This is a genomic window from Paucibacter sp. DJ2R-2 (genome assembly GCF_025717675.1).
GTDB lineage: Bacteria > Pseudomonadota > Gammaproteobacteria > Burkholderiales > Burkholderiaceae_C > Paucibacter_A.
Genome location: NZ_JAJIRT010000006.1, coordinates 56,013 through 113,683, shown reverse-complemented (window position 1 = coordinate 113,683; position 57,671 = coordinate 56,013). Strand labels below are relative to the sequence as shown.

General features: G+C 66.3%; 40 protein-coding genes (2 of these 40 cut by a window edge). 21 read left to right on the top strand and 19 right to left on the bottom strand.

Going from position 1 to position 57,671, the window contains the following annotated elements; translation table 11 throughout:
* Positions 1-155, bottom strand: the 5' portion of a protein-coding gene (locus LNV28_RS15405; protein WP_263517263.1) for an antitoxin Xre-like helix-turn-helix domain-containing protein. 274 nt of this gene lie to the left of the window's left edge; the window shows 155 of its 429 coding nt (coding positions 1-155); it begins with the start codon at positions 153-155; its stop codon lies beyond the left edge, outside the window.
* A 369-nt stretch (positions 156-524) separates the two neighbouring features.
* A complete protein-coding gene (locus tag LNV28_RS15400; RefSeq protein WP_263517262.1) occupies positions 525-3,926 on the bottom strand; it encodes an amidohydrolase family protein in 3,402 nt (1,133 codons plus the stop codon).
* Positions 3,927-4,217: 291 nt separating this feature from the next.
* Between LNV28_RS15400 and LNV28_RS15395 the strand changes: the two genes are divergently transcribed.
* Positions 4,218-4,469: a YMGG-like glycine zipper-containing protein gene (locus LNV28_RS15395; protein WP_263517261.1), complete on the top strand. Its 252-nt coding sequence runs from the start codon at positions 4,218-4,220 to the stop codon at positions 4,467-4,469.
* A gap of 7 nt (positions 4,470-4,476) precedes the next feature.
* Positions 4,477-4,893: a hypothetical protein gene (locus tag LNV28_RS15390; protein WP_263517260.1), complete on the top strand. Its 417-nt coding sequence runs from the start codon at positions 4,477-4,479 to the stop codon at positions 4,891-4,893.
* Positions 4,894-4,914: 21 nt separating this feature from the next.
* Here the strand turns inward: LNV28_RS15390 and LNV28_RS15385 are convergent, their stop codons facing one another.
* The 3 genes from LNV28_RS15385 to LNV28_RS15375 form a co-directional block, all read right to left on the bottom strand.
* Positions 4,915-6,216 (bottom strand): ABC transporter substrate-binding protein, encoded by a 1,302-nt coding sequence (locus LNV28_RS15385; RefSeq protein WP_263517259.1) that lies wholly within the window; start codon positions 6,214-6,216, stop codon positions 4,915-4,917.
* A gap of 120 nt (positions 6,217-6,336) precedes the next feature.
* Positions 6,337-7,818, bottom strand: coding sequence for a sensor histidine kinase (locus tag LNV28_RS15380; protein WP_263517258.1), 1,482 nt, complete (start codon positions 7,816-7,818; stop codon positions 6,337-6,339).
* Positions 7,815-8,510 (bottom strand): response regulator transcription factor, encoded by a 696-nt coding sequence (locus LNV28_RS15375; protein ID WP_263517257.1) that lies wholly within the window; start codon positions 8,508-8,510, stop codon positions 7,815-7,817. The genes LNV28_RS15380 and LNV28_RS15375 overlap by 4 nt, the downstream gene beginning before the upstream one ends.
* Positions 8,511-8,687: 177 nt before the next feature.
* Here LNV28_RS15375 and LNV28_RS15370 point away from each other — a divergent pair, with 177 nt between their 5' ends.
* The 13 genes from LNV28_RS15370 (at position 8,688) to LNV28_RS15310 (ending at position 30,138) form a co-directional block, all read left to right on the top strand.
* Positions 8,688-11,459, top strand: coding sequence for a TonB-dependent receptor (locus LNV28_RS15370; protein ID WP_263517256.1), 2,772 nt, complete (start codon positions 8,688-8,690; stop codon positions 11,457-11,459).
* A gap of 88 nt (positions 11,460-11,547) precedes the next feature.
* Complete coding sequence (locus LNV28_RS15365; protein ID WP_263517255.1) at positions 11,548-14,121, top strand: cellulase family glycosylhydrolase; 2,574 nt, start codon at positions 11,548-11,550, stop codon at positions 14,119-14,121.
* A gap of 83 nt (positions 14,122-14,204) precedes the next feature.
* A complete protein-coding gene (locus tag LNV28_RS15360; protein WP_263517254.1) occupies positions 14,205-16,772 on the top strand; it encodes a glycoside hydrolase family 3 protein in 2,568 nt (855 codons plus the stop codon).
* Positions 16,773-16,774: 2 nt separating this feature from the next.
* Entirely contained in the window at positions 16,775-18,157 is a 1,383-nt protein-coding gene (locus LNV28_RS15355) for a GH1 family beta-glucosidase (RefSeq protein WP_263517253.1), read from the top strand.
* Entirely contained in the window at positions 18,154-19,443 is a 1,290-nt protein-coding gene (locus LNV28_RS15350; RefSeq protein WP_263517252.1) for an ABC transporter substrate-binding protein, read from the top strand. Before LNV28_RS15355 ends, LNV28_RS15350 begins: the two co-directional genes overlap by 4 nt.
* Before the next feature lie 13 nt (positions 19,444-19,456).
* Positions 19,457-20,368: a carbohydrate ABC transporter permease gene (locus tag LNV28_RS15345; RefSeq protein ID WP_263517251.1), complete on the top strand. Its 912-nt coding sequence runs from the start codon at positions 19,457-19,459 to the stop codon at positions 20,366-20,368.
* Positions 20,365-21,273, top strand: a complete 909-nt coding sequence (locus LNV28_RS15340) for a carbohydrate ABC transporter permease (protein ID WP_411969982.1) — start codon at positions 20,365-20,367, stop codon at positions 21,271-21,273. The genes LNV28_RS15345 and LNV28_RS15340 overlap by 4 nt, the downstream gene beginning before the upstream one ends.
* Positions 21,274-21,284: 11 nt before the next feature.
* On the top strand, positions 21,285-22,394 hold the full coding sequence (locus LNV28_RS15335) for an ABC transporter ATP-binding protein (RefSeq protein WP_263568993.1): 1,110 nt from the start codon (positions 21,285-21,287) through the stop codon (positions 22,392-22,394).
* Positions 22,395-22,457: 63 nt separating this feature from the next.
* Entirely contained in the window at positions 22,458-23,981 is a 1,524-nt protein-coding gene (locus LNV28_RS15330) for a tryptophan halogenase family protein (RefSeq protein ID WP_263517249.1), read from the top strand.
* Positions 23,982-23,986: 5 nt separating this feature from the next.
* Entirely contained in the window at positions 23,987-24,832 is an 846-nt protein-coding gene (locus tag LNV28_RS15325; RefSeq protein WP_263517248.1) for an endonuclease/exonuclease/phosphatase family protein, read from the top strand.
* A 30-nt stretch (positions 24,833-24,862) separates the two neighbouring features.
* On the top strand, positions 24,863-26,305 hold the full coding sequence (locus LNV28_RS15320) for a glycoside hydrolase family 30 protein (RefSeq protein WP_263568992.1): 1,443 nt from the start codon (positions 24,863-24,865) through the stop codon (positions 26,303-26,305).
* Positions 26,302-28,284 carry a sialate O-acetylesterase gene (locus LNV28_RS15315; RefSeq protein ID WP_263517246.1) on the top strand — a complete coding sequence of 661 codons (1,983 nt, stop codon included), beginning with the start codon at positions 26,302-26,304 and terminating at the stop codon, positions 28,282-28,284. Before LNV28_RS15320 ends, LNV28_RS15315 begins: the two co-directional genes overlap by 4 nt.
* Before the next feature lie 345 nt (positions 28,285-28,629).
* Positions 28,630-30,138 (top strand): beta-N-acetylhexosaminidase, encoded by a 1,509-nt coding sequence (locus LNV28_RS15310; RefSeq protein WP_263517245.1) that lies wholly within the window; start codon positions 28,630-28,632, stop codon positions 30,136-30,138.
* Between the two features lie 21 nt (positions 30,139-30,159).
* Here LNV28_RS15310 and LNV28_RS15305 read toward each other — a convergent pair whose 3' ends face one another.
* From LNV28_RS15305 to LNV28_RS15275, 7 genes are all read right to left on the bottom strand, one after another.
* The gene (locus tag LNV28_RS15305; protein ID WP_263517244.1) at positions 30,160-31,500 is read right to left on the bottom strand and encodes a DUF3422 family protein; all 1,341 of its coding nucleotides are present in this window, start codon (positions 31,498-31,500) and stop codon (positions 30,160-30,162) included.
* Positions 31,497-32,564: an aldose epimerase family protein gene (locus LNV28_RS15300; RefSeq protein WP_263517243.1), complete on the bottom strand. Its 1,068-nt coding sequence runs from the start codon at positions 32,562-32,564 to the stop codon at positions 31,497-31,499. Before LNV28_RS15300 ends, LNV28_RS15305 begins: the two co-directional genes overlap by 4 nt.
* Before the next feature lie 193 nt (positions 32,565-32,757).
* Complete coding sequence (locus LNV28_RS15295; protein WP_263517242.1) at positions 32,758-33,786, bottom strand: LacI family DNA-binding transcriptional regulator; 1,029 nt, start codon at positions 33,784-33,786, stop codon at positions 32,758-32,760.
* Entirely contained in the window at positions 33,783-34,973 is a 1,191-nt protein-coding gene (galK, locus tag LNV28_RS15290; protein ID WP_263517241.1) for a galactokinase, read from the bottom strand. The genes LNV28_RS15295 and galK overlap by 4 nt, the downstream gene beginning before the upstream one ends.
* A gap of 9 nt (positions 34,974-34,982) precedes the next feature.
* Positions 34,983-36,038, bottom strand: a complete 1,056-nt coding sequence (locus LNV28_RS15285; RefSeq protein ID WP_263517240.1) for a UDP-glucose--hexose-1-phosphate uridylyltransferase — start codon at positions 36,036-36,038, stop codon at positions 34,983-34,985.
* Between the two features lie 30 nt (positions 36,039-36,068).
* The gene (gene galE, locus LNV28_RS15280; protein WP_263517239.1) at positions 36,069-37,115 is read right to left on the bottom strand and encodes a UDP-glucose 4-epimerase GalE; all 1,047 of its coding nucleotides are present in this window, start codon (positions 37,113-37,115) and stop codon (positions 36,069-36,071) included.
* 7 nt (positions 37,116-37,122) lie between these two features.
* Positions 37,123-39,126 (bottom strand): beta-galactosidase, encoded by a 2,004-nt coding sequence (locus LNV28_RS15275; RefSeq protein WP_263517238.1) that lies wholly within the window; start codon positions 39,124-39,126, stop codon positions 37,123-37,125.
* Positions 39,127-39,389: 263 nt separating this feature from the next.
* Here LNV28_RS15275 and LNV28_RS15270 point away from each other — a divergent pair, with 263 nt between their 5' ends.
* The 6 genes from LNV28_RS15270 to LNV28_RS15245 are packed head-to-tail and all read left to right on the top strand — an operon-like array spanning position 39,390 to position 47,659.
* A complete protein-coding gene (locus tag LNV28_RS15270) occupies positions 39,390-41,831 on the top strand; it encodes a beta-galactosidase (RefSeq protein WP_263517237.1) in 2,442 nt (813 codons plus the stop codon).
* Positions 41,832-41,836: 5 nt separating this feature from the next.
* Positions 41,837-42,994 carry an ABC transporter ATP-binding protein gene (locus tag LNV28_RS15265; RefSeq protein ID WP_263517236.1) on the top strand — a complete coding sequence of 386 codons (1,158 nt, stop codon included), beginning with the start codon at positions 41,837-41,839 and terminating at the stop codon, positions 42,992-42,994.
* Positions 42,988-44,223 carry a maltose/maltodextrin ABC transporter substrate-binding protein MalE gene (gene malE, locus LNV28_RS15260; protein WP_263517235.1) on the top strand — a complete coding sequence of 412 codons (1,236 nt, stop codon included), beginning with the start codon at positions 42,988-42,990 and terminating at the stop codon, positions 44,221-44,223. Before LNV28_RS15265 ends, malE begins: the two co-directional genes overlap by 7 nt.
* Positions 44,223-45,746: a maltose ABC transporter permease MalF gene (gene malF, locus LNV28_RS15255; RefSeq protein WP_263517234.1), complete on the top strand. Its 1,524-nt coding sequence runs from the start codon at positions 44,223-44,225 to the stop codon at positions 45,744-45,746. Before malE ends, malF begins: the two co-directional genes overlap by 1 nt.
* Positions 45,747-45,773: 27 nt before the next feature.
* On the top strand, positions 45,774-46,658 hold the full coding sequence (gene malG / locus LNV28_RS15250) for a maltose ABC transporter permease MalG (protein ID WP_263517233.1): 885 nt from the start codon (positions 45,774-45,776) through the stop codon (positions 46,656-46,658).
* Positions 46,655-47,659, top strand: a complete 1,005-nt coding sequence (locus LNV28_RS15245) for a galactose-1-epimerase (protein WP_263517232.1) — start codon at positions 46,655-46,657, stop codon at positions 47,657-47,659. Before malG ends, LNV28_RS15245 begins: the two co-directional genes overlap by 4 nt.
* Before the next feature lie 124 nt (positions 47,660-47,783).
* Here the strand turns inward: LNV28_RS15245 and LNV28_RS15240 are convergent, their stop codons facing one another.
* From LNV28_RS15240 to LNV28_RS15210, 7 genes are all read right to left on the bottom strand, one after another.
* Positions 47,784-50,417 (bottom strand): TonB-dependent receptor, encoded by a 2,634-nt coding sequence (locus LNV28_RS15240; protein ID WP_263517231.1) that lies wholly within the window; start codon positions 50,415-50,417, stop codon positions 47,784-47,786.
* Between the two features lie 47 nt (positions 50,418-50,464).
* Entirely contained in the window at positions 50,465-51,733 is a 1,269-nt protein-coding gene (locus tag LNV28_RS15235) for a glycoside hydrolase family 53 protein (RefSeq protein WP_263517230.1), read from the bottom strand.
* 554 nt (positions 51,734-52,287) lie between these two features.
* A complete protein-coding gene (gene curA, locus LNV28_RS15230) occupies positions 52,288-53,322 on the bottom strand; it encodes an NADPH-dependent curcumin/dihydrocurcumin reductase (protein WP_263517229.1) in 1,035 nt (344 codons plus the stop codon).
* A gap of 22 nt (positions 53,323-53,344) precedes the next feature.
* Complete coding sequence (locus LNV28_RS15225) at positions 53,345-55,612, bottom strand: xanthine dehydrogenase family protein molybdopterin-binding subunit (protein ID WP_263517228.1); 2,268 nt, start codon at positions 55,610-55,612, stop codon at positions 53,345-53,347.
* Positions 55,605-56,105: a (2Fe-2S)-binding protein gene (locus LNV28_RS15220; RefSeq protein WP_263517227.1), complete on the bottom strand. Its 501-nt coding sequence runs from the start codon at positions 56,103-56,105 to the stop codon at positions 55,605-55,607. Before LNV28_RS15220 ends, LNV28_RS15225 begins: the two co-directional genes overlap by 8 nt.
* The gene (locus LNV28_RS15215) at positions 56,102-57,403 is read right to left on the bottom strand and encodes a cytochrome c (RefSeq protein WP_263517226.1); all 1,302 of its coding nucleotides are present in this window, start codon (positions 57,401-57,403) and stop codon (positions 56,102-56,104) included. Before LNV28_RS15215 ends, LNV28_RS15220 begins: the two co-directional genes overlap by 4 nt.
* 12 nt (positions 57,404-57,415) lie before the next feature.
* A protein-coding gene (locus tag LNV28_RS15210; protein WP_263517225.1) for an oleate hydratase crosses the window boundary here: on the bottom strand, positions 57,416-57,671 show its 3' end. The gene runs 1,328 nt beyond the window's last position; only the last 256 of its 1,584 coding nucleotides appear in the window; its start codon lies beyond the right edge, outside the window — the gene reads right to left on this strand; it ends in the stop codon at positions 57,416-57,418.

Below are 57,671 nucleotides of genomic sequence, written 5' to 3'. Positions count from 1 at the left end.
CAACCGAGCAGGCGCTGCTGTTCTTCGTTGCTCAGACCCCAGGCGTGGGCGATGCGAAAGAAGGTGCGCAAGGCCGCACCGGCGGCAGCCGGGGTTTGCAAGCCCGGCTGGGCAGCGGGGGCTTGCGGGTGCAGTTCGGAAGCAAGGGCGGCCATGGCGAACTCCTGAGGGCAAACGTCAATGCGGACCTGGTGGGACGGCGAGCGGGCCGCTACGGCGAAGCTCGTCAGCGCATCAGACGGCAGCGTCAGTATAAGTTCTTCTGCGAACTAAAACAACATTTTGGTTCGCCGTTGAATTCACTCCGTCCCGCGCCTCTTTCTTGAGAAGCAAAACCCGGAATACGACGCGGAGCAAGCAGCCGAGGGACGCAGAGCTTGCAGAGCATCTGGCAGGGCTTGGCTCTCTCTGCGTACTCCGCGTCTCTCTGAGGCCTCTGCGTGCCAGAGTTCTCCACGAACGCCGGGTGCTGCAAGGGGCCAGGGATGCTCGCAATTCACCCGTCTACGACTCGCGCCCCAGTCTCAATCCTCCCCATGCCCATGACCATGGCTGTGTCCGTCCACCGGCATGCTGCGGCCGTCGGCGCCGTCGAAGAAGAAGGGCTTGCGGGCCTTTTGGCGCGGCAGCACCTCGTTCATGCTGCCGACCTCGAAGACCCGGCCGTTCTGCATCACATGGCTGATGCGGTCGCTCTGGCGGATGTCCTTGAGCACATCGCCGTCGATGATGACCAGATCGGCCAGCTTGCCCACCTCGAGCGAGCCCAGGTCCTTGTCCAGGCCCAGGTAATGCGCCGGGTTGGCGGTGGCGGTGCGGATGGCTTCCAGCGAGCTCATGCCGCCCAGGCCGAACATCCACATCTCCCAATGGGCGCCCAGGCCTTCGCGCTGGCCGTGGGCGCCGATATTGGCCTTGACGCCGCCGCGCTGCAGCTCGGTAGCGGTGCGGGCGACGCGGATGACGTTGAAGTCTTCCTCGGGCGCGGTCTCGCGGCGGACGCCGCGCGATTCCAGCACCGCGCGCGGCACGTACTTGCTCAGCAGCGGGTGTTTCCAGACTTCCGTGCGGGCGTACCAATAGTGCTCACCGTCCAGGCCGCCGTAGGCCACGTTGAGCGTGGGCGTGTAGCCGACTTGCGTCTGCGTCCAGAGCTGCTTGACGTCGTCGTAGACCTCGGCCACGGGCAGGGCGTGTTCGATGCCGGTGTGGCCGTCGACGATCATGCTCATGTTCAGCTGGAACAGCGAACCGCCCTCGGGCACCACCATCATGCCGGTCTGGCGTGCGGCCTCGATCACCTGCTGGCGTTGCTCCCGGCGCGGCTGCTGGTAGCTCTTGACGCTGATGGCGCCGGCGGCCTTCTGGCGCTTGAGGTGGCTGAGCGCATCGTCGAGGCTGTTAACCGGGGCATTGATGCTGCCCTTGGCGCCGTAGAGGATGGAGCCGGTCGAATAGATGCGCGGGCCGGTCACCAGGCCGGCACGCTGCATCTCGGCTTGCGTGAAGATGTCGCCGTTGCGGTTGGACGGGTCGTGGATGGTGGTCAGGCCAAAGGCCAGGGAGGCGTAGTTGATCCAGCTTTGCTGCGGGATGATTTCGCTCTCAGCCATGCCGCCGTGCCAGTGCGCGTCGATCAGGCCGGGGATGATGGTCTTGCCGCGCGCGTCCAGGCGCTTGGCGTCGGCCGGGATCTGCACCTGATCGGCGCGGCCGATGGCGGCAATGCGGTTGCCCTGCACCACGATCACGCCGTCTTCGATCACCTCATCGCCCTTCATGGTGGCGATGCGGGCGCCGCTGATGGCGATGCGGCCTGCGGGCTTGTCGCTGGCCTGGTTGAAGCCGATCTTGCGGCCGGCCTGCTGCACCGTCTCGGGCTTGAAAGCGCTGGCCACCGGCTTGCCTTCGGCGTCCACGGCCGCCGGCGGGAAGGCTTCGGCCAGGCGGGCGCTGAAGAGCTCGTCGCCATGGTTGAACCAGAGCTGCTGGCTGTCGCCGCTCCACTGCATGTCCTCGCCGGCCACCACATCGAGCTGGCGCACCGGCAGCGCGTCCATCTTGGGGCCGACGGTGATGGTCTTGCCGGCCTGCGGCAGCGGCGTCACATAGGCATGGCTGCGCTCGACAAAGCCCAGCCACTGGCCATCGGGCGAGAGGCTGTATTCGCTGACGTACTCGCTGCGTGCGACCTCGGTTTCGCTGCGGTCCTTGAGCTCGATGCGCCAGAGCGAGCGGCGCGAATCGACCTCATTGCTCATGCTGGAGCGGCTGACAAACAGGGCGTCATTGCGGGCGCCGAACTGCGGGCTGTCGCCGTCCTTGCTGATGCGCTGCGGTTCGCCGCGGCCGTCGGCGGCGGCCAGGTAGACGCCGTTCTCCAGGCCATGCCAGGGCGTGGTCAGGTAGCCGCCTCTGGCCTTGACGTAGGCGATCTGCTTGCCGTCGGGTGAGAAACGCGGCGAGAGGTATTTGCCGGGCGCCTTGGTGATCACGGTCTCGCGGCCGCTGGCCAGGTCCAGCTTGCGCACACTGCCGAGCTTGTCGTCGTTCCAGCTCACATAAACCAGCTCGCGGCCATCGCGCGAGAAGCTGGGGAAGAACTCAAACGCCTCGCCTTGCTGCTGGGTCAGGCGGCGCGGCGCCGCGTCCGAGCGCAGGTCCTTGAGGTAAAGATGGCCCAGGGCCGAGTAGACGACCGACTTGCCATCGGGCGTGGTGTTCACCCAGCGCAGCTGCTTGACGGCAAACTGATCGGGCGCCACCTCTTGCGGCACGCGCAAGGCCTCGCGCACCTCGCGCTGGTCCTTCACATGGAAGGGGATCTCGGCGGCCGTGCTCTTGAAGGGGTCGACGCGCCAGAGCTTGCCCTGGGCCCAGACGACGATCTGTTTGGCGTCTGGCGTCCAGGCAAAGGCCGGGTAGACGCCGTTGATGGACCAGCTCTCCTGCAGATCACGCTCGAGCTGGCCCCAGGCGGCGAACTCGCGGCCGCTGCTCAGGTCCTTGAGGAAGAGCGTGCTCTGGTTGCGCACGCGGCGCACAAAGGCCAGGTACTTGCCATCGGGCGAGGGGGTGGGGCGGATGGCGCCGCCGGCGCCTTGCACAAAGGCCTCGACCGTGCCGTCGCTGAGGTCCTGGCGGAAGATCTTGAAGATCTCGCCGTTGGAGTTTTTGTTGTACTCGAAGCTGCGGCCCGGCGTGGTGTCTTGCGAGTAGTAGAGGTATTTGCCGTCGGGCGAAAGCGCGGGCTCGCCCAGGTCTTTCTGCCAGTTGGGCTTCTCATTCAGCTGCACTCCCTTGTTGCCGGCTGCGGCGCCGTCCACATGAAAGAGCCAGATCTCGCCCGAGCCGGCCGAGCGGGTGCCGGTGTAGTGCTTGCGCGCGGCGATGTACTTGCCGTTCGGGTGCCAGACCGGGTTGTTGAGCAGGCGGTAGTCTTCCTTGGTCACGGCGCGGGCGCCGCTGCCGTCGGCATTCATCACCCAGATGTTGTCGCCGCCGCCGGCGTCGCTCTGGAAAGCGATCTGGCGGCCATCGGGCGAAAACCGGGCCTGCTGTTCCCAGGCGATGGAATGGGTCAGGGGCTTGGCCTCGCCGCCCGCGATGGGCAGTAGGTAGAGGTCACCGAGCAGGTCGAAGACCAGCTGCTTGCCGTCCGGGCTCACGTCCACGCTCATCCAGGTGCCGCTGCGGGTGTCGATCTGCACCTGGCGGCCGCTGCCGGGCGGCTGGTTGACGTTCCAGGTCTTTTTGTCAGTTGCTTTCTCGGCAGCTTTCTCTGCAGCCGGGGCGGTTTGGGCGATGCCGCAGTGCACGGCACCCAGCAGGGCGGCGGCCAGGGCGCAGGCGCGCAGGGCGGAGGGGCAGGTCTTGCCCGCGGTGGCGGGGCTCAGAAACGAAGGGGTGGCAGTGGGTGTGCTCATGGTGGACTTGGGTGAAGTGCCGGGCGAGGATAGCGACTGCTGCCCAGCCTAGCCATGGGCAATTGCCCTTTGGAAAGGCGATTGCGGCGAGCTTTGGGCGCATGGCGCGCAATGCGGCTGGGGCAGGCCGGACGAGCCCAGCTTGAGGAAGCTTCGTGCGCGCTGTGTGCTTGGCAGCAGCCCGAGTTCGTTTGCCCCTGTGCGTCCTTGCAGACAGACGAAGCCCGTGCCGCGCCTCAAGCTCTGTGTGCGGCCAATCGGGTCGTTCACTTCTGCGAGGACGGGATGACCATGATGCTGAACTCTCGAACGGGCTGGACACTGCTGCTGGTGCTGAACCTGAGTGCCTGCGCCGGCATGTCGCAGCGGGAACGCGATATGGCAGTCGGTGCGGGGATTGGCGCCGTGGGCGGCTCGGTGCTGACGGGCGGCAGTGCGGTGGGCACAGTCGGCGGGGCCGCGGTGGGGGCGATCGTGGGCAGCGAGCTCGATCGCAACAAGAAGCGCGGCCGCAAGGACCCGCCGGTCCAGGACGCTGAGTGAGCCCGCCATGAGAACCCCTCAAGGCAGCGCACAAACCCTCGCGATCCTGCTGTTGGTGCTAGGCGCCAGCGCCGGCTTGGCGGATCAGTCAAGCCCTCAACAGCAGAAGCAGCAACGCGAGGCCTGTCTAAACGGCAGCAGCGGCCAAGAGCCACGCAGCTGTTTGAAAGAAATGGTGGCCGCGCGAGCAGCGGCGCGCAAGGGCGAGTTGGACAACGGCGAGTCCCCCGCGGCCTTGCGGGCCAACGCCTTGAAGCGCTGCCAACGCCTGGGTGTCGAGGACAAACCGGCCTGCGAAGCACTGGCGCGCCATGAAGGCGAGGTCTCTGGCTCGGTGCGTGGTGGCGGTCAGTTGCGCCAGATCACCGTACGCCAGACCGCGCCACCCAGCCCGGCGGCCGCCTCGTCGGCGAAGCCGCCTTGAGTCGCAGGCCCGAAGCGCGGTTCACTTCGCCCGAGTCGCCTCGACCATTCGCTTCATCGCCTCGGCCGCGCTCATCTTGTCGCTGTTCCAGTACTGGCTCACCGCGTCCTTGAGCGCCCACTCGATGGCCGAGGGCGCCGCCATGCCGTTGGCGATCGAGGGCAGCAAGGAGGCCGATTTGGCGGCGGCGTTGAAGTCCAGGGCCGAGGCCTTGGCGCAGTCGTCGAAACGGTCCATCTTCATCCCCAGGCGCACCGGGATGCTGCCTTTGCTGAGGTTGAAGGCCTCCTGAAACTCGGGCGACATGACGGCGCTGGCCAGGTCTTTCTGCGCCGCGCTGTTGGCGGGGTTCTTGAGCTTGAACATGGCAAAGGAATCGACCACGTAGATGAAGCTCCTGGCCGTGCCCGGCGCCGGCGTGCAGATGAAGCCCTTGCCGGGCAGGCTGCCGGCGGCCAGGAACTCGCCTTTGGCCCAGTCGCCCATCAGCTGCATCGCCGCCTCGCCCTTGATGACCATGGCGGTGGCCAGGTTCCAGTCGCGCCCGGGGGCGTTGCGGTCGGTGTAGGGCTTGATGCGCTTGTAGGTTGTCAGCACCTTCTCCATGGTCGGGCCGCTCAACTCGGCCGCCTCGCGCAGCACAAAGGCCTTGCGGTAGAAATCGGCGCCGCCGACGCCGATGGCCACAGTCTCCAGCAGGGTCAGGTCTTGCCAGCTCTGGCCGCCATGGGCCAGGGCGATCACACCGGCCTTTTTCAGAGTCTCGGCCGCGGCGAAGAACTCGTCCCAGCTGTTGGGCACTTTGGCGCCGGTGCGGGCAAACACTGCCGGGTTGACCCAGAGCCAGTTGACCCGGTGCACATTGACCGGCACGGCGATGTAATCGCCGCGGTACTTCATCTGATCGCTGACCACCTGGGGCAGCAACTCATCCCAGCGTTCGGCCCGGGCCACTTCGTTGATGCTGGTCAGCACGCCCTCGCGCGCCCAGGCTTGCAGCGAAGGCCCTTTGATTTGAGCCGCAGCTGGCGCGTTGCCGGACACCACGCGCGAGCGCAGCACGGTGATGGCGGAATCGCCGCCGCTGCCGGCCACGGCGAAATCCTTCCAGCTGTGGCCCTTGGCCTGCATGCTGGCCTTGAGCGCCAGGGCGGCGCGCGCTTCGCCGCCACTGGTCCACCAGTGCAGCACTTCGATATCGCCGGCCTGCGCCTGGCGAAGCAAGCCCGGCTGCAGCAGCGTGCTCAGCAGCAGGGCCGCCGCCGTCAGCCTGCTGGTGCTGTTGCGGCGGCGACTCGGCCCCAGGGCGGGATTCGGTTTCATTGGCGGGTCCCCATCTGGGGCCAAGTGCCGCGACATGAGAAGAAGCAGCGGCCCTGGCCTCCATTAATTATTAACATGAAATTAACAGTTTGCCTGCTGAATGCACCAGCGGTGAGCGGGCTATCCCTGAATTGCGGCCGGCAGGGTGACCCGCGCGAGGCAGCCCAAGGGTGGCTGGGCTTGCACCGGCCGCAAGGACACGCGGCCGGCATGGCGCTCGACGATCTCGCGCACGATGGCCAGGCCCAGGCCGCAGCCGGTGCCGTCGTGCGTGGCGCGCACAAAGCGTTCGAACACATGCTCGCATTCGCTCTCGGGCAGGCCCGGGCCGTTGTCCTCGACCTCCAGAACCACCTGACCGTCGCTCAGGCTGACGCGCACCGTGACGCTGGCGCCGCGGCCGGCGTAGCGGATGGCGTTGTCGATCAGATTGACCAGCGCCTCGCGCAGCAAGGACTCGAAGCCGCGCACCGGGCAGGGGCTGCGTGGCTCGCCGGATTCGAAGCCGAGGTCGATGCCCGCCGCCAGTGCGCGCGGCACCATCTCGGTCGTCACTTCGCGCGCCAGCTGGCGCAGGTCCAGGGTGCTGCGCGCCTGCTGGCTGGCCGATTCGGGCTCTGCCCGCGCCAGGCTCAGCAACTGATTGACCAGATGGGCGCTGCGCGTGGCGCTGCTGTGCACCAGTTGCAGCCGGGCCTTCAGGGCCGGGGCCTGGGCGTCCAGCAAGGCCAGCTCGGTCTGGCTCTTGAGCCCGGCCAGGGGCGTGCGCAGCTGGTGGGCGGCGTCGCTGATGAAGCGCTTTTGCGCCACCACATTGTGGTTGACCTCGACCAGCAGGCTGTTCATGGCCAGGGCCAAGGAGCGCACCTCGGGCGGCGCGTCGTTGATCTTGATGGGCGTCAGGTCATTGGCGGCGCGGCCTTCGACCTGGCTCTGCAAGACCGCCAGAGGCCGCAGTCCGGTGCGCACGCCGGCCCAGACGATCATGGTCATCAAGGCCATCAGGGCGGACAGGGGCAAGACGGTGTCGAGCAGGATCTGCCGCGCCAAGGCTTCGCGGTTGGTGCTGGAGCGGGCCACCTGGACCAGCATGCTTTGGCCCGGCGAATCGGGCGTGCCATAACGCAGCAGCAGGGCGGCGACGCGCAGGCGCTGCGGTTCTTCGGTCTTGGCGGGGCCGCAGGCCGGGCTGTCGGCCGCGCTGCCGGTGCCGCCTTCGTCGTTGGCGGCCAGCTTGCCGTTGTAGAAAAAGGGCTCGCCATAGACCGGCTTGGCGCCGCGCGGCAGCGGCGGCAAATTGCGGTTGCCGAGGATGAACTGGCCGGGCGGCATGCTGACGGTGTAGAGAACGCGGTCGCTGGGGTCGGCCTCCAGGATGTCTTGCGCGGCACGCGGGAAGTCGATGAACAGGCCGTTGTCCAGGGGTTTGACCTGGCGCGCCAGGGTGCGCGAGGTCTGCGAGAGGCTGGCGTCGATGGTGGTGTTGGCGTAGTGTTCGGCCAGCTTGTAGGTGAACAGCGCGGCTGCCAGCCACAGCACCACCTGGGGCATCAAGAGCCAGACGAAGAGCTGGCGGTGCAGGGAGCGCGCGCTGGTGCTCATGGCGCGGCGGGCGCTCCGCCGGCACTGCTGTCGGCCTCCAGCAGATAGCCCAGGCCGCGCACGGTGCGAATCTGCAGTCCCGAGCCTTCCAGCTTGCGGCGCAGGCGGTGGATGTAGACCTCGACCGAATTGCCGCCGCCGTTCTCGCCGCGGTCCTGCGCCCAAGCGGCCACGATCTGCTCCTTGGTGACCACGCGGTCGCGCTCTTGCAGCAGCAGGTCCAGCAGCAGCCACTCTCGCGGGCTCAGCTCCAGCGCCTCGCCTTGCACGCTGGCGCGGCGGGCGGCGCGGTCGAAATTCAGCTGTGCCAGGTCCTGGCCTGCCGCCAACGGCCGGCCGCGGCGCAGCAGAGCGTGCAGGCGCGCTTGCAGCTCCGGGAAGTCAAAGGGTTTGGTCAGGTAATCGTCGGCGCCGGCGTTCAGGCCCGAGACCCGGTCGTCGAGGCTGTCCAGCGCCGTCAGCACCAGCACCGGCAGGCCGCGCCGTGCAGCGCGCAGGCGCTTGAGCACGGTCAGGCCGTCCACCATGGGCAGGCCCAGGTCGAGGATGGCGATGTCGTAGCTGTTCTTGAGCAGGAGGTACTCGGCCACCGCGCCATTGGGCGCGTGTTCCACCTCGAAGCCGCTGCGCCGCAATTGCACGGTCAGGGCATCGGCCAGGATGGCATCGTCTTCGGCAAGCAAGAGGTTCATGGCGGCGGGCAGCTGGAGGGTGGTGATTTCATCAATTCAAGGGTTAATACCGAATTAATGAAGCATTAACATCGTTAAGAATCCGTTTCAGTTTCAGCGATTCATAACAGGTCAGTGTAATGTCCGATCGCTGTTGCCTCAGCCTTGCCCAAGGTCAGTCACAGGAGACAAACCGACATGAACCATTCCAAGCAATACAGCAGCGTGTGCCGGCGCACCTCGGCTTTGCAGATCAGCCCGGTCGCCGCCGCTTGCGTGACCTTGCTGATCGCGGCGCAGTCCGCGCAGGCTCAGGTGGCTGCGGCGCCCGCAACGCCTGTAGCGACGAAAGCCGAGAGCGCCCAGCAGTTGGAGACCGTGGTCGTCAGCGGCATCCGCCGCGGCATCGAGGCTTCGGTCGCATCCAAGCGCAATGCCGACTCCATCGTCGAGGTGATCTCGGCCGAGGACATCGGCAAGCTGCCTGACGTCAGCATCGCGGAGTCGCTCTCGCGTCTGCCTGGCCTGACGGCGCAGCGCGTCGACGGCCGCGCCCAAGGCATCCAGGTGCGGGGCTTGGCGGGCAATTACGCCGGCACCTTGCTCAATGGCCGCGAAATGGTCAGCACCAGCGACAACCGCGGTGTGGAGTTCGACCAGTTTCCGTCCGAGCTGCTCAGCGCCGTCAAGGTCTACAAGACACCGGACGCCAGCCTGGTCGGCCAGGGCCTGGCCGGCACCATCGACATGCAGACCGTGCGCCCGCTCAATTTCGGCGGCCGCCAGCTGGTCATGAACGCCCGCGCTGAACGCAACTCCAACGGCCAGGTCACGCCCGGCCCCGGTGCCAGCGGCAACCGCCTGAGCGCGTCCTATATCGACCAGTTCGCCGACCGCACCATCGGTTTGGCCATTGGCTTCGCCCACCTCGATTCGCCGGGGCAAGAGACCCATTACAAATCCTGGTGGTGGGCCGACACCGGCCCATGGGGCGACCAGGTGCCCGGCGTGCCCAAGGGTGTGGCGACCTTGAACGGCTTCGAAGATACCGTCACCGCGTCCAAGCAGGTGCGGGACGGCTTGATGGCCGCACTCGAATACAAGCCCAATGACCAGTTCCACAGCGTGCTGGACCTGTACTACAGCAAGTTCAAGCAGGAACGCAATTACCGCGGCCTGATGTCCAACCTCGGCGCCACCTGGTCGGCGGCCACCGAGCCGCAGTACTCGAACGTCAAAGTGGGCGAGATCAACGGCGATCAGTTCGTGACCAGCGCCACGGTGGGCAATCTGAAGCCGGTTCATCTGAGCCAGCACAACACCCGCGACGACGACATCGCCGCCGTCGGCTGGAACAACAAATGGAAGCTGGGCGACAACTGGGTGGCCGTGGCCGACCTCAGCTACTCGCGCGCCAAGCGCCAAGAGCAGTTCATGGAGCTGAGCGCCGGTGCGCCCGGCACCACCTCGCTGGGCATCGATGTGCAGACCGGCAGCGGCATCTCGCAGGTCAGCACCCAGTTCAACTACGGCGACGCCAGCAAGCTGCTGCTCAGCGACCCGGGCGGCTGGGGCCGTGACGGCCGCAGCAACTACCCGATGTCGAACGACGAGATCAAGGCCCTGCGCCTGTCGGCCAAACGCGATTTGACCGGCTTCTTCAGCAGCGTGGAGTTGGGGCTGAACCTCAACGAGCGCAGCAAAGACGTCGACATGATGGAGTACCAGCTCAATCTGAAGAACGGTCGTGCGCCGATCGCGGTGCCCGCCAGTTTCTTGCTGGGCAACAGCTCGCTGGCCTTTGGCGGCATTCCGGCCATCGTGTCCTATGACGTGATGGGCGTGAAGGATGCGCTCTACACCCAGACCGAAATCGGTGCGGACCAGACCTTCGCGCGCCATTACGGTGTGTCCGAAAAGGTCAATACGGCCTATGTGCAGGGCAATATCGACTCCAGCTTGTTCGGCTATCCGCTGCGCGGCAACGTGGGCCTGCAATATGTGCGCACCCAGCAAGAGTCCGACGGCTTTGTCTGGGATGGAAGCAAGGCCGTGCCCATCACCGGCGGCACCAGCTATGGCCGCATGCTGCCCAGTTTGAACCTGGTGTCCGAGCTGCCCGCGAACACCATCGTGCGCTTCGGCCTGGCGCGTTCCAACGCCCGCCCGCGCATGAATGACATGCGTGCCGGCTTCACCGGCGTCGGCGTCGACGCGACCACCAAGACCTGGAACGGCAGCGGCGGCAACCCGACGCTCAAGCCCTGGTTGGCGGATTCGGTGGACCTGTCCTTCGAAAAGTACATCGGCAAGCGCAGCTACCTGTCCTACGCGATCTTCCACAAGCATCTGCTCAACTTCATCGGCTCGGGCACGGTGCAGTACGACTTCACCGGCTTCCCCAACACCGGCAAGCCGCCCGTCGTGCCGACCAGCAATATCGGCAACCTGACCACCTTGCAAAACGGCAACGGCGGCATGGTGGCGGGCTTTGAAGTCGCCGCATCGCTGGAGGCAGCAATGCTGACGCCAATCTTGGACGGCTTCGGCGTGGTGGCCAGCTACTCGAAGACACGCAGCAACCTCAATGACGATGGCTTCAAGAACGGCATCGACGGCCTCTCCGGCGTGGTGCGCAGCCTGACGGGCTACTACGAGAAGCACGGCTTCTCGGCCCGCATCAGCCAGCGCTACCGCTCGGACTACAGCGCCAAGACCCGCGGCATCTTCTACTCCGAGGCGATCAGCAACATCAACTCGGAGACGGTGACCGATATGCAGATCGGCTACAGCTTCGAGACCGGCAGCCTCAAGGGCCTGGGTTTGCTGCTGCAGGTCAACAACCTGACCGACGAGCCCTATCGCACCAGCGTCAGCGTCGGCAATGCCAAGAACCCGGACAACCTGATGCCCGAGCGCTACACGACCTACGGCCGCCAAGTCTTGCTGGGCGCGAGCTACAAGTTCTGACGCCAGCCGGTAGGTGTACGACCCGCCAGCGCCTCCCGGCGCTGGCGCTTTCTGATGGCTGCACGCTGGACAGAGAACTGGGATCCCCATGTCACTGAATTTCGCTCGCAAACATGTCGCCGCAGTCCAGGGCTTCATTCCCGCCTGGTGCTTGCTGGCCGTTCTGGCCTTGTCGGCCTGTGGTGGCTCGTCTTCGGGCGGCACACCGCCGGCCCCGGTCCCGACGCCGCCGCCGGCGGAAGAGGGGCTGACCCTGCTGCGCAGCCAAGGCGCGCAATGGGTCAAGGCCAGCGGCACGCCGGTCGCCCTCAAGGGCAGCAATCTGGGCAACTGGCTGGTCCAGGAGTTCTGGATGATGGACCAGGGCGCCGCCGGCGTGGTGGACCAATGCACGCTGGAGGCCAAGCTGAGCCAGCGTTTCGGTGACGCGGAAAAAGACCGGTTGATCGCTCTGTTTCGCGACAACTGGATGAAAGAGCGCGACTGGGATCAGCTCAAGGCCTTCGGCTTCAACATCGTGCGCCTGCCGATTCTCTGGAGCGTGATCGAGGATGAAAAAAAGCCCAAGACCCTGCGCGCCGATGCCTGGAAATACCTGGACTGGTCGATTGCCGAGGCCAAGAAGCGCGGCATCTACGTGATCCTCGATCTGCACGGTGCCCTCGGTGGCCAAACCCCCAATGACCACACCGGCTGCTCTGGCCAGAACAAGTACTGGAGCAGCAGCGAGTACCAGGACCGCACGCGCTGGCTCTGGGAGCAGATCGCCACCCGCTACAAGGACGAGCCGGTGGTGGCCGCCTACGACCCGCTCAACGAGCCCTGGGGCTCAACGCCGGAAGACATGGCCACACGTGTCACCGAGCTCTACCAGACCATACGCAAGATCGACAGCAAGCACATCGTCATGCTGCCCAGTCACTACGGCAATATCGAGGTCTACGGCGACCCGGCGGCCAAGGGCATGAGCAATGTGGCTTTCGAGCTGCACCCCTATCCCGGCCTCTTCGGAGACCGGCCGAACGATAGCGCCTACGACATCCACCGCGATTGGCTGCGCTGCGGCCCGCAAGGGCAGGGCGGCATCTGTGAGTGGAGCAAGAAGATCACCGCCCTCAAGACGCCGCTGTTGATGGGTGAGTTCCAGCCCTGGCAGGGCGCCGGCCTGGAGCTGGGCGGGAAGATCGGCCGCGCGACCTACGACAGCTATGCGGCCAAGGGCTTTGCCGCAACCAGTTGGTCCTACAAGATCGTCAGCGCCCAGGGCGGCCATGGCCGCGGCAGCTGGGGCTTGGTGACCAACGCTGTAGACAGCAGCAAGGACGGCGGCCTGGGCCTGCTGGCCAAGGCCAGCAGCTGGGACTGCGCCGGCTGGAACAGCAGCCTGGCCACGGCCTGCGCGCGCAGCCCGGGCACGATCAAGATCGGCGGCAGCGGTGCCAAGACCTACTACCTGGTCGTCAAGACCGGCGCCACCGGCAATGGCCGGCCCGATGTCAGCTATGACAAGCTCAGCCTGGTGAACGAAGCCAGCAAGGCCGAGATGCTGAGCAACGGTGAGTTCGGCAGCAGCAATGGCTGGACCCCACTGAACATCAGCGGCAGCCTGGGCCTGGACTTCAACGCCCGCAACAGCAGCCAAATACCGACGGGCGGCGAGGGCGCGGTGCTGCGCGTCACCCGGCCTGCCGGCGTGAGCGGGGACATCAATGGTGCGGTCTACCAGGCGGTGACCCTGCAAGGCGGCCAGAGCTACCGTTTCAACGGTGTGTTCAAGGACAACGGCAGCGTGGAAAGCTGGGCCGAGGTCTATCTGCTGGCCCAGCCGCCGGTGAACGGGCAGGATGTCGTCGAGCCCAGCGGCAAGCTGGACTTCAACACGGCGTCCCTGGCCGAGATCGAAGCCCTGTTCAAGAGCTTTGGCACGCAGGCTTTGGAGCCTCATCCGGGCTTGCTGCAGCAGTTGAAAGGCACGGGCACCACGCTCTACACCTTGCCCGCACGTCCGACCGGGCTCAAGCTCAGCACCAGCAGTGCCGGCGTCAGCCTGAGCTGGGCGGCCAATGCCGAAGCGGACCTCAGCGGCTACAAGGTCTATCGCAGCACCCAGCCCGGCGACAGCGCCAAGGCGGTGCTGCTGGCCGAGGGCTTGAAAACCCCGGCCTATGTCGACAGCACAGCCCAGCCCGGTCAGCGCTACTTCTACACCGTGGCCGCGACCGACCCTGAGGATGAAAGCTATCGCAGCGATGAGCTCGGCAGCAACAGCGAGGCGATCGCCTTGCCGGCCCGCATCGAGGCCGAGGCCTACACCGCCATGTCCGGCATCCAGCTGGAGGACTGCAGCGATGTGGGCGGCGGCAAGAATGTGGGCCACTTCGAGCCCGATCGCTTCATCGAGTTCAAGGTCTCGGTGGCCAGCGCGGCCAACTTCGTCATCGACTACCGCCTGGCCTCGGCCAACGGCAGCACCGGCTTCGAAGTCTGGCTGGGCGAGAGCAAGCTGGACAGCCAGGCAGTGCCCAACACCGGTGGCTGGCAGACCTGGAAGACCTACAGCAGCCCGGTGATCCGCATCCCGGCCGGCACGCACAGCCTGCGCATCAAGTCGATCGGCAAGGAATGGAACATCAACTACATCGAGGTGAAGGCCGCGAACTGAGGGTAAGGCGCCATAGGGAACAGCCGGGGTCTGCCCGGATACTCCAGACGAGCACCTGAACGCGACTTTTGAGGGAAAGAACCATGCATCCAGCCCCAGCCCCAGCCCCTGTCCGTCGGCATGTGCCAAGCCTCTTGGCTTGCGCGGCCGCCTTGTTCTGCGCCACCGGCCCGGCCGAGGCTGCGCCGCGCCTGCTGAAAGACTGGCCCGCCGTGAAAAGCGCCGTCTTCGCCGACCCGGCCATGGAGGCGCGCATCCGGGCCATCGTCGCCGGCATGAGCCTGGCGGAGAAGGTCGGGCAGATGACCCAGCCCGAGATCAAGTACATCACGCCCGAGGAGGCGGGCCGTTATCACATAGGCTCGGTGCTCAATGGCGGCGGCGCCTGGCCGGGCAACAAGCGCGAGGCTTCGGTGGCCGAGTGGGTGGCCCTGTCCCAGGCTTACCACGAGGCCTTGATTGCCAGCGGCGCGCGCACGCCCATTCCCATCATCTGGGGCACGGATGCCGTGCACGGCCATGGCAATGTGCGTGGCGCCACCTTGTTCCCGCACAACATCGGCCTGGGTGCCGCGGGTGACGCGGCCTTGGTGGAAGAGATCGGCGCGGCCACGGCGCGCGCGGTGCGCGCCACCGGCATCCAGTGGGTGTTCGCGCCGACGCTGGCCGTGGCACAGGATGCGCGCTGGGGCCGCACCTATGAGAGCTTTTCCGCCGACCCCATGGTGGTGGCGCGCCTGGGTGCCGCATCGGTGCGCGGTCTGCAAGGCCGGCTCGGCGACAGCAGCCGGGTGGTAGCCACGGCCAAGCATTTCATCGGCGACGGCAGCACCGAGTTCGGCCGCGACCAGGGCCACAGCCTGGTCAGCCGATCGCAGATGATCAATGTGCACGGCCAAGGCTATTACGCCACGCTGGCGACCGGTGTGCAGACGGTCATGGCCTCCTTCCACAGCTGGACCGATGTGGCTGCCAAGCCGGGTGCCCAGGACTACGGCAAGATGCACGGCAGCCATGAGCTGCTGACCGTGGCTTTGAAGCAGAAGATGGGTTTTGACGGCTTGGTCGTGTCCGACTGGAACGGCATCAGCCAGGTGCCCGGTTGCCGAGACAGCAGCTGCCCGCAGGCCATCAAGGCCGGCATCGACATGGTGATGGTCCCCGAGGACTGGCGTGCCTTCATCCAGAACACCATCGCCCAGGTCGAGCGCGGTGAGATCCCAATGTCGCGCATCGACGATGCGGTGACGCGCATCCTGCGCGTCAAGCTGCGCGCCGGCCTGTTCGAGACCTCGCCGCGCCAAAGCGTGGTGGCCGGTAGACCTGAGGCCTTGCTGGCCCGCGATTTGGCTCGCCGTGCCGTGCGCCAGACCCTGGTGCTGCTGAAGAACGAGCGCGGCGCGCTGCCGCTGGCCCAAGGCAAGCGCATTCTGGTGGTCGGCAAGAGCGCCGACAGCCTGGCCAACCAGGCCGGTGGCTGGAGCATGACCTGGCAGGGCACGGACACGCAGAACGCCGACTTCCCGGCTTCGCAGTCCATCTTGTCGGGCATTCGTGAGCTTGCCGGCGCGGCGCATGTGAGCTTCAGCGCCGATGGCGCCGGTGTGGACCCGCGCCAGTTCGATGCCGTCATCGCTGTTATCGGCGAGACCCCCTACGCCGAAGGGGTGGGCGACATCTCGCCCTCCAGCACCCTGCAGCACAGCCGGCGCTACCCGGAAGATCTGGCCGTGCTGCGCGCCGTCAGCGGCCGCGGTGTGCCGGTGATCAGCGTCTTCCTGAGTGGCCGCACGGTCTACGCGAATGACTTGCTCAACCTGTCCGATGCCTTCGTCGCCGCCTGGTTGCCGGGCAGCGAAGGTGCGGGCGTGGCCGATCTCTTGTTCAAGAACGCGGCCGGTCAGCCGGCGCAGGACTTCCGCGCCAAGCTGCCCTTTGCCTGGCCCTCGGCGCCCTGCGTCAGCGCCAAGAGCCCACCCTTGTTCAAGCCGGGCTATGGCCTCAGCTATGCCAAGCCGGGTGCCGTGCGGCAGCTGCCGGTCAGCGAGCGCAGCGGCGGCTGCGATGTCTCCAAAGAGCTGTTGATCTTCCGCCAGACGGGGCAGGGCCCGTACCAGATGCATGTGGGCAGCCCCAGCGGCGCTTGGCCCAATCGCGGCCTCGGCTCCGACCTCAATGCAGTGCTGGAAGCCCCGGCCGAACAACCAGCGATCCGGGTCTCGACCACCCAGATCAACACCCAGCAAGATGCCAAGCGCCTGGTCTGGATGGGCCCGGCCACCTTCCACATCGGCTCCAACCAGCAAGCTGATCTGACCGTCTACCCCGCACCTGCTCTGGTGTTTGACCTGCTGCCGGAGCAGGCGCCGCAGCGCCCCGTGCGCCTGCGCATGGAATGCGGCCCGGGCTGTGGCGGCACGCTGGATCTGCAGCGCGTGATCAGCGCTTTGCCCACCGGGCAGCGCCACAGCCTGAAGATCCCGCTCGCCTGCTTCGCCGCCCAAGGTGCGGACCTGAGCCGCATCGGCGCGCCCTTCAGCCTGACGGCCGACGCTCCGTTTGCCGCCGCCTTCGCCAACATCCGCGTGCGTGCCGGCGCGGCCCAAGAGCCCGATGCTTTGAGCTGCACCCAATTTTCTCCCGCTCCCTGACCATGAATTTCAAGACCGACCCCAGCCACAGCGGCGCCAGCGTTCTGCGCCGCGACTTTCCCAGCGATTTCCGCTGGGGCTGTTCCACCTCCTCTTACCAGATCGAAGGCGCGGCGCAGGAAGACGGCCGTGGCGAATCCATCTGGGACCGTTTCTGCAGCGAACCCGGCCGCATCCGCGACGGCAGCAGCGGCGCCGTCGCCTGTGACCACTACCACCGCTGGCCCGAAGACCTGGACATGGCAAAGCAGCTGGGCGTGAATGCCTACCGCTTCTCCATCGCCTGGCCGCGCCTGTTGCCGCAGGGCCGCGGTGCCGTCAATGAAAAGGGTTTGGATTACTATTCCCGCCTGGTCGACGGCATGCTGGAGCGCGGCCTGCAACCCTGGGCCACGCTCTACCACTGGGACCTGCCGCAGGCCCTGCAGGAGCAGGGCGGTTGGGCCAACCGGGCCACGGTCGACGCCTTCCTCGAGTACACGGAACTGGTGACGCGCCGCCTGGGTGACCGGGTCAAGCACTGGATCACCCACAACGAACCGTATTGCACCGCCTTCCTCGGCAACTTCGAAGGCAACCATGCGCCGGGCCTGAAGGACCACAAGACCGCCTTGCTGGTCTGCCACCACCTGCTGCTCTCGCATGGCCGCGCCGTGCCGCTGATCAAGCGCATGGTTCCTGGCGCGCAAGTCGGCATCACCCTGAGCCTGCACCCGATCTCGCCGGCCAGCGACAGCGCCGAGGATGCCGCCGCCGCGATCCGCCACGACGGCCTGCGCAACCGCTGGTTCCTGGACCCGCTACACGGCCGCGGCTACCCCGAGGATGTGCTGGCCTTGCTGGGTTCGGATGCGCCGCAGCTGCTCAGCAATGATCTGCGCGAGATTGCCACGCCCACCGATTTCCTGGGCGTCAATTACTACTTCCCTGAGCGGATAGAAAACGCCCCGGGCTTGGCGCCCATCGCCACCCGCGTGGTCGAGACGCCCGGCGTGGAGCGCACCGCCTTCGGCTGGGAGGTGGACCCGGAAGGCATGGTCACCCTGCTGACCCGCATCCAGCGCGACTACGCGCCGTCCTGCGTCTACCTGACCGAGAACGGTTCGACCTTCGAGGACGAGATGTTGCCCGATGGCCGTGTTGAGGATGTGCAGCGCCGCAGCTATCTGCAGCGCCATCTGGCCGCCGCCCAGCGCGCCATGGCGGCCGGCGTGCCCTTGAAAGGTTATTTCGCCTGGAGCCTGCTCGACAACTTTGAATGGGCCGAGGGCTATCTGCGCCGCTTCGGTTTGAGCTACGTCGACTTTGAAACCCAGCAACGTACCCTGAAGGCCAGCGGCCAGTGGTATGCCCAGTTCCTGCAGCCTGGAGAGGCGGACCGATGAAACACGCGAACCATGTCTGGGGCAAGCTGGCCCTTTTGCTCGCCGCGACTGCCACTCTCGCTGGCGCTGCCGCAGCGGCCCAGGCGCAGACCAAGCCGGCTGCTGCGCCTGCTGCAGCACCGCTGAAGGCCGAAGTCATCCACTGGTGGACCTCGGGCGGCGAGTCGGCCGCCGTCAAGGCCCTGGCCGACGCCTACAGCGCCGCCGGTGGCGCCTGGAAGGACACGGCCGTGGCCTTGGGCGAGCAGGCACGCTCGGTGGCGATCAACCGCATCATCGGCGGCAACCCGCCGACCGCCGCCCAGTTCAATACCTCCAAGCAGTTCCTCGATGTGGTGGACCAGGGCTTGCTGAACAACATCGACGAGGCCGCCGCCGCCGGCAAATGGGAGCAGGTCCTGCCCGAGACGGTGCTCAAGGTCATCAAAGTCAAGGGCCATTTCTATGCCGCGCCGGTCAACATCCACATGCCGGCCTGGATCTGGACCTCCAAGGCCGCCTTCAAGAAGGCTGGCATCGCGGCCGAGCCCAAGACCATGGACGAGCTCTTTGCCGCGCTCGACAAGCTCAAGGCTGCGGGCCTGATCGGCCTGGCCCATGGCGGCCAGCCTTGGCAAGACAACACGGTGTTTGCCGCCGTGCTCAGCAACGTCGGCGGCCGCGAGCTCTACCTCAAGGTCATGCGCGACCGCGACCCCAAGGCCATCATGTCACCCGAGTTCAAGAACGTGCTGCTGAGCTTCAAACGCTTGCAGTCCTATGTGGACAAGGGCTCGCCGGGCCGGAACTGGAACGATGCCACCGCCTTGCTGATCAATGGCAAGGCCGGTGTGCAGTTCATGGGCGACTGGGCCAAGGGCGAATTCGCCCTGGCCAAACAGGAAGCCGGGCGCGACTATGGCTGCATCGCCGGCTTCGGCCCCAACTCGCCCTACATCATCCAGGGTGATGTCTTGGTCTTCCCCAAGACCAACCTGCCCGAGGCCATCAAGGCGCAGAAGCTGCTGGCCACCGTGGCCACCTCACCGGCCACGCAGATTGCCTTCAGCATCAAGAAGGGTTCGATCCCGGCGCGCAGCGATGTCGATGCCAGCCAGCTCGATTTCTGCGGCCAGCAGGGCGTGGCCATCATGAAGGACAAGTCGCGGCACCTGGGCAATGGCGAGGTCTACCTGACGCCGGATCAAAACGGCGCCATGCAGGACATCGTCACCGCTTACTGGAACCGCAACATCCCGGTCGAGAAAGTGCAGAAAGACCTGATCTCTGCGCTCAACAGCAACTGATGGCCAGCCACTGATGTCGAGCAAACCACGGCTTTCAATCTTTCGCAGGCTCACACCCTGGGCGGCCTTGCTGCCCATGGCGCTGACAGTGCTGCTGGGCTACCTCGGTGCGGTGCTGTGGAGCCTGCGCGTTTCGCTGAGCAGCTCACGCACCTTCCCCAAGGACGACTTCGTCGGCCTGGCCCAGTACGAGCGCCTGTTCGGCAACGAGCGCTGGCTGCTCTCGCTCGAGAACCTGGCCGTTTACGGTCTGCTCTTTATCCTGGCCTGCATGGTGATCGGCTTCTTGCTGGCCGTGTTCATCGACCAGAAGGTGCGTGGCGAAGGGCTTTTGCGCACCATCTTTCTTTATCCCTACGCCATGTCCTTCGTGGCCACCGGCCTGGTCTGGCAGTGGGTGCTCAATCCCACCGACGGCATCCAGCAGGCGGTGCGGCAGATGGGCTTCGAGAACTTCACCTTCGACTGGATCATCGACCAGGACAAGGTCATCTACACCGTGGTGATTGCCTCGGTCTGGCAGGCCTCGGGCCTGGTGATGGCCCTGCTGCTGGCCGGCCTGCGCGGCATCGATGAGGACATCTGGAAGGCCGCCCGCATCGACGGCATCAAGCCCTGGCGTGTCTACCTGTCCATCGTCCTGCCCATGCTCGGCGCTTCGTTCGCCACGGTCTTCGTGCTGCTCTTCACTGCGGCGGTCAAGGTGTTCGATGCCGTGGCGGCCATGACCCAGGGCGGGCCCGGCACGGCCAGCGATGTGCCGGCCAAATTCATCATGGACCACCTCTTTGGCCGCGCCAATGTGGCCCTGGCCTCGGCCGGCGCCATCGTGCTGCTGCTGACGGTGCTGGCCCTGGTGGCGCCGTTTTTCTACGCCCGCAGCCGTGCTCGAAGCAACGGGGCGATGAAGGGGAAGGGCGCATGAGCCACTCAGCCATTGCAATGAAAGCCCAAGCGGCCCGTCGCGCTCAGGCGCGGGGGCGCTTCAATCCGGCCCGCTGGGGCATCTATGCCTTCTTGTTGACCGCGGCCCTGTTTTTCCTGGCCCCGCTCTACATCATGCTGGTCACCTCCTTCAAGACCATGGAGGAGATCCGCCTGGGCCAGCTTTTCGCCCTGCCCATGGCGGCCACGCTGGAGCCCTGGCGTGCGGCCTGGAGCGAGGTCTGCACGGGGGTGTCCTGCGAGGGCATCAGCGCCGGTTTCTGGAACTCGGTCGCCATCGTCGTGCCCAGCACCATCCTGCCGGTCTTGATCGGCGCCTTGAACGGCTACGCGCTGAGTTTCTGGCGGCCACGCGGCGCCAATGTGCTGTTCGGCATCCTGATGCTGGGCGCCTTCATTCCCGTGCAGGTGATGATTTACCCGCTGGTCAAGGTGATGGCGGCCGTGGGCCTCTACAGCTCGCTGCCCGGCATCGTGGCCGTGCATCTGATCTTCAGCATGCCGGTGATGACCTTGCTGTTCCGCAACTACTACAGCGCCATCCCGCAGGAGTTGTTCAAGGCGGCGCGCATCGACGGCGGCGGCTTCTGGCGCATCTTTGTCCAGCTGATGCTGCCCATGTCCACGCCCATCATCGTGGTCGCGGCCATCATGCAGGTGACCGGGGTCTGGAATGACTACATCCTCGGCCTGGTCTTCGCCGGCCGCGAGCATCTGCCGATGACGGTGCAGCTGAACAACGTCATCAACACCACCACGGGCGAGCGGCTCTACAACGTGAACATGGCGGCCACCATCCTCACCTCCATGGTGCCGCTGCTGGTCTATTTCGTCTCCGGACGCTGGTTTGTGCGCGGCATTGCGGCCGGCGCGGTCAAAGGTTGATTGAGAGAACAATGATGACAACGACGAGCCCACAGCCCAAGAGTGGCGTCAGCATCCGCGACCTGTGCATTCGCTTCGACGGCAACGAGGTCATCAAGGGCCTGAATCTGGAAATTCATGAGGGCGAGTTCCTGGTCTTGCTCGGCCCCTCGGGTTGCGGCAAGTCCACCTTGCTGCACAGCATTGCCGGGCTGACGGAGTTCGAGAGCATCGCCGAAGGCACCGTGGAAATTGGCGGTCAGGACATGACCTTCGCCGACCCCAGCGAGCGCGGCATTGGCATGGTGTTCCAGTCCTATGCCCTCTACCCGACCATGACGGTGGAGAAGAATATGTCCTTCGGCTTGCGCGTCGGCGGCTGCCCCAAGGACGAGGTGCAGCGCCGCGTGCAGCGGGTGGCGGCGATGTTGCAGCTGGAGGCCTTGCTGCAGCGCAAGCCAGCGCAGCTGTCGGGCGGCCAGCGCCAGCGCGTGGCCATCGGCCGTGCGCTGGTGCGCGAGGCCGCGGTGCTGCTGTTCGACGAGCCCTTGTCCAATTTGGATGCCAAGCTGCGCGGCGAACTGCGCCGCGAGTTGAAGCTGCTGCACAAGACGCTCGGCTCGACCATGATCTACGTCACCCATGACCAGGTCGAGGCCATGACCCTGGCCAGCCGCATTGTGGTGATGCGCGCAGGGGTGATCCAGCAGATCGGCGCGCCGACCGAGGTCTATGAGCGCCCCGCCAATTTGTTTGTCGCCGGCTTTCTGGGCGCACCGGGCATGAATTTCGTGGCCGGCAAGCTGTTGCGCCATGCCAGCGGCGGTCTGTCCCTGGCCGGTGGCTTGAACGTCGACTTGACGAACTACCCCTTTCAGCAGGCCCCGCAGCATCAGCAGGAGGTGCTGCTGGGCATACGGCCCGAGCATGTGCGCCTCGACCCGGGCGGTGCCTGGTTGGGCTCGGTGCACCTGATTGAGCCCATGGGCAACCATCAGGTGGTCTGGCTCAAGTCGGGCAGCCAGCTGCTGGCGGCCATCGTCGAAGACCATGTGCAGTTGCAGCCCGATCAGGAGCTGGGCTTCGACCTGGACCTGGCCCGCGCTTCCCTGTTCGATCAGCGCAGCGAACAGCGTCTCTGAGGCGCCGCGTTCTTCTGCCCCCTTTTTGACACTTCTCATGCCAGGTCTGGCGGAGCTGTTCCCATGAGCGTACACACCTTGCGCCGCATCGTCATTGCGGGCGGCGGCACCGCGGGTTGGATGAGCGCTGCGGCGCTGTCCACGCTGCTGCCGGCGGACTGCCAGATCCATCTGGTCGAATCGGAGGAGATCGGCAGCATCGGCGTCGGCGAAGCCACCATCCCGAACATCAAGAATTTCAATGCCGCCCTGGGCATCGATGAGAACGAGTTCATCCGAGCCACGCAAGGCACCTTCAAGCTGGGCATCGAATTCGTCAACTGGGGGGCTTTGGGCGAGCGCTACATCCATGGCTTCGGCAGCTTCGGCCAGGACTTCGGTCGGGTCGGCTTCTACCAGCAATGGCTGCGCCTGCGCCGCGAAGGCCTGGTGAGCGAGCTGGGCGACTACTCGATCAACACCGCAGCGCCACGCCAGGCCAAGTTCATGCGCGCCCGGCCCGAGATGGCCGGCTCGCCCTTGGCGGACATTGCCAGCGCCTATCAGTTTGACGCCGCGCTCTATGCCCGCTTCCTGCGTCGCCTGGCCGAGCAGCGCGGCGTGATCCGAACCGAGGGCAGGGTGGTTGAGGTGCAGCGGGCCGGCGGGCAGGGCCATCTCAGCGCCTTGCTGCTGGACAGCGGGGAACGGATTGAAGGCGACTTCTTCCTCGACTGCACCGGCATGCGGGCCCTGCTGATGGCTCAGACCATGAAGGTCGGCTATGAGGACTGGTCGCATTGGCTGCCTTGTGACCGGGCGGTCGCCGTGCCCAGTGAATCGGCCGGGCCGCTGCTGCCCATGACCCGGGCCACGGCGCACGATGCCGGCTGGCAGTGGCGCATCCCGCTGCAGCATCGCGTCGGCAACGGCCATGTTTACGCCAGCACCTTCACCACCGATGCGCAAGCGCAGGACCTGCTGCTGCAGCATCTCGACGGCAAACCCCTGGCCGAGCCGAGGCTGATCCATTTCCAGCCGGGCCGGCGTGAGCTGGCCTGGCACCTGAACTGCGTGGCGATTGGCCTGGCAGGCGGGTTTCTGGAACCCCTGGAGTCGACCAGCATCCACCTGATCCAGACGGCGCTGGCGCGCCTGATCAGCCTGTTCCCGCACCGCGGTTTCGATGCGGCCGAGCGGGCCGAGTACAACCGCCAGACCCAGTTCGAATACGAGCGCATCCGCGACTTCATCATCCTGCACTACAAGGCCACGGCGCGGGACGATTCTCCGTTCTGGGACCACTGCCGCCAGATGGAAGTGCCGGCCACGCTGCAGCACAAGATGGACCTCTACCGCAGCAACGGCCGCATCGTCCGCGAGGGCGATGAGCTGTTTGCCGAACTCAGCTGGCTGCAGGTCATGAATGGCCAAGGCATACGGCCGCAGGGCTACCACCCGCTGGCCGAGCAAACGCCCAAGGCTGAAGCCCTGGAGCTGATGGTGCATGTGAAACAGGTGATCGCCCGCTGCGTGCAGGCCATGCCCACCCAGGCCGCCTATATCGCCGAACATTGTCAGGCCGCCAGGCCAGGGAGCAGCGTATGAGATGGATGTTGGCAGTCCTTGCCATGGTGGGCCTGCTGGCCTGCAATGTGAGTGCAGCGGCCGGGGGCGGCCTTAGCCCCAGCTTCCACATCGCCAGCTACAACCTGCGCCTGAATCTGGCCTCTGACGGCCCTAACGCCTGGCCCAAGCGTGCTGAGGCCGTCAAGGCCTTGATCCGCTACCACGAGTTCGATGTCTTCGGCACCCAGGAAGGCCTGCCCGAGCAGATCGACGAGCTGGCCCGCATGGACGAGTTTGCCCATGTCGGCGTGGGCCGCGACGACGGCAAGCGGGCCGGCGAGCACTCGGCCATCTTCTATCGCAAAGCCCGCTTCGAGGCGCTGAGCCAGGGCGACTTCTGGCTCAGCCAGACACCTGAAGTGCCGTCCAAGGGCTGGGACGCGCGCTGCTGCAACCGTCTGGCCAGCTGGGTGCAGCTGCGCGACCGCGAAAGCCAGCGCCGCTTCTATGTTTTCTCGGTGCACTTCGACCACGAGGGCGAGCTGGCGCGCAAGGAATCGGCCCAGCTGCTGCTGCGCAAAGTCAAGGAGATCGCGGGCACGGCCCCGGTGTTCTGCCTCGGCGACTTCAACTCCACGCCCGAGACCGAGCAGATCCAGCGCATGCAGGCCGCGCTGCGCGACGCCTACCTCGTCAGCCAGAGCCCGCCCTACGGCCCTTTGGGCACTTTCAATGGTTTCAAGATCGATGCCGAGATGAAGGCGCGCATCGACTACGTCTTCGTCAGCGCCGGCATCTCGGTGCTCAAGTACGGCGTGCTCAGCGATTCGCTGTCCGGCCGCTTCCCTTCCGATCACCACCCGCTGCTGCTGCGCGTGCGGCTGGATTGAACCTCCACCTTTTCTGTCGGATTGCTTTTCATGACCTTCAACATTCTTCGCCATCGACTCGCCCCTTGCGCGCTTTTGTGGGCAGCATGGGCCAGCATCGGAGCGGCCCAGGCGGCCGACACCGCCTCGTCCTGGCAGACCCGTGCTGACCGCACGCGTTTGCTCGCCCGCGAGCCCGATAGCCAGTTCAAAGCGGGGCAAAAGGCCTTGCCCTTGCACATCGAAGTCGATGCCGGCCAGCGCTTCCAGACCATGGAGGGCTTTGGCGCCGCCATCAGCGATGCCTCGGCCTGGCTGATCCAGCAGCGCATGAGCGAGCCGCAGCGGCGCGCTTTGTTGGCCGAGCTGTTTGGCCGGGGCCCGGCCGGCATCGGTTTCGACCTCAGCCGGCTGACCATAGGCGGCTCGGACTTTTCGCGCAGCCACTACAGCTACCTCGACCTGCCTCCCGGCCAAACCGATATGAGCTTGGCGGGCTTCTCCATCGAGCCCAATCGCGCCGATGTGCTGCCGGTGGTCAAGGCGGCGCTGGCCGTCAACCCGCAGTTGCAGTTGATGGCCTCGCCCTGGAGCGCTCCGGGCTGGATGAAACAGACCGACAGCCTGATCAAGGGCCGCCTGAAGCCTGAGATGTACGGCGTGTTCTCCGAATACCTGGTCCGTTATGTCGACGCTTTCGCGGCCGAAGGCGTGCCCATCTTCGCGCTGACGGTCCAGAACGAGCCCCACCACGAGCCGGACGACTACCCCGGCATGCTCGTGGACCCGGCCGAGCGTGCAGCCTTGGTCGGCCAGCATCTGGGCCCCTTGCTGGCTCAGCGTGGCATGAAGACCCAGCTGATCGAATGGGACCACAACTGGGATGAAGTCAAATCGCCGCTGGCCGTGCTGGCCGATCCGGTGGCGCGGCGCTATGTGTCGGGCGTGGGCTGGCATTGCTATGCCGGCGATGTGCAGGCCCAGACCGTGGTCCATGAGGCCCACCCCGACAAGGACACCTGGTTCACCGAATGCTCGGGCGGGGAGTGGGCGCCCGAGTGGCACAAGACCCTGCCCTGGATGATGAAGAATCTGGTCATCGGCAGCACCCGCGGCTGGGCCAAGGGCGTGCTGATGTGGAACCTGGCCCTCGATGAAAACTACGGGCCCCATCTGGGCGGCTGCAAGGACTGCCGTGGCGTGGTCACCATCAACTCCAAGACCGGCGCCGTCACCCGCAATATCGAGTATTACGCCTTGGGCCATGCCAGCAAGTTCGTGCGTCGCGGCGCCCAGCGCATTGCTTCGCCGGCCCAGGTTGGCGGTATGGACACGGTGGCGTTTCGCAATGCCGATGACGGCTCGATCGCCCTGATCGTCAGCAATGGCGAGGCACACAACCGCCGCTTCACGGTCGGCAGCGGCGCGCGCCGATTTGCCTACACCTTGCCCAAGCACAGCGTGGTCACTTTCACCTGGGCGGGCCAGCCATGAACTGGCGCGCGGCCACGCTGCTGGCTTGCTTGGCCGGACTGAGTACTGCGGTCCAGGCCGAGGTTCGGCTGCATGGGCTGTTCGGCGAGCATATGGTCTTGCAGCGCGAGGCGCCGATTCCCGTGTGGGGTTGGGCTGCGCCGGGCGAAACCGTGCGGCTGCAGTTTCGCGGCCAAAGCCAGACCGTGCAGGCCGATGCTGAGGGACGGTGGCGCGTGCGCCTCAAGCCTGAGGCGGCCGGCGGGCCGCACACCCTGAGGGTCAGCGGGAGTCGCAGCGCCAAGGCCTTGGTGCTGGCCGATGTGCTGGTGGGCGAGGTCTGGCTGTGCTCGGGCCAGTCGAATATGGAATGGGCCTTGCGTGATTCGCTGGACGGCCCGGCCGAGGCTGCCGCTGCGCGCGACGATGGCATACGCCACTTCAAAGTCGCTCACCGCGCCGCCCTGCAGCCGCAGGACGACATCGCCCCCGCGGCCTGGCAGCCCGCTACTGCCGCCCATGCGGCCGAGTTCAGCGCTGTGGCTTACCACTTTGCCAAGCGCCTGCGCCGTGAACTGGGCGTGCCGGTGGGGCTGCTCAATGTGTCCTGGGGCGGCACTCAGATCGAAGCCTGGATGAGCCCCGCGGCCTTGAAGACCTTGGCCGATATCGCGCCGCTGCTGGAAGCGCCTCTGCCCAGCTCCGAGCGAGACTTCGTGGCCCAGCAAGAGGCCCGCATGCTGCGCCGGGTGAAGGCCTGGCAGGGCACAGGCCCGGCCGGTGCCGCAGAGGCCGAAACCTGGGCCAATCCGGACCTGGACGACAGGGCCTGGTCGAGTCTGCACGCCCCCGGCATCTGGGAAACCCAGGGTCTGGAGAACCTGGACGGCAAGATCTGGTATCGCAAGACCCTGCAGCTGAGCCCGGCCCAGGCTGCGGCCCCCGAGGCTGTGCTGCATCTCGCTCAGGTGGACGACTGCGATGAGACCTTTGTCAACGGCCAGCCCGTGGGCGGCCAGTGTGGCTGGGACCGGCCGCGCGGCTACCGGTTGCCGGCCGGCCTCCTGCGCGCAGGCGCCAATGTGATCGCCGTGCGTGTCACGGACCAGGGCATGGGCGGCGGCATCCACGGTACGCCCGAGCAGCTGCGCCTGCATTTGGGAGTGAGAGAGGGCGTGCAAGACCTGACCCTGGCCGGCTCCTGGCAAGCCCGTGTCGAATCCCTGCTCGACAAAACCGAGCCCGGTCCGAACGAGCTGCCTTCGCTTTTGTTCAACGGCATGCTGCATCCGGTTCAGGGCTTTGGCCTGCGCGGCATGCTCTGGTACCAGGGCGAAAGCAATGTGGCCCGCGCAGCCCAGTACGAGCGCCTCTTGCCCGCCTTCATCAGCGACCTGCGCGCCCGCTGGGGGCAGGGCGACTTCCCCTTCCATCTGGTCCAGATCGCGGCGGAGAGCCCGGCGGCGCTCAACACCCTGAGCGGCAGCGCCTGGGCCGAATTGCGCGAGGCCCAGACCCAGGCACTGCGTTTGCCCCACACTGGTTTGGTGGTGACCAGCGATGTGGCCGATGACGGCAATCTCCACCCGCGCAACAAGCAGGTGGTCGGTGAACGCCTGGCAGGCCTGGCCCTGCAGCAGAGCGGCAAGAGGAAAACCTGGCAAGCGCAAGGCCCGGTTTACCGTAGCATGAAGCGGCGCGGCCGCGAGTTGGAGTTGCGCTTTGATCATGCGGGGACGGGCTTGTTGAGCACGGGCGCTGCGCTGCAGGGCTTCACCATCGCCGATGCCTCGGGCCAGTTCCAGCCTGCCCAGGCCAGAATCGTCGGGCAAACGGTGCGCGTGCATCACGATGCAATCCAACACCCGGTGGCTGTCCGTTTTGGCTGGGTGGACAACCCGCAGCACAACAACTTGTTCAACCGTGCGGGTCTGCCGGCGGTGCCCTTCCGCACAGACCGGTGGCCGCGTCTGACGGAGCAAGCGCACTATGTGTTCTGAGCCAGGCATTCATCGCTGAGCTTGCTGTGATCGAGGTCCAGGGTCTGAGGAGTCATCCCAGCGCCGGGTCAAGTTCGATCGCTCGCAGGGGGGCGCATGCCGGCGATAGGATGCCGCAGCGTGGCGGAATGCCCGTGCACTTTCGCCCCGAGCTTGGGGCCTGTTTCAGGGAACATTTCATACATGCGTTTTGATGGTTCATTGCCCGCGTTCCGGGCTCGCTGTACCCAGGCCCGGCGGGCCTTGCCATGGCTGCTGAGTGTGTGTCTTGGCCTGCCCCTGGCGGGCCAGGCTGAGCAAGTCGCTGCCACGCCCAAGCCGGTGCCGATTCCACTGAGCGCTCTGGTGCCCCAACCCCAAGCGGTGACGACTCAGGCGGAGCAAGCGCCTTTCATCCTGAATGCCCAGGTGTTTGTGCAAAGTACGGAGGCCTTGAGTGTGCCGGCCCGGGTCCTGGCGCAAAGCTTGGATTTGCACATGCTGCCAACAGGGGCCGCGCCTGCGAGCGGCGCCACACGCATTCGCTTCGAACAGCTGAGCCTGGACAGCAAGGTGAGCGGTGCTTACCGCCTGAAGATTGGCAGCGAAGAAGTCCTCATCCAGGCCGCTGAGCCCAGCGGCGCGTTTTACGCAACGCAGACGCTGCTGCAGCTCTTGCCTCAAGAGGCCAAGCGGACGCTCAGCGCTGGCCGTTTCGAGCTGCCGGCCGCAGACATCAGCGACGCCCCGCGCTTTGAGTGGCGCGGCATCATGGTGGACGTGGCGCGTCACTTCCATGATGTGAAGCGCGTCAAAGGCGTCATTGATCAAATGGCCCTCTACAAGCTCAACCGCCTGCATCTGCACCTCAGCGACGACCAGGGCTGGCGTTTGGCCATCAAGGCCTACCCGAAGCTGAGCACAGTGGGCGGGCGCGGCGATCATTCGCGCCCCGATGCGCCGGCGCAGTTCTACAGCGCTGACGACATCCGCAGCATCGTCAGGTACGCCGCCGAGCGCTATATCGAGGTGGTTCCCGAGATCGACATGCCCGGCCACAGCGGCGCGGCGGCGCGTGCCTACCCGGAGTATTTCGACGGCCTCGTGACCTTCAATCCCGCCAAGCCCGAGACCTACCATTTCATCGACACCGTGCTGGGCGAACTGGCCGCGCTGTTCCCGGGGCGCTACATCCACTTTGGCGGCGATGAAGTCTGGGTGGAGAAGACCCGCTGGGCGCAGATGCCCGAGGTCGTGGCCATGGCGCAAGACCTGACCCCTGCGGGCCAAGCGCCGCAGATGAAGTTTGTCGAGGCTGAGTTCGCGCGCCGCATGGTTCAGCTGATCCAAAAGCACCAGCGGGTGCCGATCGCTTGGGATGAGGTGATCGCCGCCGGCTTGCGCGAGGGCATGGTTGTGCAGTGGTGGCGCATGGACCACCCGGAAGCGGTGCTGACCGCACTGAACCAAGGCCAGTCGGTGATTCTGTCGCCTTCGGACCGAATGTATTTGGACTACGCCGCCGGCCTGGGTGAACCGGGCGCACCCTGGGAGGGCAATACCGGCGGCCCGGTGTCGGTCGAGAAGATCGTGGCCTGGGAGCCCATGCCTGAAGGCCTGGGCGAGGCGCAGCGGCAGCGGGTCCTGGGCATCGAGGCTCCGCTGTGGACCGAGAACGTGCGCAGCGAAGCGTACCTGCAGTTCATGCTCTACCCGCGCCTGGCGGCCGTGGCCGAGGTGGCTTGGCGCCAGCAGGCTAGGTCGGAGCCCAAAGCCTTTGTGAAACGTCTGGCGCCGCATATTGCGCGCTGGAAGGCCCAGGGCCTCAATGTGCGGGGCGGCCTGGCAGACGCCCACCAGTACCGCCTGCACTGAGCGGCTGCGAGCCGCCGTGCATCAGCCGCGGGGCATCAATCGGTGGTGGATGCGCCGGCTCAAGTGCCAGACGCCGGCCAGCACCAGCGGGATCAGCAGGCCGGTCGTGATGTCGAGGTTGAGCGGCAGGCCGGCCGACTTGAGTGCCTTGGCGGCGTAGCCGAGCAGGCTGATCACGTAGTAGGAAATCGCGGCGATGGACAGGCCCTCGACCGTGGTTTGCAGCTTGAGTTGCAGGTCCTGGCCGCGCGTCAGCTGCAGCAGCAGATGCTGCTGCTGGCCTTCCGCCGTGATGTTGACTCGGGTGCGCAGCAAGGCGCTGCAGCGCTCGATGCGCTGCGCCAAGGCATTGAGGCGCTGGGCACTTGAGTCCACGGTGGCCACGGCCGGTGAGAAGCGGCGCTGCAGAAAGCCCCCGAGCGTCTGGGTGCCGGGTAGATTGCGTTCACCGAGTTCGCGCAGGCGCTGGCTGACCAGGCCGTCATAGGCCTTGGTGGCGGCAAAGCGGTAACCATGTGCGGCGGTTGCATGCTCGACCCGCGCGGCCAGTGCGATCAGGGCATCGAGTTGCTCGGCCTCCGCGCCGCGCTCGCCGTTCTGCAGGTCGGCCGTCAGGGCGGCCAGTGCCTGCTCGCAATCGGACAGCAGCGGTGCCAAGGCCTTGGCCACGGGCAGGCCCAGCAAGGCCATCATGCGGTAGGTCTCCAGTTCCAGCAGGCGCTGGGCCAGGCGGCCGGCGCGCATCTCGCTGCCGGCGCGGTCACTGAGCACCAGCAGGCGCGAAAAACCGCAAGACCGCAGGTGAAAGTCGGTGACGGCCAGGGAATGGCCGCTGCCCAAGAGCGAGGCCACCAGGGGCTGCGGCCCGAACCAGGTCTGAGCGGCTTTCAGCGCCTCGGCGGGGCCGCCGGCCGAGTCCATTTCGCACGCCACCAGGGCCAGTTGCAGGGCGACGATGGTGCGGCCGGGGATGCCTTGCAGCCACTGTGAGGGCAAGGCCAACTCGCGCAGCAGATCGGGCTCGGCCGCACCCAGGCCGGCATCGGCCGGCAGGGCTTGCAGCAGGGAATAGCGCGTGAACTCGTTGTGGCGCTCCCATTTGAGGGTCGGGCCGCCCGGCTGGGGCCGCAGGCGCAGGCGCAGGAAGTTGGCGTTCAGCGCGTTTGGGCTCAAGCCTTGCTGACCCGGAAGCTGGCACAGATGGGCCCATTCCTGCTCCCGGCTGACGCCCTGGTTCAGCACTGCCACATAGACCACCAAGGCCGGCAGGCGGATGCGTGCCGGGGGGCGAGCGTGCAACTCTTCATGCAGGGCCTGGCGTTCGCTCGCGTCGGCCGGCAGCCAGGCCGGCGCTACGCTCATTGCTCCCTCCCGGAGAGATGGGCAAAGCGATGCACGGTGCAGCGGCGGTAGACCTCGCCGGGGCGCAGCACGGTGCTGGGCCAGTCGGGGTGCGCGGGCGAGTCGGGGCTGTGCTGGGTCTCCAGGCACAGGCCGTCGCCGCGCTGGTAGTGCTGGCCGCCGCTGCCCAGCAGGCTGCCGTCGAGGAAGTTGCCCGAGTAGAACTGCAGCGCTGGTTCGCTGCTCCGTATCTCCATCACCCGGCCCGAGACCGGCTCGCTCAGCCGCGCCACAGGGCGCAGGCCCTCCGCATCCAGCGGCCCATCGAGCAGCCAGTTGTGGTCATAGCCATGGCTGCGCAGCAGCTGGGGGTGGGGCTCGCCCATGCGCTCGGCAACCGTGCGGGCCTGCCGGAAATCGAAGGGCGTGCCCTGCACCGGCGCAATCGCCAGCGGAATCCGTCGCGCGTCGGCCTCGGTGTAGTGGCTGGCATGGATCTGCAGCTGGTGCTGCAAGGCCGTGCCGCTGCCGGCCAGGTTGAAGTAGTCGTGGTGGCTGAGGTTGAGCACAGTGGCCCGTTCGCAGCGGGCTTCGTAGTCGATGCGCCAGCTCATGTCATCGCCCAGTCTGTAGCGCACCTGGACCTGCAAGCGGCCGGGGAAGCCTTGGTCGCCGTCCGCGCTGTCCAGGCGCAGCAGCAGATCCTGGCCCTCGATCTCGGCCTCCCAAAGCTGGCGGCCGAAGCCTTGTGCGCCACCGTGCAGGCAGTGGGGGCCGTCGTTGGCATCGAGCGCGTAGCTCCGGCCGTCCAGTTCCAGTCGAGCGCCGGCGATGCGGTTGGCATAGCGCCCGACGATGATGCCGAAATGCGGGTTGCGCTCCACATAATCGTGCAGCGCACTGAAACCGAGCACCACATTGGCGCTGCGGCCTTGTGAATCGGGAATCTCCAGCGCGGTGACGATGCCGCCGTAGTTGATGGCGCTCAGGCGCAGGCCGGCGCCATTGTCCAGCGTGTACTGATGGACGGTTCGGCCGTCGGGCAGGTGGCCGTAGTCGTGGCAGCTGATGGCGGGTCGGGGCATGACAGGGTTCCGGGCAAGTTGCGGCGCGAGCCCAGACAGGCCTGCGGCGGCGCAGGAGCCAACGGAGTTCGGCGCGCGCCGCTGCCGCAATTTAGCAGCTTGCATGCCAGGCACTGGCTGTGGGAGATGGCGGGTCCGTGTGGCGATCAGGGTGTGCGGTATCAGGTGATCGGCAGGGCCTCGGCTTCTTCCCTCATCGCCCGATGTCACTCGCTTTGCCCGTCGAGGTGCGAACCACCAAGCGGGGCGGCTTGGTGACACGTATGGGCGTGGCATCTCCGGGTTGTGCGCTGATTTCCGATAGCAGCATTTGAACCGCGAGCGCGGCAGCTTCTTCGGTGGGTACGGCGACGGTGGTCAGTGCTGGTCGCATTTGATGGGCCAGTTGAATGTCGGTCACTCCGACGACGGAAAGGTCTCTGGGAACCTCCAGCCCCAAGTCTGCTGCCGCCTGCAGAACGCCTAAAGCAGGCAAGTCATTCGTCGCGAAGACGGCCGTGATGTCCGCGTGGGTGGCCAGCAAGCTGTGGGCCGCATTTCTGCCATCGTCAATCGTGTCGTGCCCATAGCGGACGTGGTCTGGGGGCAAGTCCATGCCGGCTCGTTGGGCCGTATCCAGAAAGCCCTGGAGCCGCCACCGGTGGTTGCCACTGGGCTCGCTCCCGACCACGGCGCCCAAGCAACGATGTCCCAGCCGCAAGAGATGTTCGGCGGCCAAGACGCCGGCCTGATAGAGATCCACGGCAACGCAGGGCAGCGGAGGTGGCTCCTGCGGCCGCTCCCACATGCACAGCACCACCGGTACACCGCGTTGGCGCAGATCCTGGAGTGCGTCGAGTTGCACGAAGTCGGCGTTCATCACGATCACGCCCTGGGCCAGCGCGCCGCCGACAGCGTCGAGATAGGCGCGCTCCTGGGCTGGGTCGTCGTTGGTGTTGCACACGAGCAGGAAATAGCCCAGCTTGCGGGCCGCGCGCTCCACCTGAAGTGCGAACTCCGGATAGAAGGGGTTGGCAATGCTGCTGACCACCAGGGCGATGGTGGATGGCTTGCCCTCGACGAGGGCGCGGGCCATCAGATTGGGGCGGTAACCCAGACTTTCGACGGCGGCCAGCACGCGGCGGCGGGTTTCCTCGCCCACCTTGCCGCGGCCGCGCAGCACATTGGAAACGGTCGCAGCAGTGACTCCGGCGACTTGTGCAACCTGAACGAGGGTGGTCATCCCTCCATCGTACCTGTAGCCGTCATGTGAATTGCCTCCGCGCCTGCTCCTGCTTCGCACAGATAGACCAAAGCCGGCCGGCCTTCGGGCGAGCGGTAGCCGGCTTCCAGCGCGGCCTTGGCTGCGGGGACCAGCGCCTGAGGCAAGAGCGCGATCACACAACCTCCGAATCCGCCGCCAGTCATGCGCGCGCCGCCAGCATTGCCGACTACGTTTTGCAGCAGGCTGGCCAATTGATCGATGGCCGGTGTGGTGATTTCGAAGTCATCGCGCATGGATGCGTGCGATGCCGCCATCAACTCGCCCAAGCCTTGCATATCGCCGCTACGCAAGGCTTGCGTGGCGCTCAGCACGCGGCTGTTCTCGGTGATGATGTGGCGAGCCCGACGCATCACTGGGTCTGACATGGGCGTGGCCGCCAGCATCTCCAGCGTGGCGTCCCGAAGCGCCGGCACACCCATGGCGCGGGCCGCTGTTTCACATTGCTCTCTTCGCTCGTTGTAGGCGCTGTCGACCAGGCCGCGGCGCACCCGTGAGTGAGCGATCAAGAGGGTGGTGCCCTTGGGTAAAGATACGGGCTCGGTGTCGAGGGACCGGCAGTCGATCAACAAGGCGTGGCCGGGCTTGCCCTCGGCGCTGGTCAGCTGATCCATGATGCCGCACTGGCAGCCGACGAAGCGGTTTTCGGCCTGCTGTGCGAGGCGTGCCAGCTGCTTGCCGTTGAGGGTGTCATCGCCGGACAGAGCTTGGGCCGCACGCAGCAGCGCCATGGCCAGCGATGCGGAGGAGCTCAGCCCGGCGCCCATGGGTACGTCGCCGGCGATGACCAAGTTCATGCCTTGGGGCAGAGGCGCCAGCGGCACGAGCTGCGCCAGCGTGCCGCGCACATGGTCACGCCAGCCGCTCTCAGGATGATGAGCTGCTTGCTCAGAGAGTTCGAAGTGGTCCTCGGCCTTGCCCTCGTCCAGCGCGATGGCCAGCACCTGGCCATCACTGCGTGGGCCGGCGGCAACCCAGGTGTCGCGGTCGATGGCTGCCGGCAGCACAAAACCATCGTTGTAGTCCGTGTGTTCACCGATCAGATTGACACGGCCGGGCGCGCGGGCGAGCACGGTGGGCTTGGCGCCGTGGCGCTCGATGTAGGCCTGGACGGCAGCCTGGGCAGTCGGGGGGAGTTGCTTGGTCATGGCCGGGCCTCAGCGCTGGCGGTAATGGGTGGGTGCTTGTTCGCGCAGGCGGGCCGCCGCTTGCTCGGGGCTCAGGTCGCGCTGGGATTCCGCCAGGAGTTCGAAGCCCACCATGAACTTGCGTACTGTCGCGCTGCGCAGCAGGGGAGGGTAGAAATGGGCATGCAGCTGCCAGTGCGGCGCCGGCGTGGCCTCCGGCCCGGTGGGCGCGCCATGCCATCCCATGGAGTAGGGGAAACTGCACTGGAAGAGGTTGTCATAGCGAATGGTCAGTTGGCGCACGATGTCGGCCAAGCTGGCCTGTTGCTGCTCGCTCAGTTGATGCAGGTTTTGCACCGCGAAGCGCGGCAGCAGCAGGGTCTCGAATGGCCACTCGGCCCAGTAGGGCACGATGACCAACCAGTCCTCGTTCTGGACCACCACGCGCTCTCCGTCGGCAGCCTCAGCGCGGGCGAACGACAGCAACATGGGTTCGCCGTGGCTGAGTAGCCAATCGCGCTGTTGCTGGTCCTCGCGTTGCGGCAGGTCGGGCACGAAATCGCTGGCCCAGACCTGGCCATGGGGGTGTGGGTTGGAGCAACCCATCATGGCGCCCTTGTTCTCGAACACCTGCACCCATGTCCAACGGTGAGCCAGCTCTTCGCTCTGAGCGCACCAGGTGGCGACGACCCCGCGCAGCGCCACATCATCGAGCTCGGGCAGGCTGCGGCTGTGGTCCGGCGAAAAGCAGATCACGCGGCTGGTGCCTCGGGCCGGCTGGGCCTGGAACAGCGCGCCGCCTAGACCTGTGCTGCTTTCTTGGGGCTCAGGGACATCGGCCAACAGCGCGGCGAAGTCGTTCTCGAACACAAAGGTGCCGGTGTAGTTCGGGTTTTTTTCTCCGTTGATGCGGGTGTTGCCGGAGCAGAGATAGCAGCTGGGGTCGTGGGCCGGGCGCAGCGCTTCGTCTGGGCTTTCGGTCTGACCCTGCCAAGGGCGCAGGCTGCGTTGCGGTGAGACGAGAACCCAGCGGCCGGCCAAAGGGTTGAAGCGGCGGTGGGAGTGGAGGTTGCGATCGAAAGTCATGGTGTCGTCAGGATTCACGTCGTTTGGTTTTCAGACGGGTCGGTAGCCTTGGGGGTAGCGCGACTGCCAGCGCCAGGTGTCATCGCACATCTGTTGCAGGCTCAATTGAGCCTGCCAGCCCAGCTTGTCGCGTGCGCGTCTGGCGTCTGCCCACATCTGTGCGACGTCGCCGGGGCGGCGCTCCACCACGCGTGTGGGCAGCTCACGCCCGCAGGCCCGCTCGAACGCTGCCTTCAGCTCCAGCACGCTGTGGCCGCGCCCCGTGCCAAGGTTCAGCACATGCAAGCCCGCTTCTCGCCGCAAGAGCTCCAGGGCCGCCACATGGCCATCGGCCAGATCGAGCACATGCAGATAGTCGCGCACGCCCGTGCCGTCGACGGTGGGGTAATCGCTGCCGAAGACGCGCAGTTCAGGCTGGCGGCCCACAGCGACCTGTGCAATGAAGGGCATCAAGTTGTTGGGTGTGCCTTGCGGATCTTCGCCGAGTTCCCCGCTGGGATGGGCGCCCACCGGATTGAAGTAACGCAGCGCCGCGACGGACCAGCTGGGGTCCGATGCGGCCAGGTCGGCCAAGATCTGCTCGACCTGCCATTTGCTGCGGCCGTAGGGGCTGGTGGGGACTCCGGTCATGTCCTCGGTCAGCGGCATGACGCGCGCGTCTCCGTAGACCGTGGCAGAGGAGCTGAACACGATGTGACGCACGCCGTGCTGCCGCATGGCTTGCAGCAGTTGCACGCTGCCGGCCACATTGACTTCGGCGTAGTCCAGCGGTTTGAGCACCGACTCACCTACGGCCTTGAGGCCGGCAAAGTGGATCACCGCATCGATGCGCTGCTCGGCAAACACGCGGTCCAGCGCGGCACGGTCTCGGACATCGGCACGGTATAGCTGCGGTGCGTAACCCGTCAGCCGTTCGATGCGCTGGAGCACCTCGGGGTGGCTGTTGCTGAAGTTGTCCAGAATCAGCGGCGTCCAGCCGGCCTCGATCAAGCGCACCACCGTGATGCTGCCGATGTAGCCGGCGCCGCCGGTGACCAGAACGCGCCGCGCGGCGCTGGGGAAGAGTTGGCTAGACATTGCGGGCTCAGTCCTTGGGGTTGAGAAGCCAGGCGGCCACGCCACCGGCCGGCAGCAGTCGCTCGCCCAGCAGCAGCTTGTGGCCTTCTGGCACCGGTACCGCGGCCGGGGCAGGGCCGTGGTTGATGGCGAACTGCCAGCGGCCGCGCCGCCGCAGGCGCAGCCCTTCAGGGAGGGCCTGTGGTGCCACGGTCAGGCCGGCCTGCCGAGCAGACTCGGCCAGCCAGTCGATCAGCAGGGCCTCGTTGACCAGGCCGGCGTGGCTGTGCCAACGGCCGTGGCTCAGCCAGGCCGGCCAGCCGTCTTCATAGCGTGCATGAACGGCGACGCCGGCCTGCGGCTCGACCAAGTCGCGCCATTGCTCGCCCTGGCCGCCGTCGACGGCATAGTGGCGCCCGGGCCGCATGGACTCGACCGCCCGCACCTGCATGGGCAGCCACGGCCTCAAGGGGCCTGGCGGGAGCGGCTGGGTGATACTGAGCTCGGCCGTCTTGCCGCCGCATCGCGGCCCCGCGACGACCACCGCGGTCAGGCTTGCCAACTGCTGCTGCAGCGCTTCGGGCACGTGCAGCAGGCTCGGCAGCAGTACCAGGGCGTAGTCACTGAGATCTTGTTGCGGCCCGACGATGTCGACGTCCAATCCCAGGCGGCGCGCGGCGCTGTAGTAGCGCAGCAGCACCCCGAAGCCGGCCATATCGGCCCCCTGCGGCTGGATCTGCGCCATCCACAGCGAAGGGTAATCCAGCACCAGCGCTACGCGGGCTGCTTGGGTGTGCATCGCCTCTTCGCCTTCTTCACTGAGCAGAAGATCGATCTCTGACTTGACTTGAGCGGCTTCCTCGGCGCCGACGTCCGGCATGCCATCGGGCCGGTTCAGTCCGGAGTGCATCTGCTCCTGGCCGAAGGGCAGCTGGCGCCAGCGGAAATAGGACACCAGCTCGGCACCATGGGCGAATGCCTCCCAAGTCCAGGCACGCACCATGCCCGGAAGCGGCAGGGCGTTCCAGTCGGCCCAGTTGACCGGGCCGGCCTGCTGCTCCATCACCCACAGCCGGCCGTGGCCGACGCCGCGGTAGAGGTCGTGCTGGAAGGCGCTGATGTCGGGATGCCCGCTTCGAGCCCACTGCAGCCGCGCTGACTCGGGCAGGAAGCGGGCGGCCGTGTCTAAAAAGCCCAAGGGATAGTTGTCCCACGCCGCGATGCTCAGGTCCTGAGCCATGGCGTGGTGATCGAAGTCACCGAACAAGCCCATGAAGTTGTGCAGCACCGGCCGGCCCGGCGCATGCTCGCGCAGGATCTCGACCTGCAGGCGGTTGAAGCGCCGCACTTCGTCCGAGGCGAAGCGACGGAAGTCGAGTGCGTGATTCGGGAGCGGGCTGGTGGGTTGCCCCACCGGGAATCCGATCTGCTCGAATCCGCTGTACTGCAAGCCCCAGAAGGCCGTCCCCCAGGCCTCGTTCAGTGTGTTGATGTCGCCTTGGTAGCGTGCAGTCAGCCATTTCCTGAAGCTGCTCAGCGCCGCCGGGCTGTAGGAGAGGGTGGTGTCATGGCAGCCGTATTCGTTGTCGGTTTGCCAGGCGATGACGGCGGGGTGGCGGCCATAACGCTGCACCATGGCGGTGACGATGCGGCGCGACGCCTCATGCATCGCCGGGCTGGAGAAGCAGTAATGGCGGCGCGCGCCGAAGGGCTTGACACGACCCTGAGCATCCATCGGCAGGATGTCGGGGTGGGCTTCGATCAGCCACTGGGGCGGCGCGGCGGTCGGCGTGCCCAGCACGACTTGCAGGCCTTCGGCGGCCAGCACATCGATGGCCTCGTCCAGCCAGGACCAGTCAAAGTGACCGGGCGCGGTCTCCATGCGGGACCAGGCGAATTCGGCGATGCGCACTGTGCTGAGCCCCAGCGCTCGCATGGCTTTGGCGTCGGCGGGCCAGCGCTCGCGCGGCCATTGCTCCGGGTAGTAGCAAACACCGAGTTGGAGTGCATGCCTGGATTTGGAAGGGTTCACGTGCTGTTCAGGGTTAAGCGATTAATCTTATTGGATCAATTGGGCGCCTTGCTGTCAATCGGGGCTGTTGCTTGCTGGGGTGGGTGAGGTTTTCGCTGCACATACAATGCACAGACGCGCCATCTCTGGGCGAATGTGACTCAATCCTCCCAGTAAGTTCACCGTTTTGGTGCTGATTCCGGGCTTACCCGTATTGCTGCTTTGGTGCATCTTGGGTCTACTTTGTTGAATTAAACGATTAACCCGCTTTGCGGCTACCGCTTGTGAGTGAGACAACTTCCCTGGTGCATGTGAATGTGCCGCCTGCGGCCCCCGTGCCTGAGACCGGCTTCCTGAATCTGGGGCATTTCCCGCATCCGCAGCGCGAGCTCACGGTGAACAGCCGCTACCTGCAGCTGGACGGCAAGCCTTGGATGCCGGTGATGGGCGAGTTCCACTACAGCCGGACGCCCGCTTCCGAGTGGGCGGCGGAGTTGGCCAAGCTGCGCGCCGGCGGCGTGAATGTGGTGGCCAGCTACGTCATCTGGAATCACCATGAGCCGCGCCGCGGTGTGTGGCGCTGGGACGGTCAGCGTGATCTGGCGCGATTTGTTGCGCTGGCGGCCGAGGCGGGCCTCTTGGTCTATCTGCGACCCGGGCCCTGGGTGCATGCCGAGGTGCGTCTCGGCGGCTTCCCGGATTGGCTGCCGGACACCGGCCCCTTGCGTTGCAACGACGCGGTCTACCTGGGGCATGTGCAGCGTCTTTTCGATCAGATCGCTGCGCAGATCAAGGGCCAGCTGTGGTGCGACGGCGGGCCAGTGATCGGCCTGCAACTTGAAAACGAGTACGGCGCGACCGGCCCAGGTTGCGGCGCTGAACACATCAGCGAGTTGAAACACCTGGCGCTGCAGGCGGGCATGACGGTGCCGATTTACACGGTCACCGGCTGGCCCACGCTGGACATCCCGCCGCGCGAAGTGCTGCCGGTGTCGGGTGCCTATGCCGATGGCTTCTGGCAAGGTTCGCGCGACGCGCTGCCGCCGTCGGGCGTGTTCCTCTTCAACACGCGCCGTGTGATCGGCGAGATGGGCAATGTCGATGGAACGCCCGCTGCCGGTTTGATCGACACCACCCACTATCCTTTCTGCCTGGCCGAGGCCGGGGGCGGCATGCATCAGAGCTACCACCGCCGACCGGTGGTCACGACAGAGGATGTCTATGCGACGGCCCTGGTGCAGATCGGGTCAGGCGCGAATCTCTATGGCTACTACATGTACCACGGGGGCACCAATCCGATCTGCGAGACCGGGCCACTGAACGAGACCCAGGCCACGGGCTATCCGAACGATGTGCCGCAGTGGGGCTATGACTTCCATGCGCCTCTGGGGCAGTACGGCCAGGTGCGCCCATCCTGGGGTCGGCTGCGCTGTCTGCATCAATTCATGCAGGCCTTCGGCAGCGAGCTGGCACCGCTGGAAGCGGTGCTGCCGGCGCAGGGGCCCCTGGACCCTGCGGACCGAGAACTGCCGCGCGTCGCCGTGCGCGCAGCCGGCCGAAGTGCCGATGAACTGCAGGGTTTTGTGTTCTTCAATCACCATGTGCGCCACCACCCGCTGCCGCTGTTGACGGGCCAGCGGGTCCGGCTGCAAGGCGAGGACGGCGATGCCCTGGAGCTGCCGCTGCGCCAAGGCGTGGATCTGAACCCTGGCATGGCTTTCATCTGGCCTGTGGGCCAGCGCTTGGGCGCGGCCCGGCTGCGCCAGGCGACCGTGCAGCCGCTGACACGCTGGACCGAGGCGGACGGCAGCGTGGTTTGGGTGGGCTTTAGGATCGACGGCGTGGCGCCCGAGCTGGTGTTCGATGCTGCGGGTCTGACCGCCGTCGAACTCGTCGGCGGGAAGGTCGAACGGCTGGCCGACGGCGCCTGGTTCGTGAAGCCCAAGGACGAAGCCGAAGGCCCCGAGCTGATCACGCTGCGCGACGCGGAGGGCCGGCAACACCGGCTGTTGCTGCTGTCTCAAGCCGCTGCGGCCCAGGCCGTGCGCGTGAACCTGGGCGGCCGAGAACGCCTGCTTTGGGCCAGTCATGCGGCAAGCTGGGCGGAACCCGAGGGCCGCGTCACGCTGCACCGTCTTGCCCATGAAGCCGCCTGGCTGCGGGTGTTCCCTGGCGAGGGGTTGGGCGGGGAGCGTCTCACCTTGGCCGTCGAGTGGGCCAGCTGGCAGTGGCCGGCCGAAGCCGCTGCGCAGTGGGAGCTTCAGCCCGATCTGTTGACCCCGGCAGGTGCGCCGCCCGCGCTGCGCTGGGGCCCGCACATCAGCTGGCGTGAAGGGCCAACGCCCCTGGTGCCCTGTGAAGCTGCGCAGGCCGCTGCGGCGCGCTGGGCTTTGCACTTGCCCGATTTGAGCGCGCAGAAGGTATCTCGCGTCTGGTTGACCCTGGATCTCGTCGGTGATGTGGCCCGACTCTGGGCCGATGGCGAAGTGGTCGATGATCGCTTCTGCGATGGCAGCCTGTGGCAGATCGGCGTGGACCGCTGGCACAGCGAAGCCGGTTGGGCGAGCTTGGAACTGAGCGTGTTGCCCTTGCCCGAAGCCCCTGAAGAGTTGCCGGTGTTCATGGAAGCCAGCGCACGGGCCGCGGGACATGGCGCCCAGCTGCGTCGGGCCACGCTGAGCCTGGAGCGGCGCGAGACTGTGGCTGTGCTGGCCACGCGGAGTTGATGATCATGGCAGCAGTGCAATTGGACCGGGTTGGGAAAACCTATGTGGAAGGTGGCGTGCCGTCCGTGCACGAGGTCTCGCTCGACATCAAGGAGGGCGAGTTCTGCGTGTTCGTCGGCCCTTCGGGTTGTGGCAAGTCAACGCTGCTGCGCATGATTGCGGGGCTGGAGACCATCAGCAGTGGCGAGCTGCGCATCGGCGGGCGCCGTGTCAACGAGCTGGCCCCAGGCGAGCGCGATGTGGCGATGGTGTTTCAGAGCTATGCCTTGTACCCCCACCTTGATGTCTCCGAGAACCTCGGCTTTGGTCTGCGCCTGGCGCGCACGCCCAAGGCCGATGCCCAGCGGCGCATTCTTGAAGTGGCCCAGATGCTGCAAATTGAGCATCTGCTCCACCGCAAGCCGCGCGAGCTTTCGGGCGGGCAGCGGCAGCGCGTCGCCATCGGCCGCGCGCTGGTGCGCCGCCCGGGCGTGTTTCTGTTTGACGAGCCCCTGTCCAATCTGGATGCCGCATTGCGTCAACAGACGCGTCTTGAAATTGCCCGCCTGCACCGCAGCCAGGGCAGTGCCAGCTCGATTTACGTGACCCATGACCAGGTGGAGGCGATGACCCTGGCCGACCGCATGGTGCTGCTGCAGCCACCGCTGCCTGGTGCCACCGAGGCGCGGGCCAGCGTGGCGCAAAGCGGCGCGCCCCTGGAGCTCTACCACCGGCCGCGCAATCTCTTTGTGGCGGGGTTCTTGGGTTCGCCGCGCATGAATCTGCTGCCGGCCCAGGTGCGTGAGCGCAGCGCGCAAGGCGTGCGCTTGGCACTACAGGATGGCACTTTGTTGCAACTGCCCGTGGCAGCGCACGGCCTGAGCGAGGGCGAAGCGGTGACCCTGGGCGTGCGCTCCGAGCACTTGCGCCCGGCCGACAGCGCCGACCCGCGTCTCAGTGGCCGCCTGCTGACCGAGGTTCAGTGGCTGGAGCATCTGGGTGACCAGAGCCTGGCCTATCTGAACGGGCCCGGGGGGGCGCTGGTGATGCGCTTGCCCGAGGAGGCGGCGGCGCCTTTGATTGGCTCGGCCTTGCCGGTGGCGGCCTTGCTGTCGCAGGTGCATGTGTTCGATGCGAGGGGCGAGGCCGTGCCTCCGCTCCAGGGTGAGGTCGTCGCATGTTGAACCCTGTTTCCAGGCGGCAGTTGCTTGCCGGCGCAAGCGCTGCTGCATTGACGAGGCCGGCCCACGCCAGCCTGCTGGCCAGCCATGAACCGCTGCGGGTGTGGATCAATGGTGACAAGGGCTATGAGGGCATTGCACAGATCGGCGAGCAGTTCACCCGCGACACCGGCGTCGCCCTGCGCGTCGAGCATCCGGAGAACGGGGTCTCGAAATTTGAGCAGGCCGCGGCCGCAGGCAAGGGACCGGATGTCTGGATTTGGCCGCACGACCGGGCCGGTGGCTGGGCAGCGTCCGGCCTGATCCGCCCGCTTGCGCCTTCGCGCCGGCTGCGTGAAGGCATCGCGCCCTTGGCGTGGTCGCCCTGGCAGATGGGCGGGCGCACCTGGGGTTATCCGATTGCGCTGGAGTCTGTCGCCTTGATCTGCAATCTCGACCTGGTGCCGCGGCCACCGCGAAGCTGGGACGAAGTCTTTGACTTGGACCGCAAGCTGCGCCCCCAGGGCCGCCGCGCCATCATGTGGCCTTACAACGAGTTCTACTACACCTACGCCCTGATGTCGGCCGGTGGCGGCTATGCCTTCGCGCGCCGGGCAGACGGCAGCTGGGATGCCCAAACCAATGGCATCGATTCGCCCGGCACCCGCCAAGGCATGGCCTTGCTGAAGCGGCTGGTGGACGAAGGCCTGGTGCCGCGTACCGCCACCTATGCCGAGAGCGAAGCGGCCGTCAATGAAGGCCGTGTGGCCATGACCATCAATGGGCCCTGGGGCTGGAACAACCTGAAGAAAAGCGGCTTGCGCGTGGCGGCGGCGCCGCTGCCCTCTTTGCAGGGCCGGCCCGGTCGACCGATGGTGGGCGTGTTGGGTGCCATGGTCTGCGCGGCCAGTCGCCAGCCCTTGCTGGCGACCGAGTTCATTGAACGTTATTTGCTCAGCCTCCCCGGCCTGCGCGCGATGCAGGCGCATGTGCCGCTGGGCGTGCCTGCCAATCTGGAGCTCTTGGCAGAGCTGCGCCGAGCCGATCCCTTGGTGGCCGGTACCGATGCGGCCGCTCAACTGGGCGAACCCATGCCCAACAACCCCGAGATGGCCCGGTTCTGGACGGCCATGAACGCCGCCGTCCAAGGCATCACCCAGGGGCGGGAAGGTGTGAACGAGGGCCTCGCCCGTGCAGCCCGCCGGGTGGCCGGTCAGGCCGGTGCGGCAGCTTCTGTGAAGGGCCTTGTCTGATGCGTGGCTTGAGTTGGGCCCTGCATGGGCTGAATCTGGCGGCGGTTCTGGGCCTGCTGGCCTTGTGCCAGCAGTTGCTGCGCGGCCGCGAAGTGTTGGGGGCGATGGCGGTGCTTGGCGTGGCAGCTCTTTTGCTGCTGCTGCAGTTTTCGCGGCGCCTGCAGGCGTGGCGTTATGTCATGCCGGGGCTGCTGGCGGTGCTGGTCTTCATCGTCCTGCCCATGGCTTTCACCCTGGGCATCGGCTTCACCAACTACAGCTCGGCCCATTTGCTGTCTTTCGATCGAGCCACCGCGGTGCTGCTGCAACGCAGCGACAGCGAAGGCCTGGGCATGGACTTGGCGGTCTACCGGCTGGGCGCCGATGGCGCCGACGCGCGCTATCAGGTGCAACTGCTCGCGGATGACGGGCAGGCCTGGCACAGCGTGGCCTTCGCGCTGCCTCTTGCCGGCGAGGGGGTGGGTTTGCAGGCGGGCGAAACCCCGCCTGCCGGCGAGCTGTTAAACTCGCGCAGCCTGCTGGGCCTGCTTCCGCAGCTGCAGGCCTTGGTGCTTCGAAGCCCGGAAGGGCGAAGCTGGCGCATGTCCAGCCTGCACCGGGTCAGCGATCAGAAGCCGCGCTACCAGGCCTTGGATGCCGATCGGCTGCAGGATTTGCGCGATGGCAGCCTCGTGCTGGCCGACCACGAGGCCGGCGTTTGGCGCGACGCACGCGGCCAAGCGCTGGAGCCGGGCTTCAGAACCGGCGTGGGCTGGGCCAACTACCAGCGGATCTTCGGCGACCGCAGTTTTCTGGAGCCCTTCGGCCGCGTCTTTGCCTGGACGGTCAGCTTTGCCACGCTGAACACGCTGCTGACCTTTGGCCTGGGCCTGTTCTTCGCCGTGGCCCTGAGTTGGCCGGCGCTCAAGGGCCGCTCGGCGTACCGGATCGCCTTGTTCTTGCCCTATGCGGTGCCGGCTTTCATCTCGATCCCGATCTTCCGTGGCCTGTTCAATGAGAACCTGGGTGAGATCAACCTGGTGCTGGATTTCTTCTTCGGCGTGCGGCCCGGTTGGTTCAGCGATGCAACCCTGGCCCGGGCCATGGTCTTGACGGTCAACACCTGGCTGGGCTACCCCTACATGATGATCCTGGCCATGGGCCTCTTGAAGGCGATCCCGGAAGACCTCTACGAGGCCTCGGCCTTGGCAGGCGCCGGGCCTTTGACGAACTTGTTTCGCATCACCTTGCCCTTGCTGGCCAAGCCGATGGCGCCGCTGCTGGTGGCCTCCTTCGCGGCCAACTTCAACAACCTGACCTTGATCGCCTTGCTGACCGAGGGCGCGCCGGACTACCTCGACACCGAGGTGCCTGTGGGTGCCACCGATCTGCTGGCGTCCTACACCTACCGTATCGCCTTCAATGATGGTGGGCAGAACTACGCGCTCGCCTGCGCGATTTCCTCGATCGTGTTCTTGATCGTGGCCTTGCTGGCGTACATCAACTTGCGCTTCTTCGGCGGCGCGAAAGCGGCTCGGCACTGAGTCGGGCCCAGGGAGCAATTCATGGCCATGGTGATGAACTCTTCGCAGCGCTGGCGTGTGCTGGCTCTGCATGCCTTTCTGATTGCCTTTGTGGCGCTGAGCCTGCTGCCGCTGCTGATGATCGTGTCGATTTCGCTGCGACCCGGCAACTTCGCCGGCGGCAGCCTGATCCCCAAAGAAATCAGCTTCGAGCATTGGCGCCTGGCGCTGGGTCTCGCCGTGACCGATGCGCAGGGCAATCTGGTGCCGCCACCGTTCCCGGTGCTGCAATGGATCCTCAACTCCACCAAGGTGGCGTTGATCAGCGCGACGGTGTGTCTGCTGCTCTCCATCACCAGCGCCTATGCCTTCGCGCGGCTGCGTTTTGCGGGCCGGCAGAGCACGCTGACCGCGATGCTGCTGCTGCAGATGTTTCCCTCGGTGCTTGCCTTGGTGGCGATCTACGCCATCTTCGACCGGCTCGGCGACTGGATTCCTTGGCTGGGATTGAACAGCCACTGGAGCCTGGCCTTGGCCTACACCGGCGCAGTGGCTCAGCACATCTGGTTGGTGAAGGGCTATTTCGAGAGCATTCCGCCCGATCTGGAGGAGGCCGCCGCCGTCGACGGTGCGAGCCGCTGGCAGGCTTTTGTGATGGTGCTCCTGCCTCTGGCCAAACCGGTGCTGGCGGTGGTCTTTGTGCTGGCCTTTCTCGGCGCCATGATCGAGTATCCGGTAGCCTCGGTGCTGCTCCATGATGAGCAACAACTGACCCTCGCCGTGGGCTCGCGCCTGTTCTTGTTCAATCAACGCTATCTCTGGGGTGACTTTGCGGCCACCGCCTTGCTCGCAGGCCTGCCCCTGACCCTGATGTTCCTGCTGATGCAGCGTTGGTTGGTGGCCGGGCTGACCGCGGGTGGGGTGAAATCATGACGGACCGCTGGACCTTGACGGACGCAGACGGCTTGCAGATTCAAGTCTTGCGCTACGGCGCGAGCTGGGTGAGCTGCCGCGTGCCGCTGGCGAATGAAGCGCCGCGCGAGGTGCTGCTCGGTTTTGATGACCTGGCGTCCCAGCGCCGCAACCGCGGCTATGTCGGCGCAACCGTCGGTCGCTGGGCCAATCGCATTGCGGGATTGGAGCTGCGGCGTGGCGGGCAGGCCTGGCCCTTGGCCAGTGAGCCAGGCTTGACCCATCAGTTGCACGGTGGCCCGGGCGGATTCCATCAGCGCGACTGGACCTTGCTGGAGCACAGCGAGCACCAGCTGCGACTGGGTCTGCACTCGCCCGATGGCGACCAAGGCTTCCCCGGTGCGCTGGATGTGGAGGTGCGCTACTCACTGCCGGGCCACGGCGCGGTGCAGATTGATTTCCATGCCCGTTTGCAAGGCGCACAGGCCTGCCCGGTGGGCTTGACCAACCATGCCTACTTTCAGCTGGATGGGCGGGGACGGGGCGAGCAAACCGCAGGCGAGGGTGGCTTGCGCTGGCAGGACGTTCGCACTCAAACCTTGCAGCTGGGCGCGTCCCAGGCGCTGCCCTTGGATGGCTCTGGTCTGCCCGCCGGTGCTCCAGCGCCTGTGAGTGGTGGCGCCTTGGACTATCGCACTGCGCGGCTGATCGGGCAGCCGCTCGATCAAGCCTTTGTGCTGGACGGTGGCGACATGCCTGCGGCCAGGCTTCAGTCGGTCGATGGCCGCGTCGCCTTGGATCTCTACACCAGCCTGCCCGCCCTGCAGGTCTACACCGGGCACTATCTGGCACCTTGCACCCAGGGCTGCCATCCCCAATGGCCCGATTTCAGCGCCGTGGCGCTGGAGCCCCAGTACCTGCCTGACAGCCCCCATCACCCTGAATGGCCGCAGCCCGATTGCTGGCTGGAGCCGGGGCAGGTGTGGGTACATCGCAACCGCTATCAGTTCCGCAGCCGCTGAACGGTTTGCCGGGGCCGGTCCTTCGGCAAGCAGGTGTTGCGGCAACAAAAAGGGCGTCCCTCGGAACGCCCTTTTTTCATGCGCGGGGGATCGCTAACCCCCCGCCAGACACTGACTCAGGCGCTCACAGCTCGGCACGCAAGCTGATCGCGAAGCGACGATCGTCCGAGTAGCTGCCGCGCGGCAGGCTGTAGTCGCTGAACTCGCTGCGGCGCACGGTGCGGGTCAGGTTGTTGGCCTCCAGCGCGAGCTTCAGTTTGGGCGTCAAGGCATAGCTGACATAGGCGTCCAGCATGCCGTAACCCTTCATCTGGACGGGGGTCATGACCGTCACGCCGTTGTTGCTCGGGAAGCTCAGGCGCGGGCCCACGCCGTAGTCGCTGCGCCAGTTGTAGGCCAGGCGGGCGGAGAAGTCGCCCAAGTCATACATGCCCACCAGGTTTGCGCTGCGCTTGGACAGGCCTTCCAGCGGCGCGCTGCGGCCGTTGATGGGGCTGGGCGCGGCGCTGTTCACCAGGGTGAGATTGGCCTGCAGACCCAAGCCGCGCAGAAGGCCCGGCAGCTTGTTAAAGAAGCCTTGGTAGCCGAGCTCCAGGCCGCGGATGCGGCCATCTTGACCGTTGCTGGGCGTGGTCAGCGTGTAGCCGGTCCCGCCGATGGTGACTTGGCTGCTGCTCGTCTCGATGAAGCCCGAGACCTCCTTGTAGAAGGCCGCGCCGTACACATGGTCGCTCTTGGAGATGTAGTACTCCAGGGTGGCGTCCAGCTGGTTGGCGCGCAGCTTTTCCAGGGCCGGGTTGCCTTGGAAGCCCGTGCGGTCGTTGACGTTGAGGCTGAGGCTGGGGGTGAGCTGGTCGAAGTTGGGGCGGGTGACCACGCGCGACATGGCCAAGCGCGCTTGCAAGTCGGGGCGCAGCTCCAGTCGCAGATTCAGCGACGGCAGCCAGTCGGTGTCGCTTTGGTCCAGCGTGTTGCGAGCGCCGCCCGCGCCGACGAAGCTGCGGTCCGTTTCGGTGTGCACGGCGCGCAAGCCCACATTGCCGGTGAGCGGAAGGCCGGCCAGCGTGGTGTCCAGATCGCTGCTCACATAGACCGCGCTGCTGCGTTCACGGAAGGTGAAAGTCTGGGCGGGGTCGAAGCCGGGAATGGCCAGTTTGAACGTGCCACGAACGGCTTGCGCATCGCGCAGCCAGCGGGTGTCGGTCACAGTCATCCATTGGCGCGCGATGTTGCCGCTGCCAGCGTCCTTGAGCAGGTTGTCGTAGGGCAGCAGGCCGATGCTGGGGATGTCGGACGTCTTGAACATCCAGATGTCGTCGATGGTGTTGATCTCCGCGCTCTCGGCGCGGCGGCTGTTCACCCGGAAGCCCGCATGCAGCTTGGTGAAGATGCCGCTGTCCACTGGCTTGTCGGCATCGACGCGCCATGCGGTTTCGCGCCCGGTGTTCTGGATGCGGAAGTAGAGCGCCTTGTCGGCCCAGTAGTGGCCGGCGTCATCCAGCTTGGCGCTGGGCGACCATGCGGAGGGCAGCTTGCTGCTCAGGTCGAAGTTGTAGCTGATGGGATCGTCGCCAAACGTGCCCAGCCGCACCTCTTGGTAGAAGCGCTCGAACTGGCTGCGGGTGTGGCTCAGGTCGCTGCGCAGGCTGAGGTCGCCCAGCTTCCATTTGCCGGCCAGGGCCAGTTGGTTGATGCGTGTGTCCTCGTCGGCCACGGAGCCGGAGGTGCTCATGCTGGCGCCCCAGAAACTGCCCGAGACGAAGCGGCCTTGCTCATCGGTGCTGAGCTTGCCATTGGGCCAGAGCTGACCCTGATTGGCCGTGCCACTGAAATTGGCCCAGAACGGCGAGGCGTAATGACCAAAGACGTCGGTCTTGCTCTTCAGGCGGCTGTGGTTGAAGTCCAGCGTGTATTCGCTCAAGGCATCCGGCCGCCATTGCAGCGATGCGCTGGCTGCTTTGCGGTCGCGCTCGCCGAATTCATAGGCCAACCATTGGCCCAAGGGCGCCACCACGCCCGAGCCGTCCGCCACAGCGGCCGGGTTGTCCAGTTCCTGCGTGTCCGAGCGGTAGTTCCGCTTCTGGGTGGACAGGCTGAGCAGAGCGCCGAACTCGCCACCGCTGGTGCGCCAGCGGTTGGACATCAGCAAGGAGCCCTCGCCATTGTTCTTGTCCGCCAGCTGGGCCTGCGTGGCTTTGACCGAGCCGGCCAGCTTGAATCCAGCGAAGTCGAAGGGGCGGCGGGTGCGCAGGTCGATCACACCGCCGATGCCGCCTTCGATCAGCTCGGACGTGGGAGTCTTGTAGATGTCGGCGCCGGCCAAGAGTTCGGAAGGCACGTCTTGGAAGGACAGGCCTCGCTCCTTGCCGGCACTGAAGATGACGCGGCCGTTCAACAGGGTCTGCGTTTGCTGCAAGCCACGCACTTGCACGCGGTCCCCTTCACCGCGATTGCGGGAGATCTGCACGCCCGTGATTCGCTGAAGCGCCTCGGCCACATTGGCGTCGGGCAGCTTGCCGATGTCGTCGGCCACGATGGAGTCGACCACTTGCTCGGCGTTGCGCTTGATGTCCTGGGCCTTCATCAGGCTGGAGCGCTGGCCTTGCACGACGACGGTGTCGAGCTTGTCTGTCTCTGGCGCAGCGGCAGGCTGGGCGGCGGCAGTCAGCGGTGCCAGCAGCGCGGCGCAGGCCAGGGCCACTGGTCCCAGGTTGATGGGGGCAGCGTGCGGACGAGCGCGTGAGTGGGCTTGGGTCATGGTGCTTATGTCTCCAGCGATTGTTTTTGGAAAGAAAAGGACAGCGTTCAACGGCAGGGGGCGGCCGCCTTGAACGCCTTCAGGGCCGGCAAGGCACGGCCCTTGGCATCGAACAGGGTCTGGTTGGCCCAGGCGTTGCCTTCACCCGTGCGCCAGCCGGCGCCCGGTGCGGATTGCCAGGCGGGCTCCCAGTAGAAAACGCCCAGGCCCTGCGGCACGGCGGCAACGGCCTGGACCACATCCCGCAGCAATGCGGCCTGGCCTTCCGGTGTCGCCGGATAGCCGGAGCGCTTCGCGCCTTCGGCGTTGAAGACAGCCGGGCCGCCATCTGGGTTGTCCAGTTGGTAGCCATAGGCGGTCTCGACCACCACCAGCGGTTTTCGGTAGCGCTCGGACAGCATGCGCAAATTGGCGCGCAGGCCGTCGATGGAATCATGGTGGTAGGGGTACCAGCTGAGGCCGATCAGGTCGTAATCGAGCTTGGCCGCCTCGAACTGGTCGTAGACGCGCCGGAAGGTGGCCTCGCTCTTGCCATCGCCTTGATGCGCCAGGTGCAGCATCAGGGGCAGGCGACTGCCGCGAAGCGCATCGGTTTCGCGCACGCCGCGGATGCCGGCGCGCAGCAGCTCGATGAAGGCCTGGTCGCCGCCGATGGCTTCGTCCGGCGTCTCGCGCCAGGTCTTGCCGTCCGGCCACAACATGCCGCCATTGATCTCATTGCCGACCTGGATCATGTCCGGGTCGGTGCCCTGGCGGTGCAAGGCGGTCAGCACATCCACGGTGTAGCGCTGCACAGCGTCCTGAAGTGCCTTGCCTCGCAACTTGGCCCAGGCGGCAGGCTTCTCCTGCTTGCCCGGATCGGTCCAGAAATCGCTGTAGTGGATGTCCAGCAGCCATTTCATGCCCTGCGCGCGTAGGCGCTTGGCCAGAGCGAGTGTCAGCTCCAGGCTGTTGTTGCCACCGCCGACGGGTTCCCCGTGGCGCGAGATGATGCGCTCGCCGTCGATCACGTCGCGAGAGTTGATGGGTGTGTGCCAGAGCCGCAGCCGCGCCCACGTCACCCCGGAGGCGCGAAGGATCTGCAGCGCGGTGCCGGCTCGGCCATCTGCCGTGCTGAAGCGTGCACCGCCGCGCTCCACCGCGTCCAGGGTTGAGACGTCAGCGCCGAGAATGAACTGGTCGGCATAGCGGGTGCTAGTTGCCGCCGTACAGTCGGGCGGGTTTGCCAGCACCGGGCAGGCGCTGGCCGCGGTGCAAGCCAGCAAAAGCTGGCGTCGGCTCAGCCCGTGGCTCGGTCGTGTATGTATAGCGTTCAAGCTTGTCTCTCGCTTGCAAGCCCGTGGCTTGTCTGGTTTTGTGGTGTTTCACCCATCAACTGTGTCTTCCAGTTAATGGGTTAAACGATTAACCTTTGTTTGAACGCAATTTAGCCGATCTGGAACGCCGGCGGCATCAGTGTTTTTGCGGATACCGCTGGAGATTCCAGTCCTGGGCCCCAGGCAGGGGTGAGGAATGGAGCAGTGCTGCTCGTCCGCGAGCCCTAGCTCGCTGCAGCGGCGAACCTTACAAGGCGGTTCTGCGTTCGGCCTGCACCAAGGCCCAGACGTTTGAACTCATGGCAGCAGAAGCCGGCCTGCCGCAGGCGAGGGGCCCCTGTCACATGCAGGCCGGTGTGGCAGAGGTCCAGCCTCACATGATGGGAGCCCCAGCCATGCTCGGGCTCGATCTGCAGGACGCCGTTGAAGCCGTCGTCGAACTCGTGCTTCTCTACGGCGCCGCACGAGGCGGAATGAAGTTCACAAAGCAAAGGGCGGCGTCCGCTTGCGCGCCACCAAGCGTGGCCGTGCCGCTCACACCGCCCCTGCTCGCCTCACTCGTGGGCCAGCTGAATGACCAGCTTGCCAAAGTTCCGGCCTTCGAGCAGACCGATGAAGGCCTCGCTTGCGTTTTCCAGGCCGAAGATGATGTCCTCCCGGACCTTGATGCGCTCCTGCTGTACCCACTCGCCCATCGCACCGGCGAACTCACTCCAGCGCGATCCGTAGTCGTCAAAGACGATGAAGCCCTGCATCTTGATGCGCTTGCGCAGCAGCGTGCCGACCAGCTGGCCCAGACGGTCCGGGCCGGACGGCAGCGCGGTGGCGTTGTAGGCAGAGACCAGCCCGCACACCGGGACGCGGGCCTTGTTGTTGAGCAGCGGCATCACCGCATCGAACACGGCGCCGCCCACGTTCTCGAAGTACACATCGATGCCCTGGGCGCAGGCCGCCGCCAGGTGACGGGGCAGGTCGTTCGCACGGTGGTCGACGCAGAAATCGAAACCCAGCTCGTTGATGACATAGCGGCATTTGTCCTCGCCGCCCGCGATGCCCACGACCTGGCAGCCTTTGAGCTTCGCGATCTGGCCCACGACCGAGCCGACCGGGCCGCTGGCGGCCGCCACGACGACGGTCTCGCCGGCCACCGGGCGCCCGATGTCCAACAAGCCCATGTAGGCCGTGAAACCCGGCATGCCCAGCACGCCCAGAGCTCGCGAGGGATGACGTTCCTCGTAGGCGATGGGGCTGAGGCCCGTGCCGTCGGACAGCGCATAGTCCGGCCAGCCCGCGTAGCCCAGCACCAGCTGCCCCACCTTGTAGTCGCCATGTTTTGAAGCCTCGACGCGCGACACCGTGCCGCCGACCATCACCTCGCCGAGGGCCACCGGCTCGGCGTAGGACGGGCCATCGCTCATGCGCCCGCGCATATAAGGGTCGAGCGAGAGGTAGAGCGTGCGCAACAAGACCTGGCCCGCCTCAGGCTTCGGGACGGGCACGGTGTCGAGGCGAAAGTCTGCGGCCGTTGGCGCGCCGCGAGGCCTCGCATTCAGGACGATGCGCCGGTTGATGCTGGGGCTCTGTGTCATGGTGAATCCCTGGGGTGGTGGATCAACCCTGCTTCAGCGCGGCCAGCACATCGGCCGGGCGCATCGGCAGGTGGCGCAGGCGAACGCCGACGGCGGCGAAGAGCGCATTGCCGATGGCGGGCCCGACGACCGTGGTGGCGGGTTCGCCGAGGCCGGTGGGCGGCAGGGTGCTGGCGATGAACTCGATGTCCATGGGCGGCACGTCTCGCATGCGCAGCGGTGTGTAGGTGTTGAGGTTGGTGTCGCGCACCTGGCCTTTGACGAACTCGGTGCCTTCGAACAAAGCCATGCTCAAGCCCCAGAGCGAGGCGCCCTCGACCTGCGCGAGCGCGCCATCGGGGTGGACGATGGTGCCGGCGTCGACCACCACCGTGAGCTTCTCGACCTTCACGACCCCGCTGCTGCGCTCCACCCGCACCCGCGCGACGCAGGCACACCAGGTGGGCATGTCGCGTTCCTGGCCGAAGGTGGTGGCCAGGCCCAAGCCGGTGCCTGCTGGCATCTTGCTGCCCCAGCCGGCTTTGTCTGCCGCGCGTTGCAAAACCTGCGCCTGGCGAACCGCACCGCCGATGCCGTTCTTGCCATTGCCCGCCAGCAGGCGCAGGCGGAAGGCGAGCGGGTCCATGCCCGCTGCTCGGGCCGCTTCGTCCATGAAGGACTCCAGCGCCCAGTTGGTCCAGCCTGGCCCCACCGAGCGCAGCCAGCCGGGGCGAAACGTGTTGTTGGCCAGGTCGTTAGCAATCGCGCGCACGCGTTGTGCGCCGACCGAGTACCAATGGTCGGCACCTGAGATCGCGAACGGGTCGTAGGGCGCGCCGTTCTTGCCTTTGGGCATGAAGGCCGGAACCATGACCCGCGTGGGCCAGCCGGCGCTGGCGTGGTGCTGCATGCCGGTGACCTGGCCGTCGGCGCCAAAGGCCATGCGCAGGCGCTGCACCGAGGGTGAGCGCGGCGAGTCGAAGCGCACGTCGTCGGCGCGCGTCCACACCAGCTTCACCGGCCGGCCCAGGGCTTGGGCGGCCAGTGCGGCGGGTACCGCGTAGTCGCCGTTCAGGCGCCGGCCGAAGCCTCCGCCGATCAGGTAGCTGCGCATCAGCACCTGCGCTTCGGGCACGCCCAGCGCCTTGGCCAGGGTCGGCAGGATCAGCGACTGCCATTGGTTGCCGGTGTGGATCTCCCAGCGCCCGTCCTTCAGAAAGGCCAACGCATTCAGCGGCTCGAGCTGGAAATGCAGCACGGTGGCCGTCGTGTAGTCGCGCTCCAAAGTCGACTTTGCAGTGTTGAAGGCGGCATCGACCCCGGCGTCCTCGACCACCAGCGAGCCGCCTGTCGCGTCCGAGACCAGCTTCAGCCCGCGCGCCTGAAGGTCGGCCTCCGACACCGCGGCCGCAGGGCTGCTCGTCCACGTCACCTGCACCCGATCGGCCGCGCGGCTGGCCGCGAAAAACGAATCGGCGCAGACCACCACCCAGCCCGGTACGGTGCCTGAGGGGTCCTCCAGCACCAGGCTCTTCAGGTAGCCCGGGATGCTGCGCGCCGCACTGTCGTCGATGGCGCTCACCCGGCAGCCCGTGCGCGTGGGCGGCAGCTTGGGCCGGGCGTAGACCATGCCGGGCACTTGCGCGTCCAGGCCGTAGCGTGCCGCGCCGGTGGTCTTGCCGGGGATGTCGATGGCAGCCGTGGGCCAGCCGATCAGGCGGCGCTCGGCGGCTGCCTTGATGGGCATGGCCTTGAGTTCATCGGCCGTGTAGCTGCGGGCGAGTTGGCCGCGCCGCACGATGTCGGCATAACTGATGGACTGACCGGCGCCGCTGACCCTGCTATTGCGTGCCGTGCAGCTGGCCTCGCCCACGCGCAGCAGCTTCGCGCCTTCGGCGATCAAGGCCATGCGCCCCGCGGCACCGGCCTGGCTGAGGTAGGGAAAGCTTTGCCAGACCGACCAGCTGCCGCCGGTCACCATGGTGCCCCATTTGGGATCGGTGTCCACATAGCGCAGCCGCACCGAATCCCAGTCGAGCTCCAACTCATCAGCGACGATGCGCGCCAGCGCCGTGCCCACATGCTGGCCCATCTCGGCGCGGATGATGTTGACCGTGACGATGCCGTCCCGGTCCATCTCGTACCAGATCGTCGGTTCAAAGGGCAGGGCGCTGTTCTCAGCGGCGCCGGCCTTGTCGGCCGCCCGAGCCTGCTGCGGCAGCGCGAAGGCCATGGCGAAGCCGCTGCCGGTCGCGCTGATCAGGAAGACGCGCCGCCTTGGGTCCGGCACCTGGTCGGCGATGTCAGCCATGGGACGCTGCCCCCTGGACTTCGGCCGCTGCAATCTTGATGGCCTGGCGGATGCGCACATAGGCCATGCAGCGGCAGAGGTTTCCGTTCATCACCGAATCGATGTCCTCATCGCTGGGCTTTGGGAAGCGACGGATCAGCGCCGCCGCTTGCATGATCTGGCCCGACTGGCAGTAGCCGCACTGCGGCGCCTGCGTCTGGACCCAGGCCTTTTGCAGCGGGTGCTGGCCGTCGGCCGACAAGCCTTCGATGGTGGTGATCTGCGCGCCGGCCACGGCGCTGAGCGGCGTGATGCAGGAGCGCACCGCCCGCCGGCCCAGGTGCACGGTGCAGGCGCCGCACAGGCCGATGCCACAGCCGAATTTGGTGCCGGTCAGGCCTGCCACGTCGCGGATGATCCACAGCAAAGGCGTGTCCGGGCTGGCCGTCACGATGATGCTTTGGCCATTGAGATGAAAGGTGCTGCTGGTGGCGGGTGTCGTTGCTGTGCTCATGGTGTGGCGGCGGTTGGGGGGCGGCGCGCCGCAATGGCGGCGGGCAAATTCAGCCAGGCCGGCTGGTCGCTGCGCGTGCGCCGCAAGTAGGCGGCCAGCAGGGCGATGTCGGTGTCGGTCAGTGCAAGTGCAAAGCCAGGCATATAGGGGCCCGTGGTCCTGCCTTGAGCGGCGCCGCCGACGCCGTGCATCACGGTCTGTATGAAGTTGGCCGGGTCGTCGGACGTGAGGGCGCTGCTCAAACTCAGGCTGCCGCGCACCGCCGGCGCTGGGGCTGCGGCGCTGTAGTGGCAAGACGCGCAAGCGGCCAGGTAGAGGTTTGCGCCGGGTTCGCTCTCGCGGCCGGCATCGACCAGCCTGCGCGAAGCGGCCAGGGCCAAGGCGGCTGCAGCCGTGGGCGCCCGAGCTGCCGACCCGTTGATGTCGGCAAAGTAGGTCGCCAGCGCCCTCAGGTCGGCATCGGGCAACTTCGCCAGTCCATCGTGGACAACGCTGGCCATGGCGCCGGCCGCGACGCCGTGCGCTTCTGACTCACCGCTGCGCAGGTAGTCGTACAGGTCCTGCTGGATCCAGGGCAGGGGGGCTGGGTTGGAAGCATTCAGTGCCGGCGCCAGCCAGCCTTCAAAGGGCGCGCCGGCATAGGCCAATTGGCTTTGTTCGGCGCCGAAGCGGTTGCGCGGTGTGTGGCAGGCCGCACAGTGGGTGAGGCCTTCGGCAAGATAGGCGCCGCGGTTCCACACCTCGCTCTTGCCGCTGACGTTCTGATAAACGCCGCGATCGAAGAAGAGCAGCTTCCAGCCGGCCAGCAAGGCGCGCACATTGAAGGGGAACTTGATCGTGTTCTCGCGTTCCTCGGCGACCACGGCAGGGCGCGTCATGAAGAAGGCGTAGAGCGCCTTCACATCCGCGTCGCTCAGCTTGGTGAAGTGTGTGTAGGGGAAGGCTGGCAGCAGGTGCGAGCCCTCGCGGTCCACGCCCTCGCGCATCGCCCGGGCGAAGGCGGCCTCCGACCAGCCGCCGATGCCGGTCTGCGGGTCCGGTGTGATATTGCTGCTGTAGGCCAGGCCGAAGCCGGTTTCCAGACCCAGGCCGCCGGCGAAGGCGGCTCCACCCGGAGCCGTGTGGCAGGCTGCGCAATTGCCGGCGGCGGCGAGTTGCGCGCCGAATGCCACCTGCGTCGGTGTGAAGCTGGTGGCCGCAGGCGGCGCGACCGGCGCCATGCTTGGCCGCCAGCTGATACCGACGCAGCCCACGAGGAGCAGCACCATCACCGAGCCCATCAAGATACGTTGGATCACGCGCTGCTCCGTTTACTTCAGCGCCTTGACCAGCGCTTCGAACTGCGCGTGCAAGGACTTGTCATGCGCGCTCACCGCGGGAATCGGCTTCGTGATGCCGAGCAGCTGGTAGACCGCCATCTGCGCCGCGCGCACCGAGAACTCCACGGTGAAGACGGTGTCCAGGGGGATCTCGACAAACTGGCTGATGAAGGCGAAATTCGCTGTGTCCTCCGGCACGGGCAAGGGGCGGTCGCCTGCTGCGCGTGGCATGAACATGCTGGTGATG

What these genes read in the sequence shown, in the direction of transcription:
- LNV28_RS15400 (WP_263517262.1), bottom strand. Translation starts at nt 3,926, where the DNA reads ATGAGCACACCCACTGCCACCCCTTCGTTTCTGAGCCCCGCCACCGCG.
- LNV28_RS15395 (WP_263517261.1), top strand. Translation starts at nt 4,218, where the DNA reads ATGATGCTGAACTCTCGAACGGGCTGGACACTGCTGCTGGTGCTGAAC.
- LNV28_RS15390 (WP_263517260.1), top strand. Translation starts at nt 4,477, where the DNA reads ATGAGAACCCCTCAAGGCAGCGCACAAACCCTCGCGATCCTGCTGTTG.
- LNV28_RS15385 (WP_263517259.1), bottom strand. Translation starts at nt 6,216, where the DNA reads ATGAAACCGAATCCCGCCCTGGGGCCGAGTCGCCGCCGCAACAGCACC.
- LNV28_RS15380 (WP_263517258.1), bottom strand. Translation starts at nt 7,818, where the DNA reads ATGAGCACCAGCGCGCGCTCCCTGCACCGCCAGCTCTTCGTCTGGCTC.
- LNV28_RS15375 (WP_263517257.1), bottom strand. Translation starts at nt 8,510, where the DNA reads ATGAACCTCTTGCTTGCCGAAGACGATGCCATCCTGGCCGATGCCCTG.
- LNV28_RS15370 (WP_263517256.1), top strand. Translation starts at nt 8,688, where the DNA reads ATGAACCATTCCAAGCAATACAGCAGCGTGTGCCGGCGCACCTCGGCT.
- LNV28_RS15365 (WP_263517255.1), top strand. Translation starts at nt 11,548, where the DNA reads ATGTCACTGAATTTCGCTCGCAAACATGTCGCCGCAGTCCAGGGCTTC.
- LNV28_RS15360 (WP_263517254.1), top strand. Translation starts at nt 14,205, where the DNA reads ATGCATCCAGCCCCAGCCCCAGCCCCTGTCCGTCGGCATGTGCCAAGC.
- LNV28_RS15355 (WP_263517253.1), top strand. Translation starts at nt 16,775, where the DNA reads ATGAATTTCAAGACCGACCCCAGCCACAGCGGCGCCAGCGTTCTGCGC.
- LNV28_RS15350 (WP_263517252.1), top strand. Translation starts at nt 18,154, where the DNA reads ATGAAACACGCGAACCATGTCTGGGGCAAGCTGGCCCTTTTGCTCGCC.
- LNV28_RS15345 (WP_263517251.1), top strand. Translation starts at nt 19,457, where the DNA reads ATGTCGAGCAAACCACGGCTTTCAATCTTTCGCAGGCTCACACCCTGG.
- LNV28_RS15340 (WP_411969982.1), top strand. Translation starts at nt 20,365, where the DNA reads ATGAGCCACTCAGCCATTGCAATGAAAGCCCAAGCGGCCCGTCGCGCT.
- LNV28_RS15335 (WP_263568993.1), top strand. Translation starts at nt 21,285, where the DNA reads ATGATGACAACGACGAGCCCACAGCCCAAGAGTGGCGTCAGCATCCGC.
- LNV28_RS15330 (WP_263517249.1), top strand. Translation starts at nt 22,458, where the DNA reads ATGAGCGTACACACCTTGCGCCGCATCGTCATTGCGGGCGGCGGCACC.
- LNV28_RS15325 (WP_263517248.1), top strand. Translation starts at nt 23,987, where the DNA reads ATGTTGGCAGTCCTTGCCATGGTGGGCCTGCTGGCCTGCAATGTGAGT.
- LNV28_RS15320 (WP_263568992.1), top strand. Translation starts at nt 24,863, where the DNA reads ATGACCTTCAACATTCTTCGCCATCGACTCGCCCCTTGCGCGCTTTTG.
- LNV28_RS15315 (WP_263517246.1), top strand. Translation starts at nt 26,302, where the DNA reads ATGAACTGGCGCGCGGCCACGCTGCTGGCTTGCTTGGCCGGACTGAGT.
- LNV28_RS15305 (WP_263517244.1), bottom strand. Translation starts at nt 31,500, where the DNA reads ATGAGCGTAGCGCCGGCCTGGCTGCCGGCCGACGCGAGCGAACGCCAG.
- LNV28_RS15300 (WP_263517243.1), bottom strand. Translation starts at nt 32,564, where the DNA reads ATGCCCCGACCCGCCATCAGCTGCCACGACTACGGCCACCTGCCCGAC.
- LNV28_RS15295 (WP_263517242.1), bottom strand. Translation starts at nt 33,786, where the DNA reads ATGACCACCCTCGTTCAGGTTGCACAAGTCGCCGGAGTCACTGCTGCG.
- galK (WP_263517241.1), bottom strand. Translation starts at nt 34,973, where the DNA reads ATGACCAAGCAACTCCCCCCGACTGCCCAGGCTGCCGTCCAGGCCTAC.
- LNV28_RS15285 (WP_263517240.1), bottom strand. Translation starts at nt 36,038, where the DNA reads ATGACTTTCGATCGCAACCTCCACTCCCACCGCCGCTTCAACCCTTTG.
- galE (WP_263517239.1), bottom strand. Translation starts at nt 37,115, where the DNA reads ATGTCTAGCCAACTCTTCCCCAGCGCCGCGCGGCGCGTTCTGGTCACC.
- LNV28_RS15265 (WP_263517236.1), top strand. Translation starts at nt 41,837, where the DNA reads ATGGCAGCAGTGCAATTGGACCGGGTTGGGAAAACCTATGTGGAAGGT.
- malE (WP_263517235.1), top strand. Translation starts at nt 42,988, where the DNA reads ATGTTGAACCCTGTTTCCAGGCGGCAGTTGCTTGCCGGCGCAAGCGCT.
- malF (WP_263517234.1), top strand. Translation starts at nt 44,223, where the DNA reads ATGCGTGGCTTGAGTTGGGCCCTGCATGGGCTGAATCTGGCGGCGGTT.
- malG (WP_263517233.1), top strand. Translation starts at nt 45,774, where the DNA reads ATGGTGATGAACTCTTCGCAGCGCTGGCGTGTGCTGGCTCTGCATGCC.
- LNV28_RS15245 (WP_263517232.1), top strand. Translation starts at nt 46,655, where the DNA reads ATGACGGACCGCTGGACCTTGACGGACGCAGACGGCTTGCAGATTCAA.
- LNV28_RS15240 (WP_263517231.1), bottom strand. Translation starts at nt 50,417, where the DNA reads ATGACCCAAGCCCACTCACGCGCTCGTCCGCACGCTGCCCCCATCAAC.
- curA (WP_263517229.1), bottom strand. Translation starts at nt 53,322, where the DNA reads ATGACACAGAGCCCCAGCATCAACCGGCGCATCGTCCTGAATGCGAGG.
- LNV28_RS15225 (WP_263517228.1), bottom strand. Translation starts at nt 55,612, where the DNA reads ATGGCTGACATCGCCGACCAGGTGCCGGACCCAAGGCGGCGCGTCTTC.
- LNV28_RS15220 (WP_263517227.1), bottom strand. Translation starts at nt 56,105, where the DNA reads ATGAGCACAGCAACGACACCCGCCACCAGCAGCACCTTTCATCTCAAT.